The sequence below is a fragment of the Microcoleus sp. Pol7_B2 genome (assembly GCF_036701035.1).
In the GTDB taxonomy this organism is placed as follows: Bacteria; Cyanobacteriota; Cyanobacteriia; order Cyanobacteriales; family Microcoleaceae; genus Microcoleus.
Window position 1 is genome coordinate 1 of record NZ_JAUBQB010000030.1, and the last position, 57,671, is coordinate 57,671.

Here is a 57,671-nt window from a genome sequence, read left to right on the forward strand (position 1 = left end):
AACTTATATTTAACTCTGCTTGAATATATCGATCGCTCCTGCTCTTGGTTGGCGATCGATTATTCAGCAAGCCCTATCTACTCTCGATCGTAGCGGAAATTCTCCTACTCTGTTTTAGCGGACGATTCTCTTAATTCAGAGAAAGATGAAGAAATGTTTCGATCGAGTTGGATTTGGGGGTGTGAGTGCGATCGCGGCTGAGTTGGTGAAAAAGCGATCGCCTTCTGCCAAAATCAAAATTCAAGCCTCCAAAATCGATCGATGCAGCCATTTCAAAACTGCATCGATGAGATTCGGATGGTTAGGAGAAATGCGTTTTACATTGTCGCATGGTCGATCGGTGATGATTGCGATCGTGCCTCCAAAAGCACTCAGTGCAGTTAGAAAAGGTTCGCTGAATTCGCGATCGATTTTAGAGTTGTAGAACACCAACGCAACTCGTTTTTCTAGGTTTCTCAAATTCAGTCGCCAATAGGCTTTGAGCAGTGGCATAGTTGTGGGTGTTCCTTCTTGTCGTTCTGGACAACCTTGCTCTACCATTTGGATATAGATATCAGTGGCAGGATTATCTGGAGGGTTAAATTCGCTACCATCAATACAAATCAGTTGTACTGCTTGATTGAGTTCTTCATTATGGGAAACCGCAGACTGAAGAACTGAAGATTGCTCAACCTTGTTGAGGAGTTGAGGAGTAGAAGAGTTCGCAATAGAGATGTTTTCAAATGCCTCTAAGTCAGTACAGGATTGTTGAACACAACAAGCGTCATAAAATTCCGTATAACTCAAGTGATTAGCACAATGCCAAAGCAGTGAATGAGCAATTATATATAAATTACCGTCCGACTTAGCAACTGCATCTTCTACATAATCCTTTAGACCAAAAACTAGCCTTTGCAGTTGTGCTTTGTGAGTAATTTTTCGTAATACTGCGACAACAAACAATTGAATTTCACTGTCTTTCAAATTGACAGTTAAGTTTACTAATTTATCAATAATCGGTTGTTTTGATAATGTTTCAATTTTAATCAAAAGTTCAATACAAATAAAGCGTAATGTATGATCTTTATTTATTTGAATAATTTCAATTAATTTATCAATAACTTCAAAATTAGTTTGTTGGATTTTGGCGAACGCAATTTCTTTGCTATTAGATAATAATTTTATAGTAAAACTATTTTGCATCAAACTTGTAAGGTTTAATTTTTCGGAATCGCTAATTAGTGAAACAAATTCAACATATTGTTTATCGATGAAATAATCTTCTATATTATTTTCTGTATCGTTACTTGTGGTTGAATTTAAATCCTCGGTTGAATTTAAATCCTCGGTTGAATTTAAATCCTCGGTTGTATTTTTATTTATATAGTTTTCTATAACTAAACTTAGAAAATCAATGAATATCTTATCTTTGCTACTCTGGTAGCCTACTCTTTTAAAACGCTCATACATTATTGTAGTTTGAGAAAAAATTTGTATTAAAAAATAGTAACAATCTTTTTTTGATTCTATCAAAAAAATAATTTTTTTAATTATTGACGGGTTCTCGAAAATTTTGGGATAGTTCGAGCTTGCCATTACTAACATTTGACCAGAAACTATAGATTCATGTCTGTCTTTTTCATTCGCAATTAATTGGATAAACCTATTAATAACTTTTACAATAAAACCTTGTGTTTCCAAATATTTAACCAAAGACATAATGATTATTTGATCTTGTGAATTATATAACAAATTAATGATTGCTTTGTTGACTTTTGAAATATCAATATCAAGTCTCTTGATTATACTGACAGCAGGAGTAATACTGATGTAATTGTCTCGATTTTGACTGATGAAATCAATCAAAGCATCCAATACTTCTTGATTGTTGACTAAAGCGTTATGATTTATGCTTAGTTTGTCTAAATGTGAAATAGCTAGCACTTGAACTGTATAATTTTGACTGTTTAAAAATGATATTAACTTACCAATAACCACTTTGTCCAAAATCTTATAATCTATTAAAACATTAACGATAGAAAAACTTTGTAATTCGTCTTGCTCATCTTCTTTCAATAAAGCATCAACTAAAAAATCAGCGGCAATTTGCTTGAAATTATCATTTTTTAAAGCTATTTTTGCCACTTCTATGGCACGTCCCTCACGATCGTCTTTTAATAATTTAGGGATTAATACTTTTAAGCATTCATGCTCCGGGTTGATTTTAAATAAAACTTCCAAAAGGCTAGATAGTTCGTAAATTTCTAAATCCGTATTATTATTGATGACTTCACTTATAATATCACAGGCTTCTTTGGAAGCGTAATATTTTAACGATTCTATGATGAATTCCTCATAACCCGGAAACAGTAATTTGTATACTGTTGTTTGTTTATTCTCATCCAAGCAAACGCAATACACCCATCCAGCAATAAATTCTATTTCGCCAGATTGACACCAGTAAACTATATTTAATGGTAGTAGCTTAAGCCGATACATATTTTTCCATTTATCTTCTTTAAAATTGGTTATTATGTCGCTCAATTCTTTCTTTATTACTGCTGAAATTTGGGAATTTTCTAACCATAATATAGCGGGTTCTAACCATTGATTTTAAAAAATTCGATAGCGCTCCATTAAAAATTGATTATCAATTACTAAAGATGCAAAATATTCCTGGAATGTAGGATGAAAGAATGCGTAAACAGCTTCATCTGCTGTTGCAGCTTCTCGATCTACTAAGTTCAGCCAACCGAGAGCCCAGGCTAATTTAAACAGCTTGTCGTCCATTTTTTGCTTAATTAAACTTAGCGGCAACCGAAATCTAGCATCGCTATCCAATCCTGCTATAGATAAACGACCGAGGGCTTGATGTAATTCTTCTTGCAAACCTGGTTGAGTAGCCCAATCAAGACCCGATTGGGCTGGTTTCCATTCGTAGAAATAGCGGACAAAGTGTTGATATAGTTCTGCTTTTGTTTCTGGTAATTCCGCTTGCTTATTCTTGTTGAATATCTGACACAGTAGAGATAACCGAAGCGGATTTGTTACCAGTTGGCGGATGCGTTCCTTTTGCGGTTCTTCCAGCTTTTTCTGTAACTCCTCTCCCCGTTGAATATTTTTTGCTTCAGCAAACCACTGCTGAATAAAATCATCTACTTGTTGTAGTTTAAATTCTTGAGTTTTGTAAGTATCAAAACCTGTAAGAGGATTGTTGACACGGGCATCCCAAACATTGGTTCGACAGGTCAAAACAACCCGCACATTACCCAACCAATCAGTAAGCTGGTTTCGGATTTCCTCTAGGGACAAACAACTATTCGCCCCTACAGCCATTTCATCGACACCATCGAGTAACAGCCACACTCCACCTTGACGCAACCGTTTTTGTAGAGATGTTTTGTGAGACTTCTCTACATCAATATCAGGATAAACCAGAGCCATAGCTTCCGGGAACCATTCTTGAAGAATATAGTCTTTCAGTGTCTTTCCTTGCAAACTTGCCAGCGCAATGCAAATCGGCAAATCTTGATTATTTTCCTGAATGTGAGTGGCGATTTTATCTAACAGCGTTGTCTTTCCTGCTCCTGGTTCGCCCACAATAGCAATATGCTTATTTTTTCCAGTAGGGTTTTGTCCAATAACATCAGTCATGAATTCATCATGTTCGTAAATTTGAGTAATGACTTCTTGTTCTAACTGATGCACCAATTCCATAGGCACATTGCCACTGCGACGCTGCTGCTGTTTTCGTTCGATTAATCCTAGTGGTACAAAAACATTGATTTCAAATCCCATTTCTGTCGCTCTCCGCCTAAAGCGTTGCTCCTCTTGCTGCTCGTGTAGCATTTCTTGGCAAACTCGCTGCCAATCAATGGCAATGTTTGGCTGTGGCTCTCGATCGGAATTATGCAAGTTAGAGTCATGTTCGGCAATAAATTTTATGGGTTCAAATTCTAATGCTTTAAGAATTGAGATGACAGTACCGCGATCGGGTGGCGTACCTCCAAGAAAGCGTTTTATGGTACTGACATTCACATGAGCTTGTTCTGCAAGGTCTTGTTGAGACCAACCTCGTTTATCTGGATTTAGTGGCTTCTCCAATTCAGCCATCCGTTGACGAACTTTATCCAAACCTGCGCCATCAATCCGAACACTGCGAGATGCCATAGTTTGACTCATTCCTAACAAATAAAGTGGATGAAATTGAGAATTTTGCCTCTGTTGCTTGCATAGCCCGCCAGGGGTTTAAACCCCTGGCTCATAGCGAAAGTCCTCTAAAAGAGGACTAAATGATGACCCTAAAAAGCGTTCTTCAGTCCACTTAAGTGGACAGTAGCTCTTAGCGGTGGACTTGAGTCCACGGCGGGACAACAGCACAGGCGCAAAATCTCAATCAAAACTATCCCTAGCATAGTCAGCATCAAGTTTCTTGACCAGTTCAGATCAGTTCACTTTTTTCTGAACCGTTTTGCTCTGGAGAAATCCAGTTGACTCCAATAGGCTTGAATCATTAACACTCAAAGGTTCAGCTTATGACAGTCTTTCAACTCAGCCTTTTCCCAGACGAGCCACCCACTCCCCTCGACTCCCTTAACAAAAAGAGAAGGGTAAAACTCCAATCCCAACCAACTGTAATAGAGCAATCCTGCACAACCCATAGAGCCGCACAACTGCTGGAGGTATCCACCACAACTCTCTACCGCGCTCGGAAAGAAGGCAAACCTTACCAGAAGGGCGCTTGGACTGCTACCGCTCTTGGTGCAAACGCTTGGACAGTAGTCTACAACCCCCTTAATTCCCACTAACCCTAATCGGAGATAAAACTAATGCTATACGCCTTTGACTTTGACAATTCTTTGTCTTCATTTCCGCAATTCCAAAGCGGAGAAATTATCAACGAGTTAGAAACGATCGCTATCGATATTCTAGAGATGATTTTAGGCGATCGCTTCCGTTACTGTCCCCAAGTTCCCCTAGAAATCATCTGTTCTCGTCCAGAAACTTTCACCCGTCTTCCCATTGAACTTTGGAAATTTTGGGTGAGTTCCAGAGTCGATATCGCCTTGATGGAACGCGGTTATTGTGCTAGTCGCAAAGCCAAACTGGTGATAGAATGTCAATCTCATTGGCACGATCGCCCAGAGGTGCAGGTGCGCGATCGCAAAAAAGCCCGACTCCTTGCATCTGTTGGCGTTCCCTTAGTATACCTGCGACAAATCGATCTCGATCGACGCTTCTATCGTTTCTACACTCCCAATGGACAAAAAGAAGTCTTCTACAACTCAATTACCCAACAAGGACGGAGAGAACTGGAAGCATTTTTGCAACACTATTCAACACAGTTGACAGTTGACAGTTGACTCTTAGACTATAATTTTTCTGTGTAAGTCCTGTAATTAACACAGGACTTACAGACGGCATCTATCCAAATCGAAAATCAATAATCGACAAGGGTATTACTCCCACTCGATCGTTCCCAGCGGCTTAGAAGTAATATCGCATTTTTTGCTCTGATCTACTGAATACCTTGTACCACATATAGATGGAATATGCTGGATGATTAGAAATACCGCTCGCAACTAGAACAACGGTACAAAATTGGTGGGAATTAAGCAAACAAGCTTCCCTTTCTAAATTGTTAAAAAATGTCCGCAAGGCACATTTTTTAAATATAAGTTAGTGACCCAATTATCTATCTTTGGCCCTGGACGCATTAATACCTTTATAATCGATTTTTTACTATTATTAAAGGCTAATTATGCAGTTTGTTTGTCCATCAAACCCGGTTTCTGGAAACCCGTGCGTCCAGGAGTATATCTTCCTTTACAAAGGTGACTTGATTCCGATGTGTGGTATATTTTCTGGGCGAGGGGATTTTTTAGGACAATGTTCGATATGAAACGTTTAAAATTAAAATCAATGCTGGTGGCGGCGATCGCGATCGCCTTTTGTTTAATTGCGATCGCCAGTTACGCCCAAGCCAACAAGACTTTAACACTAGCGACTTCCCCAGACTACCCGCCCTACGAATTTAAAGATACGGCTGTTAGCGGCAACGAAATCATCGGTTTTGACATCGATATTGCCAAATATATTACTAAAAAATTAGGCTACGAGCTGAAAGTAATTGGCATGGATTTTAACGGCTTAATTCCCGCTTTGCAGGCGGGAAGAGCCGATTTTGTGATGGCTGGAATGACTCCCACCGCAGAAAGGAAAAAAAATGTTGATTTTTCTAACCTTTACTACGAAGCTCAAAATACAATTGTCGCCAATAAAGGCAGCAATTTGACCAAAGCTGAAGATTTAGCCGGGAAAAAAGTAGGCGTTCAACTCGGAAGCATTCAGCAGGAAGCTGTGAAAAAAATGGCCGGGGTGCAACTGGCTCCTCTGAATAGGATTCCTGACATCATTCAAGAAATTAAATCGAACCGCCTCGCGGCGGGAGTGATCGAGGATACTGTCGCTACGGGTTATGCAGCAGCGAACCCGGACTTGGAATTTAACACAATCCCGAATACTGAAGAAAGCGGTTCGGCGATCGCCTTTCCGAAAGGTTCGAGATTAGTTCCAGAATTCAACCGAGTCCTCCAGCAAATGAAAGCCAGCGGTCAAATTAAGGAACTAGCTACTAAATGGTTTTCTCGACCAATTCCGCAAGAACCTGCTCAAGCAAATCAGCCTCCGGTAGCGCCCAAGTTCGGGTTAGATTTTGGCAAAATCGTGCCGAGTTTGCCTTATATTTTGTCCGGGATTGGGGTAACGCTAACTTTTACCTTGCTGTCGGCATTTCTCGGATTTATCTGGGGAATCGTCCTGTCTCTGTTTAAGATTTCTAGCATTAAACCGCTGTTCTGGTTTGGCACTGCTTACACCTCAATTTTTCGAGGAACGCCGCTAATTTTGCAGTTGACTTTAGTTTATTTTGCAACGCCGCAGCTTACGGGCTATAATATATCGGCGCTGCAAGCTGGCGTGATTACTTTTTTCCTGAATTCTGGGGCTTATATTTCCGAAACAATCCGCGCGGGAATTCAAGCCGTAGATAAAGGTCAAAAAGAAGCCGCAGAATCCCTTGGTGTTCCCTACAAACTGATGATGGGCGATATTATCTTGCCGCAAGCGTTGAAAAATATTTTGCCTGCATTGGTGAATGAAAGTATTGCTTTGCTGAAGGATTCAGCTTTAGTTTCAGTAATTGGCGTAGAAGACTTGCTGCGCCGCGCTACAATTGTGGGAGCAGAAAAGTATATTTACTTTGAACCTTTGATATTTGTCGGCGCAATTTATTATTTGATGGTGCTTAGTTTAACTTGGGGGGCCAATGTACTCGAACGCAGACTCCAAAGTAGCAGTTAAGGTCGATCGCCTGTATAAATCTTTTGGCAATCTTAAGGTTTTGCGCGAGATAACTACTGAGATTCATAAAGGAGAAGTGATTGCCATTATCGGCCCTTCGGGGTGCGGCAAGTCTACTTTTTTGCGGTGTTTGAATTTACTGGAAATTCCCACTTCGGGACACATATACATTGACGGAGTGGATATTACTTTGCCGAAGGCAGATATTATGAAAATCCGCCAGAAAGTAGGGATGGTTTTTCAGCATTTCCACTTGTTTCCGCACATGACTGTGCTGCAAAATGTGATGTATGCGCCTGTAAAGGTGAAGCAAATTGCTAAGGAGGAGGCGCGTCTGAAGGGGCTAGAATTGCTGGAAAAAGTGGGTTTGTCAGATAAGGCCCAGGTTTATCCTTCTAAGCTTTCGGGGGGACAAAAACAGCGGGTGGCGATCGCCCGCTGTTTGGCTATGGAACCGGAAATTTTGTTGATGGACGAACCGACTTCTGCACTCGATCCAGAAATGGTTAAAGAAGTGTTAGATGTGATGAAAGCTTTGACGAAAACGGGAATTACAATGGCAATTGTAACTCACGAGATGGGTTTTGCGCGGGAAGTCGCCCACCGGATTTTGTTTCTCGATGGCGGAAAGGTGGCGGAAGATGTGCCGCCGCAGGAGTTTTTTAGCAACCCAAAGTGCGATCGCGCCAAGCAATTTCTGGAAAAAATGCTTTAATTCATATAAGAATTAGAGTTTTTGATCGCAGAGGACACAGAGGACACAGAGAGAGTTAGAGGAGAAAGAGAAAGTTGCGGTAGGGTGCGTCAGTTTGAGATGCTCGATCGCCAGGGAAAGTATAATAATGTTGATTCGAGGATTAAGTTGGTAATTCTGTTAGAAAAAAGAGAGAATTCTTTGAATCACCTGGGTATTAAAATCTTTCGGAAAGCGGTCTCTTTCCTGAGCGTGATCGAGAAAGAAAGTCTTGGGATAATAAGCAAGACCGGCTTCCATCTCGCTAATCTTTTCTAATAAGGGTTCGATCAGATCGATTTTGTCGGGATGGCGATGTTGGATGAGAGTCGCAGCATTCCTAAAATGCCGCCCCTCATCTTGCGTGACCAAATGTCCTACGCGAGCAAAGCCGTTCCCATAGTGTTGGTAGAATTCCTTAATATCCCGGTGATAAGACCACACGGAACCCATTTCGTCAAACATTAAACCAACTAGAATGGTGAATTCGTTCTCAATCAGAAACGCGATCGGTTCGAGTTCATGCACCCGACTCTGGTTTTTTTGGTCGATCGCCTCTGGGGACAAACCTGATACCATGTGATAGACCTTACGCAGAGCAACGTAGTGCCGTAATTCGTCTTGCAGCCAAAGTTCGATCGCGCTCATGAATTCTAACGAGAACTCCGAACTGCGAGAGAGCAGATGCTCGTAGAGTGGCTGACTGTCTCCCTCAGAGAACACATCTCGGCTCAGGAGATCCATAAATCCAGCCTGAATTGTAGGCGCGACTTCGGGAATTTTCAACTCATCGGCAATAAATTCATCTACACTCCACTCACTGCTAAGAATCGGAATTCCCCGGACATCATGAGTTTGTAATTTCATAGTTTTTCTGATTAGAAGTTAAGTATTCACCAGACGATCGCTCACGATATGCGGAACAATTAAGCAATGTCGTCCGGTGATCGGATTGGTATCTCCGCGCAATACGATGCCGGAGGGAGTATCGCCGACAATCCAGGAACCTACGACGAAGTGGTAGCCAAAATATTCGGGCAAGGGTTGATAGGACTGAATAATGAATCCTTCGCGATCGTAGCCCATCGCCTCACGGGCGTGAACGGCTCCGGCAACAAAATCGCCTGTTTCAATAGAAACCCCAACACCTTCTAGACCGACGAGGGGCTTTTTCACGTGCATTTGGGTCAGTAATGCTGTGGATTCGATCGAGATAGTATCCGTGAAGAAAGTGGGTAGCAAGAATTGACCGTACACTGGGTGGCTGCCAAATAATTCCCACATCCACACCATCGCTCCTTTATTGCTTAAAATCTGTTTCCACAGCGGTTCAATGATTTTCACGTCCCCTGCTATCAGGCGCGATGCTAGGGCTTCATCTGCGTTAAAGGATTGGCTGGCGAGTTGCAAATCCAGCCAATCGATGATTTTCCACAGCCGCAATATCCGATTATTGAATTGATCGACAAAAAATCCTTCTTCATCCACGCCCAGATGGTTACGCAATCCTACAAGTTGGGTAAAAAAGCGATCGTTTCCCAATTCTTGATTAATAATTTCGACCAGTTGTCCTGCCATCTCGGTATCTTCTGACAAATGCTCGTCAATTAACAAGCTCAGACCGAATTGCTTTAAATCATAATGACGACTTAGAGTGCGGAAGCGGCCTGCAACTTCGTCCCAAAAGTTGTTGAACTGATCGGCATCGTTGGGAAGCGATCGCAAATCTCGGCTTGATTTTTTCATGTCATCTAACCACAGCCATTGATAGACTGTTTCTGCACCCAAGAGAGGAGTTTCGCCGTTGATTTCTAGAAGGCTAATTTTTTCATCTTCAGTGACGGCAAGATCGAAACGGGTATAAAGAGACATATCTTCTGCTTCGTCAACCCGATCCCACGAAACCTGAATTGCTTCCCAGAAAGCAGGGGGAATAGCGAGTTTTTTCATCCGATTTTCTAGGCCATCAGCGGTGAAAAACCAGTCCAAAAACTCCCGACACATATCCCAAAGAGCCTCAGTAGCATCCCAGATCCTCGCCTCTTCCTGGCGCGAAAACATCACCCCAAAAGGACGATTTAAAGCTTCTGCCCAGTAGCGTTGGTTGATGTCTGCAAGGGGCTGACATTGGTAGGCGTTCTCTAATACGTGCTGCTGCCAGTTGCGCCGTCGCTGAAACAAAAAGGGATACATGGATGAAGCACCTTGTTAGTGACACTGGAGAATATGAAAAAATAGAGAAAAATCGGTCTTGGTTACTTTCCTCCGCTTCCCAAAGGAGCCGTGGAACGGACTGTGCTACCAAACCTCCCTCGTCCTTTGATGGTTCCCTGAGCTGCGTGGCCTGGTGGGCGATTTGGGGTGTCGCCACTGGAGGAAAAGTAGGGAGAATCTAGCGGTACGCCCTGTAGGGGACGAGTAATCTGGGTTCTATCAGGAGTTACAATTCCGATGTTGGAGCGGTAAACGGGTTGCACTGGATAAACCGTGTAGGAGCCGCCGTTGACGCCGTTGACCACTGTTGGAGGCGCATCATCATCGACATCATCGGTGAAATAGAAGCCGCCGAACTCTGGTCGCCATCCGGGGGTAGCAGCGCTGGAATTCGATACCTGAGAGCAAATGCTTGCTGTGTCTTCTTGGCATTCTGGCTGCGTGCGATACACGGGCGTAATGCGTTCGTATTCCTGCATTGCGTACCGGAACTGAGCCTGACACTGCTCTTTGGTGAACCCGTTGCTTTGGTTCATCGCATCTACAATACATTGCTGTTCGGATTCGTAGTAGCGTACTTCGTTGCGTTGGTGCAACATGGTATAAGCAAGATAGCCTAATCCACCGATCGCCAGTACACCTGATGTGATTAGAAGGTAACGAATTGTTGTCGTTCGATTGTTGTTATGAGTCATGGCTAACCGGAGGTTAGAGTCATTATTTCAAAGAACCTGTAATGTGATGAATTGGCTGCCACTGAGATGATTGGATTTACACGGTCAGCCCAAGTTCAAGTAATTTACCTAAGTCTGTGAGTTGGCACTCCTGACTTGGATTATAGCTTTTACTACATTGCCCGATTCAGGGATTCCTCGATCGCAGCAAATTATCTTCCTCAAATATTTGATTTTAAATTCGCCTTTTTTGACTGCGCTGATTTCGCTGGCGATCGAGCTTTGCTAAAAATGCACCCGAAACATCCGCCAGAATGCTAATTATCCGATACAAAGCCACGGCACTCAAAATTATACCCGTAGAAAAGCGATCGGACAACAGGGCGATCGCCGTTGCTTCAAATACTCCCATTCCCCCCGGTGCTCCCGGTACGACTAAACCGACAACAAACGCAAAACAAAAAGCACCGAACAAGTTGGGAATATTGCTAAAGTTCACCGGAGTTAAAGCCATTACCGTTAGCAAAAAACCGCAGCCCCGCAATCCGATAAAACACATTTGTCCGATTAAGGGCACTAAAGGATAGCGTTTAATTGGCAAATTATTTTTGTGGCGCGACTTGACATTCGATCTTTTTTTAGCTAGATTGGAGCTAGACTCTACACGAAAATTCAGTCCCTCGCCTGCCACCTCCCCAGTATTTGAATTTTCCCCATTATTCTTAGATAACTTCAACCGCTCTACAAAGAGAACGATCGGATTTAAAATTCGGGGATGAATCGCCGTCAAAATAGCAGCACAACCGACAATCCGCAAAAACCAATTGAATTTTTCAAAACAAATTAACCCAATCAAAACGCCCGCAGAAGCCATCAGCAGCGGTTCCAGCAACACGCTTAGAGTAGCAGCTTTCGGAAAAATACCTGCCTTTTTCGCGTCCAATATGCGACCCCAAAAATGCCAAATATTCCCCGGCAAATACTTGGCAATATTAGTTTTGAGAAAAACTTGAATTGCCCACGCGGCAGTTACAGGTTGGCGGAATTCCCGCAAAATCAACATCCACACCCAGCCGACAAAAATTAGAGACAATAAAGTGATGCCGAGGGCGATCGCCAGCAACGGAAAACTTTCAGCTCGAATTTGGATACTCGCGACTTCTCGCCAGTGAGTTAAAAAAGCTTTGGCAATAAATAAAAACGTCCCGCCCAAAATCAAGTAGCGCAAATAAGGCTGCAGACGCGATTTCGCGAGATTTAAAAAATTCTGAATTAGATGCAAGTGTGGTTTTCCCATTTTCCGATCCCGATTTTGAATTTGGGATTAAGTTATACTGTTTTAGATTTTATATTTTAGATGGGCTAAGGCGGAATTGTGGTTGATTTACACGGCATGATATGACGGAATAAATCTGTTTAACCTGAGATGTTTCACAATTATCAAGAACGGGTTCTCCGGCCCGTTCCACAATAACTCAACATTTTTGTGGAACAGGCCGAAAATCCTGTTCCTAAACAAGTAATTGAGAATGGTGCAATACCTCAGTTTAACCTAACCTATGCAGACTTCTACAGACTGTCCGTAAGGCCCGCCTTACCGACGATTTAGGGCGTTTTTAACCACAAACTTAAATTTAAAATCTAAAATTTAGATCGATATACCTCGCTAGGAGTACATTTCTATGCCCGGCCCGAGCCCTGACGGTCTTTCCTATCTTTTAGATGATAGCCCCAATAGTTTCGCCTTGACTCCGGGCTTTTTGACTCCTTATCCTAACGGATTTTTTGCCCTCGGCGGCAACGATTTTATTGTCGGTTCGTCGGAAGCCGATCGCATCAGCGGTGATAATGGTAACGATCGCATTCTCGGCGGTGGCAATTCCGATACCCTGTTCGGGGGTGCAGACAACGATGTGCTTAACGGCGGTGTCAGCAGCGACATCCTGTTTGGCGACGGCGGCAGCGATACCTTGCAAGGAGGCAAGGGAGGAGACGCCCTCAACGGCGGCGACGGCAGCGACGTTTTAGTGGGCGATGGGGGCAAAGATACGCTGACTGGGGGTTTGGGCCCAGATACCTTTGTCCTCCGCAGCGATTCAGCAGTCTCCGATCCGGCTGCTGCAGACGTTATTACTGACTTTAACAGTTTTGTGGATTCGATCGGACTGACTGACAATCTTACCGAAGCTGACTTGATTCTCGAAGAAATCTCGATCGCCCCCGGTATTTCCAATACATTAATTAAAATTCGCCAATCCAATGCTATTTTAGGCTTGGTAGCCAACGCATCTCCACAAGACCTCGCCGATACATTCATCTCTGCAACTACCGTATTGGGCAACCAACTCAGCGAAGCTCGCGATTTAGGCATTTTGGGCGACACTCAAACGATCGCAGACTCGGTTAGCAACGCCCGGCCAGACGGCCTTTACCGCTTTACTTTGCCTGCAACTAGCGACTTTAAATTAACTGTTAGCGGTTTGACGGCTGATGTTGACGTTGCTCTAATTAAAGATCTTAACGGCGACAATTCTATTGACTTCACCGATATTATTGCTTCTTCTCAAGAATCGGATTTATCGCCGGAAGCTATCGACATCAACGGTTTAGCTGCAGGAACTTACTTTGTCCGAGTTTATCAATACCAAGGCAGTACAAATTTCTCCCTCAATCTGTCTGCAACCCCGGCCACTGTTTCTGCTAACAATGCGAGCAACTTGCAGGGTTTTGACTCTCGTTTTGGGTTCGGTTTGGTGAATGCAGCGGCGGCAGTTGCTAAAGCTCAAGGTACTGCAACTTTTCCTGATGTTCCCGATTTGGGCGGAGACGAGTGGGGCAGAGATTTAATTAAAGCTCCAGAAGTTTGGGCCCAGGGCTTGACTGGAAACGGAATTGTGGTGGCAGTTATCGACAGCGGAGTTGACTACAATCACCCGGATTTGACCGGGAATATTTGGAGTAATGCGGGGGAAACCGGTGTTGATGCGATCGGTCGCAATAAAGCTAGCAACGGGGTTGATGATGACAACAATGGCTTTGTTGACGATTTCCGAGGGTGGGATTTTGTCAATAACGATAATGACCCGATGGATGATAACAATCACGGCACTCATATATCGGGTTTAGTTGCTGCGAAAAAAGATGGAGTTGGGATTACTGGCACGGCTCCGACTGCGAAGATTATGCCTTTGAAAATACTTGATGGGGCAGGGGTGGGTAAAATTCGGGATGAAATTAATGCGATTAATTATGCGGTGGCAAATGGAGCGAAGATAATAAATGTGAGTTTGGGTGGCCTACAGTTGAATGCTCAAGAATTGGATGCGATTCGAGCGGCTGAAGCTCAAGGCGCGATCGTGATTTCGGCGGCGGGAAATGATGCTCGCCCACAAGTAGATTATCCGGCTCGGTTTGCCAATGAGGTAGGAATTGCTGTCGGTGGTGTTACCCGAAATGGCTTGTTTGGGAATTATTCTAACCGGGCAGGTGCGGAGACAATTAATTATTTTGTTGCTCCCGGCGGCGACGGTGGCACGACGGATTCTGGTGACGTTTATTCAACTGTGCCGCTTTCTCAACCGGGGATTCCCTATCGATATTTTGCGGGTACTTCAATGGGAGTGCCACAAGTATCCGGGGTGATAGCTTTGATGTTGCAAGCTAATCCGAGTCTGACTCCTGCTGATATTAAGAGGATTCTTGCGGAAACTGCGAATCGAGCGGTTTGAACTGGATGTGGTGCGATCGATCTACAATCCTCCATCTTCTACCAATTATTAAAAGTAAACCGTAGGCACACCGCAATGCCGTGTCCTACTCCCCGCGCCGGACACGCAATGTCGTGTCCCTACTTTTCATAATTGGTATTAAAAATTGGCGGCGTAAGTTAAGTCAAATTGGCGACACAGGGTGATGCAGCAGTAGCTTGGTCGATCGAATACTAACTCGTAATTCATCTGGCCATCTATTTTGGTGATCGGCTGCTTTAAAGGGATGCCCTGAATATCGTATTGGCGGCGTTCTAAGGCACTCCAGTCGATAATTTTGAAGTCGATTTGGTTCTGCAACTCAGTTGCGATCAGATATAGGTGCATCTTGTCTTCAACTTTCCCAGTCAGGGGAACTTTTATTAACACTGACTGGGTGACGAGGGGTTTTTGGTCGTTGGGATGCTTCTGGGTGTGGCAGCTTTTGAGTTCTATATCGTAAGGTTCTACCTTGAATTTCTCTCCACTTGCGATCGCAGATGAGTGCAAATCTTTCAGGCACTTTTCTAGGTGAGGAATCAGCCCTAAGTCTGGATCGCACAGCAGTTTACGAATGTTGGAGGTTTCAGTGACTGTCATTTGAGATTTTTGATGTTATTTTTTGATTCTTAACTTTTAGCTTACCGCGAAAAGCCACCCTATTGAACTATACTTGCGACATAGTTCCAAAAATACCGCTTATGGTCAGTATGTCGCAGTGAATAAGACATTTATTTTTTGGCAGCAAACCCGTGTTTTTTGCCTTAATGTTTTAGATTATTTTTTGGTAATTTTCCACAGATTAAGCTCGACATTAGGGTCAGCCGGATCTATTTGATAGTTTTGTTGCTGAATTGCCGATCGCAAAGTAGGGGACGGTCTGTATAAAAACAACTCACTGAAACCGCCGGGAATTTGCGGGGGTTGGGGTTTTTTCTTTGCCAATTCTCGATTTTTGTAGCAAGAAGTGTAACAGCGAGGTTCTATTAGCAGTTGGACTTTGGGTTGCAGGTGATAACTTAAAGGCATGATGTATGCAATGTTGGTATCGCTGATTATCAGGGGATTGCTGGCAGAATTGACAGTCGCGGCTACTTCCAAGGCACGCAACCAACCGCTACCTTTATTCCACCAAATATCTGCTTGAGAACTAACTCCACCGGATACAATACCTGCGAAAAAAACTCCAACTATAACTATTTTCCAGAGTTTTTGCTGTTTTAAGTTCTCCAAATTGTTACTAATTTTCGCAGACATCAGGTAAGCCACTGCTAGGTGAATTCCCACATAACAAGGAACTAAATATCGCGGATTTGCTGAGCGCCTTCCACCCTTGATTAGATCAGGTACTGCTAAAAACAAAGCAGTTGTTGCAATTAATAACAATACAATCAACCACACTCGCTTTGGTGTTTGTCGGCATAGATAATAAAGGGCATAGCCGACTAAAGCTAGAACCATGATTCCAACTGGAATTACCAAGGCTAGTTGTGTAGCGTTGGCAGTTCCATCAATGCCAATATCAAAAAATGCTATGGTGATGGAACCAACCCACCTGCTGACTAATCTTAAGAAATTTGTTTGTTCTGCCCATACAGTTGTGCTTCTAACTTGATTGAAGTTTTCTACAGTATTTACGAGGGAAGGCATGAAGCAGATCAAAGCGATTAAAGCTGCTACATAATAGGAAATGAATGTTTTCACATCGCGCCAGTTGGCAATAACTGCGACGTAGATTGCGTGGGCGGCAGCGACGCAGACAAATAACAAGTGGGTGTACAATCCCAGTGTTGCTGTGCCTGCATAAAGCGCCCAGGAAAGAACGACGGCGACAGCATTTTGATTTTCGTCAGAGCGCATTGCTCGCAGCAAGGCTGCACTAGATAAAATAGTAGTTAATGTCCACAAACTGTACTGTCTTGCTTCTTGGGCAAATATGATGTGGTAGGGAGAAATGGCGAAAATTGCGATCGCCATCCACGCTACGGCTGAAGATTCAAATAACTCCCAAGCCAGCCAATAAATTGCGGGAAATACTAGCAGGCTAATCACGGCGGCCAAACTTCTCATTACGGCAATGGAACTGCCGAACCATTGCGCCCAATATCGCGCTAGTACATAATACAGAGGCGGGTGTTGGGGGTCTTCTGTTGCTAAAGAATTCAGGGTATCCCTTAAAGTTTTTTCGGAATTTATCTGCTGATATTTTTGTAAATCCGCAGGCGAGGTTATGTTCTGGTAGGAAATTTGTTTGATTATTTCGGCTTCAGTGTAGCCAGAAACTCTCAAAGAAGTATATGTTTCGTCGATCCAGTAAAATTTGCGATCGAGATTGGCGAAGCGAAATAAAATACCTATGACTAATACGGCGATAATAAAAAATCGCAGCCACTTGTCAAGTGAAGGGTTATGAGAATTTAGTCGATCGCAATTTTTCGGAAATTCCATTTTAAACAAGCTCACCTGCTTTTGCTATATAAAACATCATTTGTTGACTATTTTGCCTAGGATAATTTCGTCATTTTCCGCATAGATTGTTTGTATTTTATATTGATTACTTTTGGCAATTTTTGTCTTTAATTCGCGAGAAATACTGTACAAAAAAATCTCGTTAAAATTCTCCGGAATTTCAACATTATTTTTAGGTGGCATTAGTAATAATTTAGCTTTGGGATCGAGTTGGTGACTCATACCGAGTAAATTGCCGATATCCCATACAATATACTCTGAAAAGTCTGTTATGATTAATGGCTTAGAAGCTGAGTTGACTGTACGGGCGATCGAAACGTTAAGAAGAGAGCCAGATTTATTCCACCAATTATCTGCTGACACATAGAGGCAGCAAGACGCAATTCCCATTGAGAGCAGAACAACGAGAGCTAATCTCCACAGCTTTTGTAATTGAGCTGTAACTTGAACTTGAGTAAACAAATAAGCCACAGATATCTGGATTCCTAAATAACAGGGAATCATGTAACGAGTGTTGACAGATCGAATCCCTCCCCTAATTAAGTCCGCTGGTAATAAAAATCCTACTATCACGAACGTTAATGTCACAACAAACAACCAAACTCGCATTTCCGTTTTACATACAAGTAAATAAAAAGAATACCCTACCATTATTAAAATCATTAAAATAACTGGCAGAGTAGATATCAAATATGGTCGTGACAAATTCCAGTAAAATCCCACATCAAAAAATTGATTGCTAATGTTCAATAGCCAACTTTTTATCAATTCTGAAACAGGTCTTCTCAGAGACAGCCAGGATGTTTTATCAGTGGCATTGCCCGAATTTTTTATAAAAGCTATAATCCAAGGAGACAGAGCAATCAATCCTGTTATTGATGCTAGCAAATAGCCAATTACCGTCTTGTTAAACCGAAATTTTTCGATAACTAATACATAGATTCCATGTCCTATTGCAACTATTCCAAATAAGAGGTGAGAATAAAATCCAACTACTAATGTTACACCATAAATTGCCCAACTACTATTAGTTTTTAGGCGCATTGCTCGTAGCAAGACCGCGCTTGACATTAAAATTAACATGACAAACAAGCTGTAAGGTCGAGCTTCCTGAGCATAAACTACCTGAAAAGGCGATACAGCTATTATGGCAACTGCTAACCAAGCTGTCACCGATGACTCAAATAATTCTAAGCATAGCCAATACATACAAGGTAATGCCAGCACGCTAAAAACCGCCGACAAACTTCTAGTTACTGCGATTGAATCTCCAAACAGTTGCACCCAGAATCTCACTGCTACAAAGTACAGGGGAGTAAGTTGAGACTCTTCTAATGCCAATCCTTTTACGGTGTCAAAAACGCTTTTCTTTGTATTTATTCGCTGGTACTTTTGTAGAGTTTTTATTTCCTTGATTTTACCGTCACCAAACTCTTGAATAAATTCAGATTCTGTATAACCCGAAATCCGCAGTGAAGTGTAACCTTCGTCTAGCCAGTAAACTTTTTTTTCGAGATTGGCGAAACGAAAAAATATACCCAGGACTAATATAACTATCATTAAAACTCTCATCCACTTGCCAAGTGAAGGATGGTGATAATTTAGCCTAGCACCATTTTTTGTATATTCCATTTTAAATAAATTCAATTATAACAACAGAATAGCCCAGCCCCGACTTCTTTGAACCAAGATAGCATATACCCGACTTCTTAAAGAAGTCGGGTATCAAATCTTAATCAAACGAATTTAAGATTAATCATCTACTCCTTCAATCGGCGCAAAACCTTGCCTCTGAATATTTTCGGTTATGGTGCGGGGTTCGAGGAATTGCAGCAAATAATCCGGGCCACCCGCTTTAGAACCAACCCCCGAAAGTTTGAATCCTCCGAAAGGTTGCCGCGATACCACAGCGCCGGTAATTCCGCGATTGATGTACAGGTTTCCAACTTCAAAATCCGATGCTGCTCGATCGATATGCGAAGGCGTGCGAGAATACAATCCCCCGGTTAAAGCAAAATTTGTACCGTTAGCAATAACAATCGCTTCGCTGAAATTTTTTGCCCGCATCACCGACAAAACTGGGCCGAAAATTTCTTCTTGGGCGATAGTTGCTGTCGGGGATACTTCCGTAACAATGACTGGGCCGACAAAATAACCGGTTTCCGGTGCCGGCATTTCTAAAGCTATTTTAGCTTCGGCGCGACCTTTTTCGATGTATTCGCGGATGCGCGACTGGGCATTTGCATCGATCACAGGGCCGACTTGAGTGCCGGGATTTTCTGCAGGGCCGACATTGAGCGATCGCGTCGCTTCTACCAATCTTGCCACAAAATTATCGTACACCGATTCGACTACAATTACTCGCGAACAAGCGGAACATTTTTGGCCGCTATAGCCAAATGCCGAATAAACTACGCCTGCAACTGCTTGGTCTAAATCTGCACTTTCATCGACAATAATTGCATTCTTGCCGCCCATTTCCGCAATTACTCGTTTCAGGTGTTTTTGTCCCGGCTGTAAAATCGCAGCATCGGCATAAATCTGACAACCCACTTCCTGAGAACCGGTGAAAGTAATCATGTGAACGTCGGGATGTTTCACCATGTAAGCGCCGACGGTTGAACCTTTGCAAGGCACGTATTGAAATACGCCTTTGGGAATGCCAGCTTCTAGCAAAATTTCTGTGATTTTTGCTGCGATTACTGAGGAAACTTCCGCAGGTTTGAGTAAAGTACAATTACCTGCCACCAGCGATGCAACTGTCATGCCAACGGGAATTGCGAGGGGGAAATTCCAAGGCGAAATGATTAAAGAAATGCCGCGCGGCTGATAGGTGTAGCGGTTAGTTTCTCCGGGAATGTCGTAATTTTTCCCTTGTTCTAACCGTTCCATTTCGTCGGCGTAGTAGCGGCAAAAATCTATAGCTTCAGAAACTTCGGCATCGCATTCTCTGACGGGTTTGCCGACTTCAAATACCATCCAAGCTGACAGTTCGTGCCGCCGCTGTTCCATCAACTCAGCGGCTTTGCGGAGGACGCCGGCGCGCTGGCGAACGTGGGTTTTCCGCCAACTGGTGGAGGCTGCTTTTGCTGCTTCCAGGGCTTGTTTAGCCTGTTCTTCGGAAAGCAATCCGATGGTGCCAACTACTTCTGTGGGATTGGAAGGGTTGAGGGAATTAACTGTTGCTTCAGTATTTTGGTACTCGCCATTAATTAGGGGTAAATAGGTTTTACCTAAGTTAGCCCGCACTGATTTGATCGCTGTTTCTGCTTGTTGCCGCAATTTGGTATTGGCGTAGTCGGTATCGGCAACGTTGGGAAATACTTTGCTGTAAACTAGCTGGTCATTTCCGTTAGCAACTGGCGCGGCTAACAATTGTTCGATGGGCATTTCTTCGGAACTCTGCCGGATGAAAGAACTGTTGGCGGTATTTTCCAGCAAACGGCGGATCAAATAAGCCATTCCCGGCAATAAGTCACCGTAGGGGCAGTAGACTCGAACGCGATAACCCCGATCGACCAAAAGCTTAGCCAATTTGTCGCCCATGCCATACAGTACCTGCATTTCAAAGCGGCGGCGCGGTATATTGAGAGTTTCGGCAATGGCGATCGCCCTCGCTTGCGATCGTACATTATGACTGCCAATAGCTGCATACAAATATTCGTGATTTTCTAGCAGCAACTGCGTCATCTGCTCGAAATTTGCATCGGTCGTAACTTTGTCATTGTAGACCGGCTGCGGCCAATCTTTCTGCATCGCTTTGATAGTTTCCTGATCCCAGTAAGCGCCTTTTACCAGCCGCACTGTTACCGGATTTCCGCGTTTTTTTGCCCAGGAAATCAGGTTTCGCAAATCTTGGGCACTGTCGCGCAAATATGCTTGCAATGTAATTCCAATATCCGTGCGACTGCGAAACTCTTCCTCTAACAATAAGTCTTTGAGAATTGTTAGAGTTAAACTTTTGTAAGCATACTGTTCCATATCGAAATGAACAGCAGCTCCCAACTCCTTCGCGCGGCGCAGTAAAATGCGAATTCTCTCGCTTACTTTCTCCTCGCTACCTTTAGCATCCAACGGGTCAAACTGAGAATAAAAAGCCGTTAACTTTACCGATACTTGCACTCGCGGCAGAGTTTCGCCGTCAGCTTTGTCAATTGCATCTACTTGTGGCCAATTCTTCGCTGCATTCGCGAGTTCCTCCATCAATTCCAAATAGCGGTTAAGATAAATTTGCGCCTCAGCTTCAGTGATGACAGCTTCCCCCAAAAGGTCAACTGTAAAACCCATTTTATCTTTGCGAAGCCGCTCTAAGGTTTTAATTACCTGCTTGATATTTTCCCCAGAAATATACTTGTGCGCCAAAGTTTCCACAGCAGGCGCAACCGTCGTCGCCGCCAATTGACCCGGAACCGAATCAGGGCTAGCAAAGTTGAGCAATTTTTTCAATGCTTCCGGCAATTCTACCTCTTGGGCGGTCAAGTATTCTTGCAAGTGGCGGGCAATTTCCGGCCTGCTGCGGAGGGCCGGCAAACAGTCAATAAATCGAAACAACTGCACCCGCAGTCCGGGGCTGGCCATCGCCCAATCCATGAGTTTGTCGTCCCAGCGCATTTGGTCTTGGAGTTGACCGAAAAAAGAGCGCTTTTTCTCTTGAGTTGCCCGCAATATTTCTTTGGCAATTTCTTGAGTTTTTTCTTCGTAGATGTTTTCAGATACTTGTGCGATCATTGGTAATAAGTAATTTGTAATTTGTAATTAGCTACAGGGGGACTTTATGTATTTTGTAAATACCCCCTGATACAATTATAGTTGCTATTTGACTTCAATTTTTACTTGGTAGTTTGCTTGGCGATCGCCTGAAATTTCAATAGTATAATCGCCGCTACTGGCTAGTTGACCTTGCCACTGACCTGTGCTGTCAGCAGTACCTAAATTTTCACCGTTAGGAGCAATAATTGCGGCGCTAACTTGACCTTCTTGAACATTTATTGTCATGCTTTGGCCGCTATTACACTCCAGTAAGTAGCGCCTGGATATGTTGGCTCGCAAACTATTGCTCAGAGTAGTTCCCGTAGCACCGGCTTGAAAGTAAACTCGCTCGGTTACAGGGGTTTCAACCGCAGCGGGAGTTGGAGTTGGAGTTGGAGAAGGCAACGGCGACGCCGAGGGTGACGGCGAAGCAAGTTGGGGAACGCCAGACACAGAGGGTACTTGAGTGGGACGGGGCGACGGATAGATTGTGGCGGGCAGTCGAGTTCCAGGTGCTGGGGGAAGTCCGGGCCGGCGGCTGGCGGGCGCTGTTGCGACAGGCGGAGGGCTTTCGGGGAGGGGTACGTCAGCGGGTAGTTTGATTTGCAGGTTCGCTCTTTCCTGATACATTCTCCACGCTATCAAACTGCCGAGACTAAGGACGGAACCGACTAACATTCCGCTGAGAAAAACTGCTAAGATTTGCCAGGATCGAGCTGGTTTTGGTTCGGGCTTGGCAGTTGGAATTGTTGGAGGCGGATAACTTGCAAGTTGAGTTGTTGCCGGCGCGCTATCGGCGGCAATTGGAATTGTTTCGGCCTCGTCGATTGGCGCTGAAATATCTTTGGGCGCGACAATTTCTGCGGGAGTTTCTAGGGGTGCGGAAGTTGAATCGCCACTGGCAATTTCACTGCGATCGAACTCATCACTGGCAGTGGAAATTGTTTCCGGTTGCTGAGTCAAAATTTGTTTTTTTTCCTGTTCGTCGCTCATGGGGCTAAATTTATTTTACAAAGACCGCTTTTAGACATTTTACGTTACTGGTGCGATCGCCTGCACTGAACAACTACGGCAATGCTCTTGACAAATTGCCGTCCGTGTCTATCGAGAAATCTATCTGCTGGGGCGATCGCAATTTACCAATTTTCTGTAAATATTGAGTACAAATTGCGATCGCAAATTACTACTGGGCTCCATTATTAGGCAAAGACTGCCAAAAAGGCCGGTCTTCTGGCTTCCTCACAGTATTAGTCGCCGACTGCACGTTTCCTTTCAATTCTTGATAATATCTGTCATCCAGGAAACTAACGCTGACGCCAGCAGGAAGCAGCAGTTGGCGCAATCTTTCCTGAGTGTAATCTACACCCTCAATCATTGGCCCGCGCGGATTTGAAACTAACAACTTGCCGTTAACTGGCACCGAATTGACCATATTTGGCCACCAAGCATAACCGCTGTAGCCAAACATCACCGGAACTTGAATAATTTGGTCGTCTCGGAGTAAAAATTCTCTTTTCAACTTCTCTATAATCGGATTAAGTTTCTGATTTTGCAAATAGAGATTGTGTTGAATTAAAGCGCGATTTTGCAAGGCGGCGCTGACAGTTGTTTGAGTGCTCAAACCGCGATTGATCGTCACATCGCCGTAACCTCTTCCCTGCAATTCTTCCAACAGCTTAACTCCGGCTTCGGGACTGGCGATCGCCATTACATATTGTCCGGGAGTTTGAGTGGGAATAAAATTGATAATTTCATCGACTTGGCGAGTCAGAAGCCAAGAAGTATCAATATCCACCGGCGGCCCTTGAATTCGCTGAGCTTGAATAAAATCAAGTACCTCTGGATTAAAACTAGCATTTCCCGAATTCCCGTAATAAACCCGACCCATTGGGTGTCCCGGAATCGGCGGTGTCACCTGCAAATTGCCGTATCCGTCAGACCACTGACTTACAGGGTCTAAAGAACGAGGATTGCCAATTTTAACTACTTTCAAATCCCGGTTTTGAGGTGATTTAACAGGCGGGTTTTTCTCTGGCTCGCTATTGCTTTTTAGGGCTACATTAAACAGGCGTACATCCGATTTTTCGGGCAATTGAACGTAGCCGTTTTTCTGGGTATCTTGCATCCAAGTGCGATCGCCCTGGAGAATTTTTACTTTAGCGCCCGTGGGTTCTACCGCTTTTTTTAGTTGCGAGATAAATTCGCTGTTTACCGAGCCTCTGTCGCTGACCTGCACTTCGGTTACTGGTGCTGTATTTGGCGGTATCATCCAAGGACTAACGCCCATTTGGATTGTTGTGGAGGCGATTTCTTGACCGTTGTTTTGGGCAGTTGCTTTGAGATTAACAGTGCCCTTCCAATTGCGATCGGCAAATTGTTTTGCTTCGACACCTAAAACAATATTCGTGCTGAAAACTAGAGGTTTAGCACCGGATATATCTACAGGTTGCCAGCCGTCGCCCGTCTTCTGAAAAACGCTGATGTGAGGACTAGCAATGCTGTCAGCAGTGATAAATAACTGAGAGGTTTTGAAGTTTTCAGACAGTGTTAAGTTAACTTGAGAAAGCATTGCTGCACGGCGGGGAGCGCTAACTTTGGTTTGTTTCCAAGTCGGTATCTTGCCGCGCTCATTATTGCGATCGTTAAATAAAATTAGCGCGCCCTTGGACAAAGACCATTGTTCTTTTCCCGCTTCGTCTTGCTCGTTAATTTGGCCATCTCTGTTGGTATCTCCAGCAAAGAAAAAGTTCGGCGCCGACGACGCAGCAGGCGTAACTGGGGCGGGAGTTGCTGTTGCAGTTGATTCAGGAGTTGGTTGAGAAGTTGCTTGCTGATTTCTCTCTAGTTCTTGCCTTTCAAGTTCTTGTCTGGCTAATTCTTGTCTGGCTAACTCTTGCCTTTCAAGTTCTTGTCTGGCTAACTCTTGCTTTTCAAGTTCTTGTCTTTCCTGTTCTTGTCTGGCTAACTCTTGCTTTTCAAGTTCTTGCCTTTCCTGTTCTTTTCTGGCTGCTTCTTGCCTTTCAAGTTCTTTTCTGGCTAATTCTTGCTTTTCAAACTCTTGCCTTTCAAGTTCTTTTCTGGCTAATTCTTGCTTTTCAAACTCTTGCCTTTCAAGTTCCTTCCTGGCTAATTCTTGCCTTTCAAACTCTTTCCTGGCTAATTCTTGCCTTTGGAATTCTTGTCTTTCTAGTTCTTTTCTAGCCCGGTCTTTTTTCTCTTGCTCTTTTCTCTCTATTTCTCTACGAGCAAATTCTTTTTTCTCTTGCTCTTTGCGGGCTCGCTCTCTTATCTCTTCTTCCTCAGCTCTAACTTTCTCAACAGAACGTGCAACTTGCATTTCATAGGTAGCGACACTGAGGTTTCCTTGATATTCGATGGTTTTGTCGATCGCCCCATCAGCCAAAAAAGAATCGTGAGGAATGAGTCGCAGCGTATTGATAGCCAACTGCCACAGCCGCTGGGACTGTTCCCAAGTAGCAGAAGAAGGATTAGAAGTGCGTCCAATTAAGACTGCTTGGGCGGCTAATTTAGCAGCATCGTCCCAATTATATTTGGCTCTTTCTTCTATTTGAATCTGACTTTGAACATTTTGGAGTTGCTGCGTCAGAGTTTGAGATTGCTGACGGTGGATTGCTGATTTCCAAAGTTCTGCCGGAAACGGGGCGCTGTCGGGAGTTTTGGCAAGGTTATCTAATTGTACTTTCAGCCGATCGCGCAATTTGTAGAGTTCGGAAAGGGATTGCGGAGTTTCGGCCTCTGGCTGTCGCGCAGAGAGTGCGAGTTGGTAGTTTAGGGAAGGTTGAGCCACTGTTGTGGGGACTGCAACCCAAATAACACCGATGACGACACCGAAACCATTGACGATCGCGATCGCAATATATCGAACCCAGCGCATATAGTTTATCCTCAGACACGCCAATAATTTTACCTAATCTTGGGAACAATGGGGGATTTAATTATAAGAACTTACGAATGAGGGCCCCGAAAACAGGTTTTTTACGAAAAGATGCGTTCTTACCCACAGATTAGGTAAGAAACCCGGTTTCTTTGTCGGAGTCCGTAGGTCTTGTTAAGGCAAATTCGTGCCATGTTTTAAGCACCCTCATTTTCTTTAATAGTTGCTTCAATTTCGTCTCGGTAAGCCTCGGCCTCAGGCCACGGATTTACCAAATCAACGACAACGAAATCTCTCTCGCTTGATACTAAAGAATATTGAAATCAAAACAAAAACCCAACAAAAACCCGGTTTCTTGGAGAAACCGGGTTTGATCTTCCGCGTTAATCCGCGTTCATCTGCGGTTAAAAAATCCTACAATTGCTTCACCTCAGAAACCAATTTGGCAACCACATCCTTAGCGCTACCAAACAACATCATCGTCTTATCCTTGTAGAACAACTCATTATCTACACCAGAAAAACCAGCACTCATCCCGCGCTTAATCACGATCGTATGCTTAGCCTTATCAACCTCCAAAATCGGCATCCCGTAAATCGGGCTCGCCGTATCGTGGCGCGCCGCCGGATTCACCACATCGTTAGCCCCGATTACCAAAGCAACATCCGTCTCGTCAAACTGCGGATTGATATCGTCCATATCGTACAACTGCGGATAAGGCACGTTTGCTTCCGCCAACAGCACATTCATGTGCCCCGGCATCCGCCCAGCCACCGGGTGAATCGCGTATTTCACGTCAACACCCATTTTTTCCAAACCGTCGGCTAACTCGCGCACCGCGTGCTGTGCTTGCGCTACAGCCATCCCGTAACCCGGAATAATTACAACCGATCGCGCATAACCCAACATCATCGCACTTTCTTCGAGATTGATGCTGCGAACAGTTTTGTCAGTAACACCAGCAGCCCCAGCAGCACCCGCAGCACTACCGCCACCGCTACCAAAGGCGCTAAACAGCACACTAGAAAGGGATCGATTCATCCCCTTGCACATGATTTGCGTCAAAATAATCCCAGACGCGCCCACCAATGCACCAGCGATAATCAGCATATTGTTCATCAAAATGAACCCAGCCACACTCGCCGCAATCCCCGAATAAGAGTTAAGCAGCGACACCACCACCGGCATATCGCCACCGCCAATCGGTAGCACAAACATGATGCCCAGAATATTGGAAATCGCCACCAAAGCCAGGAATACCGGCACATTCTCCGGGTTAAACAGCATATAACCGCTGCCGGCTAAAAGTGCGATCGCCAGCATGGCATTAAACGGCTGTTGCAGCGGAAACGTCATGGGCGCACCAGGTAGCAATTCTTGCAGTTTCGCAAACGCCACAAGGCTACCAGTGAAAGTAATTCCGCCAATCAACACGCCCAAAAGGATCGTGATTGTCGCGTCTGGAGTTGGCGATTCCGGGATGCTGAGATAGCGCCAGAATTCGCCCACAGCAACGAGTGCAGAAGCCGCGCCCCCGAAACCGTTAAGCAAACCCACCATCTGCGGCATATCCGTCATCGCCACAGTATTCGCCATAATTGTTCCCAAAATGGAACCGACGATAATTCCGACAGCAATCAATTCGTAGCTGACTACTTGCTTTTCCAGCAACGTACCGACGATCGCAATTAACATCCCGATCGCAGCTAACACATTCCCTTGACGGGCAGTTGCAGGGGAACCCAACTGTTTCAAACCGATAATAAACAAAGATGCGGCAACTAAATAACCTAGTTGAATGCCACTGGGCAGAAAATCGCTCACGCTTTAACCTCTTTTTTCTTGAACATTTGCAGCATTCGATCGGTTACTAAGAAACCGCCGACAACGTTAATTGTGGCCAGGGCGATCGCGATCGTCCCCAAAATCGAAGTAACAGTCACATTGCCTTGGCCTGAAATCAGAATTGCACCTAAAACCGCAATTCCTGAAATCGCATTCGATCCCGACATCAAAGGTGTGTGCAGCGTCGGCGGGACTTTATTAATTACTTCAAATCCCACAAACGACGCTAGAGTAAACACCACTAAACCTGCAATCAATCCTTCTGCCATAACACTTGGTAATTGGTAATTGGAAATTGGTGTGAAATTAACGCTAAAGTCCTTTATCTCTCTCGTTTGTGGCCGAGTCTCGATCCCCCTAAATCCCCCTTAAGAAGGGGGACTTTGAATACTTCTTGTTCCCCCCTTCTTAAGGGGGGCTAGGGGGGATCTGACCCTAGTCAGCAAACAAAAAAAGCCTTTTCTGGAGATATTTAATCAGTTCTTCAGTCCTCTTGAGAGGACTTTAGCTTTGAGGCAGGGGTTTCAACCCTTGCCGGACTTTGCCTCATAACGACAGAATCTAACTGACTGCTGAAGCCTGAGCTGCCAAAGCATCGCGAACTCGCTGGTTGCTAATTTCACCGTCGCGGGCGACGCAAGCACCAGCAATGATATCGTCTTCAAAATTCAAATTGAGTTCCTTATCTTTCACCATCAACTGAAGTAAAGAGGAGATATTCTTCGAGTAAGTTTCGCTAGCGTGGACAGGCATCGACGAGGGCACATTAATCGGGCCGATGACATTAACGCCGTTCCATTCAACATCTTTCCCCGCTTCAGAACATTCGCAATTGCCGCCTTGTTCCGCCGCGAGGTCAACAATTACCGATCCGGGCTTCATTTGAGAAACCATTTCTCTAGTAACTAAAATAGGTGCTTTTCTGCCAGGAACTTGAGCGGTTGTAATAACTGCATCGGAAGCGCTGACGTGTTGGGTTAGCACTTGGCGGGTGTATTCTTTGGCGGCTTCTGATAATTCTTTAGCGTAACCTCCGGCGGCGACGGTTTCTTCCTTGAGTTCAACATCAAGAAATTTAGCGCCCAAACTTTGCACTTGTTCTTTTGTTTCTGGGCGGATGTCGAAGGCTTCGACTAACGCACCCAAACGGCGCGCCGTGGCGATCGCCTGCAAGCCAGCAACGCCCACACCCATTACCAATACTTTCGCGGGGCGAATCGTACCCGCCGCCGTTGTCAGCATCGGAAAATACTTTGGCAAAGCTGCGGCTGCGATCAGTACCGCTTTGTAACCGGCAACGTTACCCTGAGATGACAGCGCATCCATGCTTTGAGCGCGGCTGGTGCGCGGGATCATTTCCATGCTGAATGCCGTTACTTTGCGATCGGCTAAACGCTGCACTAAAGCTGGATCTCCCAGAGGATTCAAAAATCCGATGAAAACGCCTCCTTCCCGGAGTTGATGAACTTCTGATTCTTGCAAGGCCCCGATTTTCACGACGACATCGGCTTCGCCCCACAGCCTAGCGGTATCGGCGACAACCTGAGCTCCCGCTTCTTCGTAAGCAAGATCCGAGAAAAAGGATTGTGCGCCGGCACCGGCCTCAACCCAAACTTCGACGCCCTGTTTGACTAATCTGGCTACAGCGTCGGGTACTAAAGCCACCCGGCGTTCCCCTGCTGCTATTTCTTTTGCGATCGCTAATTTCATACACTCTCCTTATTTAAGCCTTCCTAGGACGGTTGAAACCGCGCCTACACAGCAGACAAAACCTGCCTCCGCAGGTTTCTTGAAGTGCGATTTTTAATCGCCCGATGCCTTGCTTTACATTGAAGCAGCCGTTCCCCTAAACTTCTCTCGTTGATACTAAAGCCGATCGCCCAAATTCGACCCGTATCTTTAACTTATCTTATACATTCAAATTCGCTAAACTGTTAAGTTTGCCACCGATTATGATATAATTTTATGTCGCCTACTTCTGTAGTTTGAATGTCTGTTATCAGTATTACGCAAAAATTACGCAAAAAAAAGTGACCTCAGCCGCCGGTCGCTCGCCCTCATCAAATTGCTGAGACATTCGATATTATTGTAGGCACGATCGCAAATTTCGGGCGAGCAATATTTAAGGTTCACCAAGAGTTTAATTAGAGGAGTTGTTATGCGACGATTATTTTCAGCACTAGCGGTTACAGGTTGCTTGGTGGCTGGATTACCCGCCCTCAGTTTAGCCCAGTCCATGCCAGGATTCACGATTTTCGGCGGCCCCGAGCGCGCCAACCAATTAAGCTATCGCTTGGATTACGGTACAGCCGGGATGAGCGGCGATAGATATCGGCTGCGAATTCCTTCCAAAAAAGTAAGTTTGGCGATCGCCCAACTGAACATATCCTATCCAGACTACTACAAAGGCGAATTTGACCAAAAAGACATTAAAGTGCGCGTCAAAGACAAAACAATAGAATTGCAAGAAGTAATCTGGGACAAAGAAAATCGATTCATAGAAATTTATCCCAAAGAACCAATTGCTGCCGGCAACAATGTTGAGGTTGTACTCTCCAACGTTAGAAACCCATCTCCCGGCGGAATGTACCATTTCAATGTCCGCATCCGCACCCCCGGTGACGTTCCCTTGCTGCGTTACCTCGGTACTTGGCTGTTGAGCATTAATTGAGGGAAGGATTCGGGGAAGGAATTTTTCGTTAGTCAAGCGATCGCGACAGAAAAATTAAATGTGGCGATCGTTTTGCTGCGGGCAAAAATTTAACAATACTCAAATCCAGGTTTTCGGGAGTTGAAAAATAGAACTTTCGGCTCATATCGCAATTCTCAATGATTCGTAATAATGAGTCTAGGGGCAGTCCCTCGATGGTTGCCCTTGGCTAATTAGGGGTAGGCCCAAAGGCGCTACCCCTACAAAATGTTTACCAATCAAATAGGATTGCTCTAGCCGTACTCTCGCATGAATCTACTAGCAAAAATCAAAACTATACAAATTCCTCCAGCGCTGCGATCGAGAAATTATCGCCTGTTTTTTGCAGGACAAGGCATCTCCCTAATTGGCAATTGGATGACACAAGTCGCTACTGTTTGGCTTGTCTACAATTTGAGCGATTCACCTTGGATGCTCGGCGTGGTGGGATTTACAAGTCAAATCCCCACATTAATTTTACTGCCTTTTGCAGGAGTTTTAATCGATCGCTGGAACCGCCACCGAGTGATAATTGCCACTCAAATATTAGCGATGGTTCAATCCTTAGGGCTAGCATTTTTAGCGCTAACAGGAGTCGTTAACATTTGGCAGATCCTGGTGCTGAGTTTCTTTCAAGGCGCAATTAACGCCTTTGACGCGCCGGCACGGCAAGCTTTTGTGCCGGAACTTGTAGAAAAGAAAGAAGATTTAGCAAATGCGATCGCCCTCAACGCTTCCATGTTCAACGGCGCCAGATTAATCGGCCCAGCAATTGCAGGTTTGCTGATAGCTACAGTCGGCGCAAGTTATTGCTTTCTCATTGACGGGCTCAGCTACATCGCCGTAATTGCGGGCTTATTAGCGATGCAAATCAAAGCCCGTAAAATTGCCGCAACTAATACCAAACCCTTACAAAGATTAAAAGAAGGATTCGTTTATGCCTTCGGGTTTCCCCCGATTCGAGCAATTTTACTGCTATTAGCCTTAGTAAGTTTTGCCGGAATGTCCCACACAGTATTAGTCCCAATTTTTGCCACCAAGATTCTGCAGGGCGACGCACAAACCCTCGGCTTTTTGATGGCATCTTCGGGAGTTGGCGCCTTCGCGGGCGCGATTTATTTGATTTCTCGCAAAAGTATAGTTGGCCTCGGCAAATTGATTGCGATTTCACCGGCCATTATGGGATTCGGACTGATAGGTTTTGGTTTGTCCCGCGTCTTGTGGCTGTCATTAATCATGATGTTGTTTGTGGGGTTTGGTTTCATTATCCAATTTGCCGGAGGAAACACATTGTTGCAAACAATTGTGGAAGACGACAAACGCGGAAGAGTGATGAGCATATACACGATGGCATTTTTTGGAGTGACACCGTTTGGGAATTTAGTTGCCGGCGGATTGGCCAATTATATCGGCTCTCCCAACACAGTCATCATTGGAGGTATAATTTGTGTTTTAGGCTCCATAGTCTTTACCAAACAGTTGCCTGCTTTAAAAAACTTAGTCCGGCCACTTTATCAAAAAATGGGTTTAATACCGCAGTAGCGATTTAGCCTAAAATCACAAATGCCAACATTAAACAACATTCCCAAAGCTAATATCTGGCTGTCTCTCTAGCAATCCTCAACAATTTGTAAACTTCTCTCTTTCCCTCTTCTCTTCTCTTTCTCTGTGCCCTCTGCGCCCTCTGCGGTTAAAAAATCCAAATTAATTACGCAACCAGAGGTTAAACCAAGCAAATACAAGTGCAATCGAATCTCTCTCAGAGATTCAAGCAGCTTTAGGCGCAACTTTAGAAAAAGGTTGTGGGATTTCCACCGCGTATCTAGTCGCAGAAAATGTTTTTTAGTTTGTTCACCATTCTTGTTGGGCTTCTGCTTCTGCTTGGATTAAATTTTGCCGCAGTTGCACCCAATTTATTTGATTAGAGGGCAAATCTTCGATGAGCTTTCCGCGCTGTAAATGCAGAATTCGCGTGCTAAATTGCTCGGCTAATTCTAATTGATGGTTTACCATTACAATTGTGGTTTGGCCGTTTGTTAGCTGTGTCAATACTTGCAAAAGGTGGGCGGCTTTTCCTGCGTCTAGGGCGGATGTTGGCTCGTCTAAAAGCAAGATTTTTGGTTGCAGGATGATGCCGCGGGCGATCGCCACGAGCTGTTTTTGACCTGTGGAAAGCTGCAATTCAGTGCGGTTGAGCCATTCTTGGGGTATGTGCAGTTGTTCGATCGCCCCGCTAATTCTCTCAGCAATGTTTGATGAAGTCACGCCCCGCAGCTTTAAAGGATAAGCCAATGCTTCTCGCACGGACATTCCCAAAAGCTTGGATTCTTGCAGGATGAGGGTGATTTGTTTGCGGAGTTCGATCGCAGGTATTTGCCGATATTCTGTATTTTCCAGATAAATCGAGCCGCTGGTGGGAGTGCTGAGCCGATTTAGCAACCGCAACAGCGTTGTTTTGCCGGCACCTGAAGGGCCAACAATTGCCACGCGAGAGCCCTTGTGTACCTGAAACGATATATTTTCCAACAAATGACTTGAGGCGATCGGTGTTTTCAAGCTTACACCGTCAAGTCGCAGTTGAGGATTTGTTTCAGTATTATTTTCCGAATAATTAGGCATTTAATTAATTAAAAATATGGCCTTCGTGGAACGGGCATCTTGCCCGTTCTTGAGGCAGGCAAGATGCCCACTCCCCAATCCAACTCACTCTTTGTGGAACGGGCATCTTGCCCGTTCTTAAGGCAGGCAAGATGCCCGCCCCACAATCCAACTCAAACTCAAACTTTTACAGTTTTTTCTAAAGGAAAACCCAGCTTTTCGCGCTGTTCTAAATAAAGCTGAGCAACTCGCCGCGCCAAGTTGCGAATTTTTGTGATGTAGCGCGTTCTTTCCGTTACCGAAATCACACCTCTAGCGTCGAGCAAATTGAAAGTGTGAGAACATTTTAGCACATAATCAAGACTAGGCAAAACCAATCCTTTTTTGGTCAATTGTTCGGCTTCTTGCTCGTACAGCCCAAATAGAGTAAACAGCAATTCTGGATTGGAAGCTTCAAAGTTATAAGTACACTGTTCTATTTCTCCTTGCAGGTGAACGTCGCCGTAAGTTATGCCATCTTTCCACTGAATTTTCGTCATCGCATCGACTTCTTGGAGATACATTGCGAGGCGTTCTAGTCCGTAGGTAATTTCAATGGATACGGGGCGACAGTCAATGCTACCGCACTGTTGAAAGTAGGTAAATTGGGTAATTTCCATGCCATCGAGCCAGACTTCCCAGCCGACGCCCCAAGCTCCGAGGGTAGGCGATTCCCAGTTGTCTTCTACGAAACGAATGTCGTGGTCTTCTGGGCTAATTCCTAATGCTCTGAGGGAGTCTAAATAGATGTCTTGGATGTTGGGAGGAGAGGGTTTAATTAAAACTTGATATTGATAGTAATGTTGGAAACGGTTGGGATTTTCGCCGTAGCGTCCGTCGGTGGGGCGGCGACAGGGTTCGATGTAGGCGACTGACCAAGGTTCGGGGCCAATTGCTCTGAGAAAGGTGTGGGGATTCATGGTTCCTGCACCTTTTTCTGTGTCGTAGGATTGGGCGATCAGGCATCCTCGATCGCTCCAGAATTTGTTTAACGTGGCAACGACTGATTGAAAGTTCACTGGTTTAAATATGGCTAGTATGTGTCTCAACTTATTTAAGCATACTAAAGGCAGGGTCTATTGAAATAAACCCTGCCGAAATCAGATATGGGTGTGAAAAGTTAGGCCGTTTGGATCGAGTTATGATTTAGTCTGCGGGAGCGAGGGAAACTAACAGAGTGATGTTGTCAACGCCGATGACATAAACGGTGTCTCCCGGTGTGAGGGTGATTTGGCGATCGCAACGTGCGGGCCACCAGCTACCTTGGAAGCGGACGCGACCTGTTTGATTCGGGTAAATCGATTCATCGACGACTGCTTCTTCGTTGAAATAGTTAAAATTGGTGTTGATGTAGTTATCCATTAAGAGATTCTTTTCTGTGCTGTAGGTGTGAGTAGAAAAAATTGAACCGAAAGCTTTTATTACGTTGAACATTTTCCTGACTCCTTTTGTGTTAAAATATATTGATTTTTACTCGCCTATTTATGCCCTTTGAAAAGTAGCATTTCCTGGTTGAGATGTATTACCAGGTTGTTCATGCTCTGATTTAGTCTGCGGGAGCGAGGGAAACTAACAGAGTGATGTTGTCAACGCCGATGACATAAACGGTGTCTCCCGGTGTGAGGGTGATTTGGCGATCGCAACGTGCGGGCCACCAGCTACCTTGGAAGCGGACGCGACCTGTTTGATTCGGGTAAATCGATTCATCGACGACTGCTTCTTCGTTGAAATAGTTAAAATTGGTGTTGACGTAATTTTTGATGAGCATATTGTTAGCGCCGCTGTATCCTTGGGTAGAGAAAATCGAGCCGAAAGCTTTTACTACGTTGAACATGATATTTACTCCTGTGGTGTTAAAATATGTGGATGTGTAATTGTCTGTTTATGCTATTTGAGAGGCTGCATTTCCTCGGTTAAGATTGATTGATGGCCTTGATATTTCATTGTTCTTGCCTTCCGTTGTTTTATCAGGATAAAAGGCAAAGAATTTTTCAAAGGTTGAGGGGATTTGAGAAGCGGTTGCGGGGAGTATAAATCCAGTAATTCCGAGGTATTGAATTAAGGATTTCATTGTTGAGCAGTTGGTGGGATTTACCTCAAGGGTAGATGTGGTTAGCTACATTAGAGATTGTCTGATTCCGCATTACTGCTGCTGTGAATATCTGTGATTTTTGGGTTTAACTTTTGGGTTGAATTTTTTGATTGGGTTGTGACTCACTTGCTTTACATTTACTAATTTGCCAGGAGTTGAATATCTTTGGTGCGATCGCCAGTCCACTTTCCGAGTCTGGTACTGGCACAGGACACTTTCAAACCTGCAAACATCGATTTTGCAAAGGTTTCTGCCTACCTATCAGGCTGGTAGCTGTGCCAATTTAGCCAAGTGGACTACCGCAAACAGTGAATTATGAACTTACGCCGTCTCGATCGCCCAATCCGGAATATCCATACATATCTAGTCCGTGACTTACGCACCAAACCCCTAAAAACCCGGTTTCTGACACTCTGTGCGCCATTAGGGGCCCGTAAGCGGATCTATGATATAAGCAAGTAAACTTCGCCTCTCACCCGCCCTCCCCATGCGATGTTGATTTGTACCTACCTATTTAGGCATAGAAAATAGGCGATCGAGATTGACGCAGATATCAGGAGGCGGTAGGAGTATTTGATCGATGCAGGTCGATCGCACCCTGTTATCCAATTATTGAACAGGTCGAACTTAAAATCCATTCATAAATTCAGAATCTTAAATTCATAAAAGTCATAATTATAGACAACCTGCTTGATACTGCATAATTGTTACAGGAATTCTGAATAAAGTTTTAGCTAATTGAGACAAACCGAACTTGAATTTAAGCGACTGCGGCAATTCTTGTACGGAAACTTCTACGAAGCCAAAGCGAGTATAAAATGATGCGAGCCGCTTTCCCAAACATTCTAAATATAGCGGTTCTGTAGCTTGTTGTATTAAATATTTTGTGAGGTAGCTTCCCAAACCTCGATCGCGCCAATCTTTCGCCACCACCAAACTGCCCAATTCTTGCGCGCCCGCAAATTTCCGCAACTGTCCGCAAGCAGCCAAATTCCCAGCGCATTCGATGACCCAGAATTGCTCCCAGCGTAACTGAGTTGGATCGAGTTTGGCGCTCCACACTAACATTTTAATTGATTGGATGTCTTGAGCTGAAGCTGGGCGGATGGCGCATTCAGACGGCAACGAAAAAAAACTTTCATTCATTATGATTCCATAAAATGAGCTTTAGTAAATTTATTCTTATTTTCCGAGTCTAGTTCCAAAGGGTGTATTTAAGTATAACGGCTGTCACTGGAAATTATAGCAGCTAGCCGCTTCAAAATCCGAAAAACTTCGTAAAGTTCATTTCCGGGATTTGCAATATCGAAAAGTTTAGAGACGGCATACTGCGGTGTGTCTCGTTTGGTCATTTTGATAAATCGAAAGCTGCTACCATTCGTCAGAAGCCCAAATGTTACTGGTTCGGGGCTGGGGTCATTCAGCATATAAAATAGTAACTGAGGAAGCCCAGCTTCAACGGAATATTGAGAGCGTTTGGCTTCGATCGCAACTACCCAAAAAGATTTAAGCAATAGCAGGACATCGATGCTACCCTTGACAATTGTATCTTCATCTTCAATAGTCAGTTCTACTGATTTTTCTGCCTCTATGTGAAAGGGAGTCAAGTAGAAATCTGCTAAAAATAGCAAGGGAGCGAGTACCACCATTTTTACGGTATCTTCCAGCATCGCGTACTTGACACTGTTGATATAACCTGCTTTTACGTTGTCGAGCGCTCGCTTTTTGTCATCGCTAATTTCCGGTAAATCGTCAATCCACTCCCGGAAGAATTGCTCGTCTTCACAAAGTTGAAAATTAAATTTTGTTTCGACATCTAGCAGAGTCAGTGTTTTTGCTTGAATGCTTTGTGTCATAGTTTTATGTAGTTATTTATTAGTTGTAATTAATTGTAACATATCAACTGTCGATCGCCTCCAACAACACCTCCGCGCCAAACCTTACCGCATCGGTACAAGGCAATCCCGTTTCTGCTTGAACTTCAGCTATTGCTAACAGCGCATCTGCCTCATTTAAGTGATGAGTGTTGAGGGCGATCGCGCTCACTTTTCCCCCTGAAAAAGCACCCGCAGCAGCGGCTACCATTTCGTACAATTCAACCACTTTTGATAACCTGGGAATCGATACGTGCGGGTGATTGCGAATGCTAGTTTGTCTGGCTCTGTGAGCTAAAATTAAGTGAGTTGCCTGCGAACCCCGCAACAGTGGTAGAGTCGCCGTCGAACCCGGATGCAATAACGAACCTTGCCCTTCTACGTGCAGAATATCGCATTCAGAACCCAATTTAATCACCATTTGTTCGACAGCACCAGCCGCGAAATCAACTCGCACTGCATCCAAAGGAATGCCTTCATTTCCGATCATTAAACCCGTTTGTCCGGTTGCCAAAAATTTGGAACGCAAACCCCGTTGCAAGCAAGTGCGGTTGAGTTCCAGACTGGTTGACATTTTGCCAACGCTCATATCGGTGCCGACAGTTAACACCCGGCGACAACTTAATTTAGCAGCAGCAGCAGAGGCGATCGCACCGACAGATTTCGGTTCCTGACGCACGTCCCAAATCCATTGATTTTCGGTTAAGGGAACTGTTATCAAAGGTGCCAGTTTCGCGTGCAAACCGTTGACAACTGACAAACCTGCTGCTACCGCTTGATTAATTTCTGGCAGCCATTCCGCAGGCAAAATACCGCCGGAAGGAGCGATACCAATTAGCAGAATATCCGGCGCCAATTGCAGTGCTTCTGCAACGGAAGCAACTATCGGTACTTGTTGAGGAATACCCGTTAATTCAGGTAAAGATTGTCCTGCACATTGGCGGTCTATTACTGCTACAATTTGTGCTTCGCTGTAGCGCAAAAATGCTAAGCCTGTTTTGCCGGAAGGGCCAATAATTCCCTCATGCAGTAAGATAGCAACTTTGCCATTTTTGATGGGATAGTTTTTAGTCATTGGTTCACTGTAAGTAGATGAAGCTTGAAAATACATCAGGCCTGGACGCAGTGAGTGAAACTTTAGCTTTCGCGAACCGAAGGAAAGCAATCACAAAGTTTATGATAGCTTGATATTCTGTTACATGGTAAAGTTTATTTGCGCCGACCTACTTACTTCTATTCTCCAATCTCAACTCGCCGCACTCCCAATCCCGATCGCCCGTTTGGGAGCAAACACCCATTTTCGACGATCGCACCGGTGAAAGGATCGTCTAATAAATTTAAGTGACTGTCCAAATCCAAATAGTCAGCTAGCGGTGAAAGTTGTGCTGCTGCTGTATTTGCGATCGCGCTATCTGAATAGCAGCCGAACATTACTTGCAAATTGCAGGCTTTTGCGGTGTGAATCATCCGCATTGCTTCAGTCACTCCGCCTGACTTCATCATTTTGATATTGATGCCGTGGACGCAGTGCGCTAACTTGGGTATATCGGAACTATTAAAGCAACTTTCATCAGCAAAAATCGGCAGGCGCGATTGACGGTACAGTTCTGAGAATTCATCCATATCGGCGACGGGTGAAAGCGGCTGTTCTACATAATTTATATTGTATTTTTCCAGCCAGCGACACATTTCGATCGCGCTGGTCAAACTCCAACCGCCGTTAGCATCTACACTGATTTTAAGGTTAGCTGGTGCTTCGTCTAGCACTGCTATTAACATAGCTTTGTCGGCTTCGATTCCTGCGGGATTTCCTAATTTAACCTTAACGGCGCGGTATTTGATGGTTGCTGGAGCTGTCGCATCTTTCCCAAACCAATCGCGCACTCTTTCTCTTGCACCAGAGGGCGAATTAATGCCGATTGTGACGGAGGTGGGGACAATGCGCGATCGATCTAATCCCCACATTTTCCACAGGGGCAAGCCTGCTTTTTTGCCCAGCCAGTCGTGCATTGCCATGTCTATGCCGGCCCGGGCGGCTGAGGGTAAGTTTACCTCTGTTAATACTTGTTCGATTTTTTGGCGATCGAACGGAGTAAACTTTTCTAGCAGCGGTGCAACTTCCTGCAATGCGGCTAGCAGAAGTTCGGTAGTTTGGGGCCGAGAACCTGTGGAAAAGGGCGAAGCTTCTCCCCAGCCTTCGATTCCTTCATGTGCTAATTTTACCCATAAATTGGTACTTTGGGCTGTTGTACCGCGGCTGATGGTAAGCGCAAACCGCTTGCGGACAGTGAAAGTTTCAATTTGAACGTGCATTGTCAGTGATTGGTTATTTTTTGTAGATAAAAATCCGAGGTGGCGGATTGCGCCGCTATTGCCATTTTTTACTTTTTACTTTATAGTTTGATTTTCCTTGTTCTAGTTTATCAAAAACTTGATGAAATTCCTGATTTCTGTTTCGCCGAAGAGAGTTGCTTTCTCTCTCAGCATTTGGGTGCTCTTCTTTGCTGTTGCTGGTTGCATCGTACAAGTTCTCCGCTACGGTTTTAACTATCAACAACGCTGGATTAGTTTGTTTAACTTAGACAGAGAAATAAATTATCCTTCGTGGTACTCGTCATTTACTTTGCTCTTTTGCGCGATTTTGCTAGGTATTATTGCTAGTGCTAAGAAGAAGCAGGGCGATCGCTATTTTGGACACTGGAAAGCGCTGGGGTTCATCTTTGTATTTTTTTCGTTAGATGAAATTTTGAGTCTGCACGAAATATTAATTATTAACGACTTGCGAAAGGCACTGGATTTAGGGGGACTTTTTTACTTCATTTGGGTAATTCCGGGGGCGATTTTTGTTGTGGTTACTGGGCTGGCTTATCTCAAGTTTCTCCGGCACCTACCCGGGAAAACAAGGGATTTATTTTTACTGGCCGGCAGTATATATGTCGGTGGAGCACTTGGCATGGAAATGGTTTGTGGCTATTATGCAGATGCGGTAGGTCAGCGAAATTTGATCTACGGTTTGATGGCTTCTGTTGAGGAAATTTTGGAAATGGTAGGGGTGATCGTATTTATCTATGCCCTGCTGTCTTACATCGGTTCCCATCTTGAAACTATTGATTTGCGGTTGAAGATAGTGGATAATCCAGAGAGGTAAAACTGAGGATCGACCAACATTCTTAAGGAAATTGAAATCGCCGACTTTATGCCTATCTATTTCTACACTACTGGCAGCGAATACGGCTGTTTTTCTAATTTTTCCAGTCATGGATTCGAGTTAGACGGAGAATATTGGGCAACTACCGAACATTATTTTCAAGCGCAAAAGTTTCCCAAAACGGCTCATTGCGACCAAATTCGCCAAGCAAAAACGCCGAAAGATGCCGCAAAAATGGGACGCGATCGCTCTCGTCCCCTCCGCAAAGATTGGGAACAGGTCAAAGATGATATCATGCGAAAAGCCGTACTCCGCAAATTTGAAACTCATCCCGAAATTAGAGAAATTTTACTAGCTACTGGCGATGAGGAAATAGTCGAAAATTCCCCTATTGATTACTATTGGGGTTGCGGTAAAGATGGCAGCGGCAAAAATATGTTAGGCCAGATTTTAATGGAAGTAAGGGAAATATTGCGAAAACGCACGTTCGAGTAAAACCTAATTTAAATTTCCCATCATAAAGCAGGACTTGTTTAATAGTAAGTCCTGCCAGGCTCCTAAGCGAGCATTTTCTCAATTTTCTTAAACACGTTGACTCAAAAATCCCCCTGACAAACTGTCGAATTTTGTGCCAATCTCCTCAGGCTGTTCTGGTAGAGGGTTTAGCCTCTCCGAGAAGACTGCAAAGCAGGGGAAACGGTAAAAACCCTGCACCACATTTTGATTTCAACCACTACTGTCAACCCAAATTAACTTTTATCGTCGCAAGTACAGCATTTGTTGGCCAGTCGCCTCCCGGACACCGTTCTCCTTAGGTTGGCGATTCACAGGTCAAACAGCAAAACTCCTGTTCTGGTTAAAGTTTGTTTTTTTATTGATGCTGTATCTTTCTATTGTGGACGATTTATGGAAAGTGTTAGCTATTGTACAGAATTCTTTACATTTGTGATTTATTTGGATAAAATCGCGCCATTCTGTCGCAGTTGCTGTTGAATTTTGTTAAATTCTTTCTGTTCTGCGCTTAGCAAAGTATTGTCGATCGGCGATCGCATATCCCACTGCAATTCGGACAATAACAACAAACAGCCAGCCATAATTATTCCTGTGGTTAGATATTGCCAAGGTGCAACAAAACTTAATAGAGGGATGCTAAATAAATGAGTTAGCCCGATCAGGAGAAAAGTGCGCGATCGCAAACCGAGTCCCGTCAACAAATAGCCGATCGCACTCAACCCCAACCACAAATCACAAAGATGCAGCAACAAACTTCCCCAACCGGCAAAAATACTGCAATCCGTCACAACCAAACCAGTTATCATCAAAATCGCCCAAGAGTAAAGAATCCAGCTAACACGCTCGACTCTTACCCAAAACAAAGTCAAAACAGCCATTACCGCAGTACCAATTAGAGTCAAACTTGACCACAGAATCGCCTGAAAGCTCCAACTGATGGGGAAAAACTGAGCCGTAAAAAAAATCCCCCCTGTCACCAAACCCCAAAGCAGAAAAGTTTGGTCGATGCGGGTATAAAGTCCTGAGAAAAGAGTAATATTTCCGATTTGCCAGCGGAGTTGCAACAGGCCTTCGCGGTCTTGTACGTCGAGATGTTCCTGTTTGCAGCGGATTAGGGGTTCGGAGGCGTTGAAAAAGGTCATCCAGTGTTGGGGAAAGTATGAAGTTTTGTGTATTGTAACAAGTCTTAAGGAATATTTTTGAGATTTTTTCTTGGTCCCAGGCTCTGCCTGGGGACGCAGATTTGGAGGCTCTGCTTGCTGTTTTCCTCAGCAACCGAAGAGGCAGAAGGCTGCGTTAAGCTTTGGACTAACGCAGCCTTGAGGTTTGAGTTCAAGCAAGTCTCCAATTCTTATCTTTTGGAGAATAAATGAAGGCAACATTCACAATAATTGAGCCATCTTTTTTGCCTAGAGAGTAAATTTGCCACGTACCTGTGGGAACCTGTCGCAGATACGGTTTATTTTTCCTTAGCTGGTCGTAGATTGAGCTTTTTGAGCATTTGGTATATTGGGCGGCACGTTCAACACTGCAGCCCATTTCCACCAAAACTGCGATCGGCTGGGTGAACAGATTGAGCTGTTCGCTGTTATAATTAGTCATGACAATTCCTCGGTCTATATAGACCATAAACAACATCAGAGTGCTACTGGTTGCAGCCAGTGGCTCCCGAAAACTCATAAGCGATCGAAAGCGTCTCTAGTTACAGCTAGGGGCGCTTGTTTGCTTGTTAAGGGCAGTCTAACACTGCTTTGAGAAATATGCAAGAACATACGGTAAAACCACCGTATGAATTTAAAACCTATGGTAAGTTAGACTTACAAGCTGTAAAAGCCTTGTCTAACAACCTTTTTCTCGTTCCCAGGCTATGCCTGGGGACGCAGAGCCGGAGACTCTGCCTCCCGTGAGTCTTCAGACAAGCGAGGCGGAGCCTCTGGATATCGGTTCCCCGGCAGAGCGGGGAACCAGTTAAACCCAATAGATATTATGAAAAATACATTTATCTCTCGATTTACTCCTAGCTTGATGTCACCAGAAACCCTGGAAGCTATCTTAGTACAGCGTCACGCATTAGCCGAACGTTTAGTAGACCTAATTCGGGTTAGCGCCCTAACAGATAACAAGCATTTTAAACTACTAATTGGGCCGCGTGGCATTGGCAAAACGCACTTGGTTTCCCTGATTTATCATCGCGTAGCTAAGATGGAAGATTTGCAAGATAAATTGCTAATTGCGTGGCTGCAGGAAGAAGAATGGGGGATTGCGTCTTTTTTGGATTTATTGCGGGGAATATTCCGGGCAATTGCTAAAGAATATCCGGCAGCATATGAAGCTGAGTTACATGATGATGTTGAAAAGCTTTATGATTTGTCGCCAGAGCAAGCTGAATTTAAGGCGGCAGAATTGCTGAGAGACTTTGTTGGCAAGCGGGCGCTGTTGTTGATTGTCGAAAATTTAGAGGACGTGTTTAGCGGCTTGGGGGATTTCGGGCAGAAGCAGTTGAGGGCGTATATTCAAAATAATTCTTTTTTGACAATTTTGGCAACATCACAAAGCTTGTTTGATGGAGTCAAGCTCTCTAATAATCCTTTTTATGAGTTTTTTGATTTACATGAATTAGATGAGTTTAAGCTCGATGATGCTGTAGCTTTATTAAATCATATTGCCAAGTTTGAAGGGAATAGTGATTTAGCATCTTTTATTCAAAGTCCAACAGGGCGCGATCGCATTAAAGTTGTGCATTACCTTTCTGGTGGCAGTCCTCGCGTCTATATTGTTTTTTCGGCTTTTCTGATGACTCCTGAATCGCTCGATAAATTGGTAGAACCGTTTATGGAAATGCTGGATAGCCTCACGCCATACTATCAGGATCGGATGAAATATCTATCAAATCAGCAGCGAAAGATTGTTGACTTTTTGTGCGATCGAGGTGGTGCAGCACCAGTCAAACAAATTGCTAAACGCTGTTTTATCGAGCAGCGAACTGTATCTAGCCAACTTAAAGATTTGCGAGATAAGGGTTATGTCAAGACTGAGGAAATTGGACGGGAATCGTGGTATGAATTGCGGGAACCCTTGATGCGTTTTTGTCTGGAGGTAAAAAAGCAGCGCAATCAACCGATTCGATTAATTGTGGATTTTATTCGGGTTTGGTATACGCGGCAAGAGTTGCAGCAGCGATTGGGATTGAGGATGACGGATGTTGATTTGGCGGAGAAAGAAAGTCATTTTATGTATCGGCAAGGTTTGAAACCGATTCCACCTGATGCTGTGATGGAACGAGAATATTATACGCGGGCGCTTGAGGCTATTGAGAGAAATGAGGAAGACCCGCGTCTGAAGGCTTATTTTGATGAAATTGAAAATTGTTTTGAACAGAAAGACTATGTTTCGGCTTTAGAATATGCGGAAAAATTGGTAGCAAGTCGCGGCGAGGCAAGGGATTGGGGAGAAAAGGGACGCTGTTTAAATAGCCTGGAACGCTACGATGAAGCATTAGAATGTTTAGATAAGGCTATTGAAAGTGACTCCAATTATGCGAGGGCTTGGGCGAATCGAGGCGATGTACTCGAAAGTCTTAAACGCTATGAAGAAGCCTTAGAATCCTTTGATCGGGCGATCAAACTTGACGAGGATGATCCGTGGCATTGGGCTAAGCGAGGTTATCTACTCAACAACCTCAAACACTATGAAGAAGCCTTAGAATCCTTTGATCGGGCGATCGAACTTGACGAGGATGATCCGTGGGATTGGGCTAGCAGAGGCGATGTACTCGACAACCTCAAACGCTATGAAGAAGCTTTAGAATCTTACGATAGGGCGATCGAACTAGATGCCAATTATCAGTGGGCTTGGCGTATGCGAGGTGATGTACTCAACAACCTCGAACGCTATGAAGAAGCCTTAGTATCTTACGATTGGGCGCTCGAACTTGACGAGAATGATCCGTGGGCTTGGACTAATCGAGGCGATGTACTCAACAACCTCGAACGCTATGAAGAAGCCTTAGTATCTTACGATCGGGCGATCGAACTTGATGCCAATTATCAGTTGGTTTGGTTTCTTCGAGGTCTTTTACTCAACGACCTCGAACGCTATGAAGAAGCCTTAGTATCTTACGATCGGGCGATCAAACTTGATGCCAATAATAAGTTTGCTTGGAGGTGGCGAAGCTATTTACTCAACAACCTCAAACGCTATGAAGAAGCCTTAGTATCTTACGATCGGACGATCGAACTGGATCCCAATGATAAGTGGGATTGGGTTCAGCGAGGTCATGTACTCGACGACCTCAAACGCTATGAAGAAGCCTTAGTATCTTACGATCGGGCGATCGAACTTGACAGCAATTATGAGTGGGCTTGGTTTAGCCGAGGCTGGACGCTGGATAATCTCGGCCGCTATGAAGAAGCTTTAATATCTTGCGACAAAGTGATCGAACTGGGTTCTCAACATTCATCTGTCTTTTTCAACCGTGCCATTGCCATTCTCGGATTGAATCGCTGGGATGAAGGCATCGCCGCCTTAGACGACGCATTCCACCGCCTAGAACCAGGCGATGAAGCTGAGGCAGATGATGCCAAGTTAATTATCAAAAACCTATTCGCGATCGCCCACGCTCGAACGATAACTCAAACTCGTATCACCAGCCTAATTGCAGTTTACGAAAAACACGAATATCTCTCAGTCTTAGGACAGGGAATTGTGCGAAACATCCCCGCGCTAATGTCAGAAATGGTAAGCGACAAAGCCGCACGCACTTGGTTAGAATTGTGGCAAGAACTAACCAGCAAGTACGATGAATTCAAAATTCCCATCCGCCTGCTGAATGCGGCAGTCCGCTATAAGGAAACAAAGGGCGACAGACGAGTTTTGCTAGAACTCCCCATAGAAGAACGCAATTTATTAGAACCATTGGTGTCAACAAAACCCGAATAAGTAAAACAGGACTTACGCACTCCCACAAAGAAACCGGGTTTTTTACCTAATCTTCGAGTACGAACGAAGTATTTTCGTAAAAAAACCCGGTTTCTGGGCCCCATGCGTAAGTCCTATAAAATAGATATAAAATAGAAATTGATGCTGCTAGCAAAGGACTCATCCCCATGACCGCAACAATTCCAACTAAAACCTCAGCAGGAATCATCTACCCAGACAGCGACGGCAAACCCATGTCAGACAATACCAAACAGTTTGAACTAATTGTCACCATTCAAGGCGGAATAGATGCCTTATACAAAGACAACGAAAATGTCTTTGTAGCCGGTGATTTGCTGTGGTATCCCGTCGAAGGCGATAACAAAACTCGCCAAGCGCCTGATACGATGGTAGTGTTTGGCAGACCGAAAGGTTACAGAGGTTCCTACCAACAGTGGCTTGAAGATAATATCGCCCCGCAAGTTGTGTTTGAAATCCTCTCGCCTGGAAATCGAATCGGAGCACTGTTTAAGCTGTTTAATTTCTACCAGGATTATGGAGTCGAAGAATATTATGTCTACAGTCCAGAGGATAATGAATTAATTGGTTGGCTGCGTTCTGATGGAAAACTCAACTATATTGAATTAATGGATGGTTGGGTGAGTCCGCGTTTGCAGATCCGTTTTCAAACTGCATCGGGAGACTTGGAAATTTATCGGCCTGATGGACAGAAGTTTTTGTCTTATGTGGAGTTGTCAAGACAACAGGAATCAGCACAGCGACAAATGGAACTAACACAGCAACAAATGGAACAAGAACGGCAAGATAAAGAGTTAGCACAGCAAAAAGCCGATCGCCTATCCGAGAAATTGCGAGAAATGGGCATCAATCCCGACGAAATTTGAACAAAAAAGACCGGGCGGTTAAAACCGGGTTATTTTCTTCCGTCCGCAGAGGCGGATATCGTTTGTATAGGCGCGATTTCAATCGCCGTCTTATCTTTGTTTGTATAGATGCGATTTCAATCGCCGTGATTTCTATTTTTTATTTTTAATCCTCAAACAACCTATAATAACTTGACCTATCAGCAAGCCGCCATGCAAAATCCCCGCCAAATAGCCTTTCTCGCACTCCGGGAAGTCCACCGCCGCGGTGCATTCGCAGATGCCGCACTCGATCGCGCTTTCGGCAATTCTCAACTCAACGACCTCGATCGGCGTTTAGTCACAGAATTAGTTTACGGTAGCGTCAGGAGAATGCGATCGATCGACTTCATCATCGACAAACTAGCAACAAAGAAATCCTCCCAACAACCGCCCGAACTCCGTACCCTCCTACATTTAGGGTTATATCAACTCGAATATCTCAACCAGATTCCCCCCTCCGCCGCCGTCAACACCACCGTTCAACTAGCAAAAGAAAACGGCTTTTCTGGACTCAGCAGTTTTGTCAACGGTTTGTTGCGCCAATACATCCGTTTAACAGATAACGGCTTAAACCCATTAACAGTTACTAATTATAAATCAACCGTTGAACGCCTAGGAATTTTGCACAGCTTCCCCGAATGGCTGGTAAAATTGTGGATCGAACAAATAGGCGAAACCGAAACCGAACAACTCTGTGAATGGTTCAACCAATCTCCCACAATTGACCTGAGAATCAATCCTTTAAAAAGCTCGATCGCCCAAATCGAAGCTGCCTTCCAAGCCCAAAACATTTCAATTAGCAGAATCCCCAACTTGCCACAAGCATTAAGACTAAATGGCAGCATCGGCGCAATCCAAAACCTCCCCGGATACAGCGAAGGTTGGTGGACAATCCAAGACAGCAGCGCTCAATTAGTCACCCATTTACTAGGGCCGCAGCCCGGGGAAACTATCATCGATGCCTGCGCCGCACCGGGGGGGAAAACCACCCACAGCGCCGAATTAATGCAGGATGAAGGCACTATTTATGCCTGCGACAAAACCGCCAGCAGACTCAAAAAACTTAAAGAAAATGCAGACAGACTCCAGATGAAATCGATTAAAATTCATACCGGAGACAGCCGCCATTTCCCAGAGTTTGTTAACCTCGCAGACAGAGTTTTACTAGACGCACCTTGTTCTGGCCTCGGAACCCTCCACCGCCGCGCCGACGCCCGCTGGCATCACACACCCGAAAACATTCAACAACAATCTCAACTGCAATCGGAATTGCTAGCAAAGGCAGCGACATTTGTCAAGCCCGGCGGCGTATTAGTTTACGCAACTTGCACAATTCATCCCTTGGAAAATGAAACAGTTATTCGATCGTTCTTAGACAGCAATCCTCACTGGCAAATAGAACCGCCAACAATTGATTTACCCGTACAGCCATCACCCGAAGGATGGGTGAAAGTTTGGCCGCACAGACATCACATGGACGGCTTTTTTATGCTGAGGCTAAAGCACTTGAAAAAGCAGTAAAGTCCTTACTCCAAACCGATAGTTTAATATCCCGGTTCTTGATAAGCAGGTTCTTCATAAGCAGGCTCTTGATAAGCCGGCTCTTGATAAGCAGGTTCTTCATAAGCAGGCTCTTGATAAGCCGGCTCTTGCGGTGGGTAATACTTCGGTTCAGGATTAGGATTGTAAGGTACGATCGCACCATCCTCATTCACAATCATCCCCCGAATAATCCTCTTAGGCTCCACCGGTTTCGCCTTAATACTGCCTTTGCGGCCCTCTAACTCCGGCAACTTCGGAAACTTCTCTATCGGCATTCCCTTAACAACTTGACTCATAAAATCGCGCCAATTATAGGCCGCCGTACCGCTAGTTCCCCAGGTGGGATAATTGTCATCATTCCCCAGCCAAACGCCAGTCACCACCTGCGGAATGTAACCAATAAACCACAAATCCCGCACGTTTTCCGAAGTACCAGTTTTGCCTGCTACAGCGCGATCGTTTAAAGCAGCAGGTGCCCCCGTACCCTCTTGCACAACGCCCTCCAACATCCAAGTCGTAATCGCAGCACTATCCTTATCCAAAACCCGTTTCGGTTTAAATTTAGCCTGATAAATCACATCTCCCCGCTGATTAATCACCCGCTTAATTCCGTGGGCTTCAATAAAATTCCCTTGGGCGGCTAAAGTACCGTAAGCATTAGTTAACTCCAGCAAATTCACCTCTGAAGAACCCAAAGCCAGGGAATAAATCGGACTCAATTTAGACTTAATCCCCATATCGTTGGCTAATTTTATCGCCGGTTCAAACCCCACATCCATCAACACCTTCACAGCTACGACATTCACCGAGCTCGTCAAAGCATCAGAGATCGATCGCCAACCGCTAAATTTTTTGCCATAATTATTCGGTTGATAGCCGTCGATAATAATTGGTTCGTCTTCGTAACTGTCATAGGGAGAAAAACCAGCCGCCATCGCTGCTGCATAAACCAAGCCTTTAAACGTCGATCCGGGCTGTCGCAAAGCCTGCGTAGCACGGTTAAATTGACTTTCCTTAAAATTTCCACCTCCTACCAGCGCCTTAACTTCCCCGGTCTTAGTGTCCATAGAAACTAAAGCGGCTTGTTCAAAACCCTGACGGCGGCCATCAACTTCGATCGCATCTTTAACCACCTTTTCCGCTATTTTCTGCCACTTCAAATCCACCGTCGTCTCGACAGTCAAACCGCCCGCTTCCAAAGCATCCTGAGAAACATAGCGCGGCAATTCCTTCCGAATGTAACTAGCAAAATAAGGCGCCACTACATTAAATCGCTTCGGCGGACTTGGTTTAACCGCTATAGGTTCCGCCATTGCCTCCTTCGCCTGAACCTCTGTAATTACCTTCGCTTCCTGCATTTCTTGTAGCACAAGATTGCGGCGTTTCTTAGCCATATCCGGATTAACTAAAGGCGAATATTCGCTCGGTGCCGGCGGCAAACCCGCCAAAGTTGCCATCTCTGCCAAAGTTAATTTATCGACTGTTTTGCTAAAGAAAACCAAAGCTGCATCTGCCACTCCGTAGGCATCCGAACCCAAATAAACCAGATTTAAATATCTTTCTAAAACTTGGTCTTTACTCAACTCCCGCTCTATTTTCTGAGCTAAAAGAGCTTCCCGAACTTTCCGCCTAATACTTCTTTCCTGATTAAGAAAAACCACCCGAGCCAATTGTTGCGTAATTGTACTGCCGCCCTGCACTAAATCTCTCGCTACCAAATTAGAAACAATCGATCGCACAATACCTTGATAATCCACCCCGCGATGTTTGTAAAAACGGCGGTCTTCTATGGCAATAAAAGCTTGAACCAACTGTTCAGGAATTTCTTTAAGTTTCAGTTTATCTCTAGTTGCAGGCCCCGACTGCAACAAAATCGTATTATCTGCCGCCTTAATTGTCAGCGTTCCGTCGCGGTTAAACGCTGACAAATCGTTAACATCCGGCAAACCTTTGTTTAAGGTATACAAAATCCATAAACCGTAGATTAAAGCGCCCCCGCCTATACTGGCAACACCTAAACTTATCCAAAATCTAGGCGGGCGGGAGATCCGTTTTTTAGTATTTTCCTGCGGTGCGCTATTTTCCTGTAGTGCCGTATTTCTCGGGAGTTCGGTGTTCTGCGATTCGCTATTTTCAGGCAATTCGCTACTATCCGATTTTTGGGGTGATTTAGTTCCCAGCAAACTTGATCCCGGCCGCAACAATTCTTTTCCCTTGGTTTGCAAGCTGGTAACTTGAGGTTCAATTTCCAACCAAGCAATTAAGCGCTTCAACCCTTCCCACTCGCGCTTGACTATTGGATATCTATCGTATTCTGGTTCTAAATATTCTGATTCTAAATATTCTGATTCTAATTCCGACTCTTCTAGAGGTGCAGCCTCTTCTGATACCACATACTCCGATCTTTCCGCCGTTGTCCCTCTATAAAATTCCGCCTCCGATTTCGGCGAGTTGAGCTTATTGCCCTTCGCAGGCTTCGGCGGTTCTCGATCGGAATTACCGCTTATTGCGTTAGTGACTTTGCTCAATGTATCTTTGATATTTGAGAAAAATTCTGCCACGTTCAGACCTTCAAACCTCATCAAGTCCGATTAAAAATTAAAAATTTAAAAAGCTAGCATTCTTAAATTCTTAATTTTTAATTCGACATTTTTTATTGAATAACACGCTGCCTTGAATTAGATTTTTTGAATTAAAAACTTTTTAATTCAAAACTCCAAATTCAAAACTTTTCTTAACGCTGCAGAGCTTGGTATTTTTTTGAGAAGTGAATTATATTTTTTGTCTTCAAAATTTTTTAACTCAAACCTCAAAACTCTGCTTAACTCGCATGACCCAGTGCCAAGGCTGCTACCAGCATACCCAAAACCAGGAAAGGCTGAGCACTTGCCTGATATTTAACATCATTTTCCAGGGGATTACGCAAAAAGTACATATCCTGAAAAGTAATTTGGGGAATTATCAGCAGTAGCAGAATGACAGCGTAAAGGTTTTGGTGGATGCTGATCAGGTAGCCTGCAATCCCAGCTTGAAATATGTCGATCATCAACACGCAAATCCAAGCTGCGGTGCTAATGCCAAACATCACTGGCAAAGATTTTAACCCTAATTGCCGATCGCCTTCCACACTTTTGAAATCATTGACGATCGCAATCCCCAGCCCTGCCAAACTATAAAACAGGGTCAAGATCATAATGGTGGGATCTAGTGTACCAAACAAAGCTTGACCAGCCCACCAAGGCAGGGCAATGTAGCTAGCACCCAGGGCATAATTTCCCAACCAGCCATTCTGCTTGAGTTTCAGCGGGGGCGCAGAGTAGATATAAGCTAGAAACGCGCCGCCGAGAGTCAAAACCGTCATTATTGGGAATTCATGACCCGCCCACAAGTCTAGAGCATAAGCCACCCCAATGCCAGCCGCTAATAATACCAAAATTTGCGTTACTACTTGGGGAATCGAGATAATACCGGAGGGAATCGGACGGTAGGGCTCGTTGATGGCGTCGATGTCGCGATCGTAAAAATCGTTCAAAGTTTGAGTGTACCCGGTCAGCAACGGCCCTGACATCAACATACAAGCTGCTGCGATCAAGAAATTCTCTAGGTTCCAAACATAGTTTCCAGAAGACGCCGCCCCGCACACCACGCCCCAAATTAGGGGAATCCAGGTAATCGGTTTCATCAATTGCAAGCGAATCTTCCAGATGGAAGTTTCCCCGGTAGCGGCCCCTTTCATGCCCAACAGTTGCCTAGTTTTGGCACTGCGGTTTTCGGTAGCAGCACTTTCCGGTGCTGCTTCTGGGGAGATTTGGGATGGAGGAGAGTCAGACATAATTTGATGTTAGCGGTACTGCTACTATTGTGTCGTTTTGCATTTCAATAATAATTCAGATAGCTTACCACTGATATTTAAGGCAGATTCTTGAAAACTTACCCTGGTTTGGAGTTGATGCTAGGGAAAAGTACGAGTTTCACAATATATTCAAATATCATTATTTTTCGTAAATGTCAAGAGGATAAATACTTTTTTTATAATTTCGCTGAGCCCGCCTGCTGGGGGAGATTTTTGCCAGCAGGTGCATTTAATGTCAATTACCAGGAGGCGATCAAGTTTTTTGCCATACTACCCTTGAATCATCTCATCTGGCAGAAAATCAATCCATTTTAGATTTTATATTTTAGATTTTAGAAATGTTACCGCTTCTTTGATCCAGTTTAAATTGCCATTTAAGCAAGTGCAGGAGAATTACCACCAGATTACTCTCTCAACTCCGGCTTTCACTTGGCCCCATGTCTTCTATTTCTGCAATCAGATTTTCCCAGTTAATGTTTTAAAAGTCGCGAACCCGCAACTTTTCCACAGTGGTTTCCCTCCATCTCAGGTAATATGTATCATACAAGTTTTGTCGGTCAACTTCTAATTTTGTTGGCATAAGCGGTTGGTGCTAACAACGGCAAATTAACAAATATGGCGATAGGAATCAAAAGGCAGTCCCGTCCGTCGCTTGACTTCGACAACTGATTTGTAAGCGCCTTTTCTCTGCCTTTCTCTAACTATTTTTTCCGCAACATATCGATCTAAACCGCTGGCGATTAACTCTTCCGGCGAAAGAATATTTAACCGTTTCCAAGTAAACTGCGATTCTTTTTGATAATTGTAGCTGAAGCAAATCATCGGGGCGATTCGTCTGACGTGACTTTCGGGAACTCCGGCTATTTGTGATAACTCTTCGGCGTAGGTAAAAATGTAGCCTTCGTTTTGCAAAGATTCAATATCGTTGGCGTAGACGATCGGCAAACCCAAGATTCTGACCATATCGTCTTTGGTACACTCGTTAATATCTATTTTGCCGCGCACGTTTGCCAGTTCTTCGGCATTCGTCGCACTCGCCGGAACCAGTAAACCTCTGGGTGCGGTTTTGATCAGATAGCGCTTTTTCAAACTAAAAGCAGTGACAATTTGAGCAATCCACACGATTGTACCCAAATTAGTTGAAGAAGATACCGCTAGTGCTGCTAAAGTAATGCCAACACCCCATCCCATCCAACTACGAATATTTGACTTTTGGCCTGCATAGGCGATCGCCAATCCGCCGAAATAGGGAATAAAAGCATACCACACCCAGTTTGGAGTTTGACGCAGCCAGTATAAATCTTGAGACACTTTAATTTTATCCTTAAATAGTTGTGTTCTCACACTTTCTTATGTCACTCCCACTTTCTTAATAGTGGGCTTTCTTCTTCCTTCTTCCTGACATCCGTTACATCCGTTACAAAATCCGTTGCCGAACTTCCTTCTTAATTACAATTCTCGCAGCAATTTTTGGCGTTTTTCTTCATATTCTTCGGCGGTAATTGCGCCCATATCGTAAAGTTTTTTCAATTCGCCGATCGCCCCAGTAACATCTTTTGCCGATCTGAGGACATACCCAGATGGCAACGTTGCGCCATTGTACTGTACCTGAAAAGCTTGTTCCGACATCAGCAGCAGCCCGAGAAAATCGAAAAATCCGAGTACGAACGGAATGAATGTCCAAGAAAATAGAAAGTATAATACCCCTGCTAAGTTATTGCCCAAATAAAATTTGTGAATTCCGAAAGGGCCTACCAATAAAGCTAACAAAACTGCTACGCTTTTATCTTTTTTTACCATTTTTCCTTTCCCCATTTTTTTTAACTTCCGCGATCGACCTTTAACTCTCGACCTTTAAAGAGCGAGCTAAGTAATCTTACTAATTTTTACTCATTTATTTGGGTTTTTGCGAAACTTAGACATCGCAAAATACAGCAGAACTATACCGACTTGAGCCTGTAGAATCACCAAGTAGCCTCTCAAGAAATAATTGAGTTCGCTGCCTGAATTAAGAGAAAATATTAAAACGCCCAAGGCTGCGTAGGGTGCGAAACGCATCCAACTCGGCGTTCCCTCTAACTTGCGGCTGTTCAAATTGCTCATTGGTTTAAGCCTCATCCTAAATTAAAATTTAGCTATAAATTAGCCGGATTGTCAACTTCCGTTTGGTGCGATCGCCCGGGTGAGTCTTTCAATCATCAGCCGACAAGATATTACTTCCATGTTAAACCCTGTTTTTCCGCTCAAGTAAGGAACCGGGGCCCGTCGAGCTGGAGCTGTGGCTGATATTACAGGTTAGGGTGAAGCCGCCCCTAATGAAATTCCGGTTATTTTACCGGACTACATATCAGGGGCGCACCGAGCACCCTACTGCTGTTTTTGGCAAGAGTCGATCGCCCGCACGAAAACTGTCAAAAAAACTCGGTTAATTCACAATTATTAACAACCGTCCGAATTAACTTGCGCCGCCGCCCAAAAGAAACAGACTCAGGAGAGTACCGCTGTTCCAAAGACTGTGGAGAAGCATAGGAGCAAGGAGATTGCGAGATCGCGTGTACACAAACCCCAAAACCGCACCCAAAGTCGCCAAAGGCAGAATCTCCGAGACACTCAAGTGAGCCACAGCAAACAAGAAAGCAGAAGCTGCGATCGCCCCCCAAACAGGCAAATAGCGAGTCAGAGAAGGCAGCAGAAAGCCCCGAAACACGATTTCCTCAAAAACCGGAGCCGCGAGCGCAGCAGTGCCGAAAAACACCACCAAAGCCACGTTGTCCCTACCTTCGAGAACGATCGGCAAAATAGGATTACTGCCACCTTGTCCCTGCCACAATTGCTGATTGATCAGCGACACCAAAACTACCAAAGGCAAAGCAACAAAATAGCCGCCAAAACCCCACAAAAACCAACTTCCCCGCCAATTAATCCGAAACCAACCTTCCGGCAAAGGCAAAAAAGATTTGACCGAAAAATACAGTACCGAAAGCCCCCCACTCGACAGCAACAAATAAGTAGCAAAGATATAAAAAGCCTTGTCGCGCGGGTTAAAAGTAGCTGGATTGAGTTTTAAAACAGCCAGAGAAACTGGCAGTAACAAATAGGGAATCAAGATTTGGCCGACAAAGAAAAAGCCGACCACAAGTACCTGCCAAACAATCTCGCCGTCCCAAGGCACATCCCAAGTCAAGCTCGCATTTCGCGCCAAAACCGGGCCGGAACCTGCTGTATCTAACTGCTTCCGCTGCAACAACCACTGCACGGTCAAACCAACCAGCAAAACCGTGCCAATACAAAGTGCGATCGCCGGAACGCCAACTATAATTGCCAACTTTTCTACAGCTTGCTCTGCCGTTACTTGCTCTGCTGCTTGCAGCGCCGCCAGCTCTTTAGAACGTTCTTGCAACTTGTAAAGTTGAGCGAGAGCGCGATAGCGAAACCAGCCATCCAAAGACTTTTGAATGCGCGGCTCGGCATCCGGCAGCAGTTGAGCCGGATTGCTCCAAATTCCCGTTAAAACTTGAGCAGTTACCACCGAAGAATCGTCATCACTTTTAGTTTTGTAGCGCTCAACTAAATTTTTCCAAGTTTGGAGAGCTGCCTCAGTTTTGCCACTGCTTGCCTGCAAAATTCCCAATCGCAAGTCAAGTTCGTTTAGCAGCGCTGACTGTTGCTTAATCGACTCGGACGCCGCCTTATTTTGAGCTAAATTCAGAGTATTATCAGCCGACTTGGAGGCGATAGCAGACTGAATTACTTTAACTTGTGATTGAGTTGTTTCGAGAGTTTTGCGAGTCGAGTCTCGCGCTTCTTGATATTGCGTCAAAGCCGTATTTAAAGGATCTGCACCGACAATATTGTTGCGCGCCGAACTTAAATTAGCACTCTGATTATTTTCTCCTTGCCACTCCGAGGCGTGCAGCAGCAAATTTGTCTGGTAGAGTTCCAGCCGGCTTTGAATTTGTGGCTGATTCCAACTAGCAAGTAAAGATAAACCGACCAGGGCGATCGCGATCGCCGTTAAAATACCTAAAATAACCCGCTTCAGTGTCATTCCTCGTTTTCCGTCCCGCGCGAATCCGTGGCTAAGTCTTTTCCGTCTCTAATCATAGGCGTTTGCAGCCGAGAGTATCCCGACAACTGGTAAAATTTCACTGGCTCATCTTTTTGACTCGCCTCGCACCCGAAGACTGGGTAAGGCGTGCACCGCGCACCCGAAGTGCGGTAACAGGCTAAATCTAAAATCTAAAATCTAAAATCTAAAATCGAATGACTCGCATTATCTTAGTCCGTCACGGCAAAAGCACTTACAATCAAGAACGCCGCATCCAAGGCCGCCTCGATAAATCAATTTTGACAGAAGCAGGCCGCAGCGCCGCCCTGCAAGTAGGCGACACACTCAGCAGTATCGCCTTTGATGCCGCCTATACCAGTCCTCTACAACGAGCCAAAGAAACAGCGGAAATCATCCTGTCGCGCTTGACAAATCCGCCACAACTCCAACCAACTGATAATTTGATGGAAATCGATTTGCCTCTGTGGGAAGGAATGCTGCGCCAAGATGCGATCGACAAATTCCCCGAAGCATATCAGCAGTGGCAAAGACAGCCAGACAAATTTTCCATGAAACTGCCATCTGTGGATGGCGAAATCGAACACTTCCCCGTATTGGCAATTTTTGCTAACGCCCGTCATTTTTGGCAAGAACTTTTATCGCGCCACCGGGACGGCACAATTCTAGTAGTAGGTCATAACGGAATCAACCGCGCTCTCATAGCTACAGCATCAGAAATTAACCCGAATTACTACCAATCTATTCAGCAGTCAAATTGCGGCATTAGCGTCCTTAATTTTGGATATTCCCCTGTTACCACCGACGAGCCAGGAGAGCCAAAAAAGAAAGTTCCGGTTCAATTAGAATCCCTGAATTTAACTTCCCATACCGGGGAAATTTTTCCCAAACCGAGAGACGGACACCAAGGCCCGCGCTTGTTGCTGGTGCGTCACGGCGAAACCGACTGGAATAAAGCAGGTAAATTTCAAGGGCAGATTGACGTGCCTCTCAACGATAACGGCCGCGAACAATCCCGGCGGGCGGCAGAATTTCTCAAGGATGTAAAATTAGATTTTGCTATTAGCAGTTCGATGCTGCGCCCGAAAGAAACTGCGGAAATTATTCTCAAATATCACGGCGGTTTGCAACTGGAACTGCGCGATGAGTTGAGAGAAATCAGCCACGGACTTTGGGAAGGAAAATTTGAATCGGAAATCGAACAATCCTATCCGGGTTTGCTACAGGAATGGAAAACATCTCCTGAAACAGTCCAAATGCCCGAAGGAGAGAATTTGCAGCAAGTTTGGCAGAGAGCGATCGCATCTTGGCGAGAAATCGTACAATCTGTTTCTGGTACTGGGATTGTCGTTGCTCACGATGCCATTAACAAAGCGATTCTCTGCCATCTATTCGGTTTGGAACCCGAACATTTCTGGAAATTCAAACAAGGAAACGGAGCCGTTAGCGTGATTGATTATCCCCACGGCCCCGATGGTTTGCCGGTATTGCAGGCAATGAATGTCACAACTCATTTGAGCGGCGGCGTTTTTGACAAAACAGCAGCCGGAGCACTGTAATCGGTAAAGTGCTGGGGGCGAACTCGTAGCGGAAGGAACGCCCACCGCTACGCTTCGCCCGCCTGAAAAATGTTTGAATTTTTATAGCAACCGCGCCCGACGCTTAGGAAGTTCTTAATTCCTGAAACTAATGCGGTGGATTGCTTCTTCCTTCTTCCTTCTTCCTTCTTCCTTCTGTTATATGAGCCG

Annotated in this window: 47 protein-coding genes (1 of these 47 running past the window's edge); 14 read left to right on the forward strand and 33 right to left on the reverse strand. The window is 44.7% G+C overall.

Features of this window, described 5'->3' with window-relative positions:
- Positions 1–130 precede the first annotated feature (130 nt).
- From QUA57_RS13630 to QUA57_RS13640, 3 genes are all read right to left on the reverse strand, one after another.
- Positions 131–271 carry a hypothetical protein gene (locus QUA57_RS13630; protein WP_333061547.1) on the reverse strand — a complete coding sequence of 47 codons (141 nt, stop codon included), beginning with the start codon at positions 269–271 and terminating at the stop codon, positions 131–133.
- The gene (locus tag QUA57_RS13635) at positions 241–2,523 is read right to left on the reverse strand and encodes an NACHT C-terminal alpha/beta 1 domain-containing protein (RefSeq protein ID WP_333061546.1); all 2,283 of its coding nucleotides are present in this window, start codon (positions 2,521–2,523) and stop codon (positions 241–243) included. Before QUA57_RS13635 ends, QUA57_RS13630 begins: the two co-directional genes overlap by 31 nt.
- Before the next feature lie 69 nt (positions 2,524–2,592).
- Complete coding sequence (locus QUA57_RS13640) at positions 2,593–4,149, reverse strand: NACHT domain-containing protein (RefSeq protein WP_333061545.1); 1,557 nt, start codon at positions 4,147–4,149, stop codon at positions 2,593–2,595.
- A 365-nt stretch (positions 4,150–4,514) separates the two neighbouring features.
- On the opposite strand from QUA57_RS13640, the gene QUA57_RS13645 reads away from it, so the two are divergent.
- The 4 genes from QUA57_RS13645 (at position 4,515) to QUA57_RS13660 (ending at position 8,056) form a co-directional block, all read left to right on the forward strand.
- Positions 4,515–4,787 (forward strand): hypothetical protein, encoded by a 273-nt coding sequence (locus QUA57_RS13645; protein ID WP_333061543.1) that lies wholly within the window; start codon positions 4,515–4,517, stop codon positions 4,785–4,787.
- 21 nt (positions 4,788–4,808) lie between these two features.
- Positions 4,809–5,342, forward strand: coding sequence for a DUF2726 domain-containing protein (locus tag QUA57_RS13650; protein WP_333061542.1), 534 nt, complete (start codon positions 4,809–4,811; stop codon positions 5,340–5,342).
- A gap of 535 nt (positions 5,343–5,877) precedes the next feature.
- The gene (locus tag QUA57_RS13655) at positions 5,878–7,341 is read left to right on the forward strand and encodes an ABC transporter substrate-binding protein/permease (protein ID WP_333061540.1); all 1,464 of its coding nucleotides are present in this window, start codon (positions 5,878–5,880) and stop codon (positions 7,339–7,341) included.
- Complete coding sequence (locus QUA57_RS13660; protein WP_333061538.1) at positions 7,307–8,056, forward strand: amino acid ABC transporter ATP-binding protein; 750 nt, start codon at positions 7,307–7,309, stop codon at positions 8,054–8,056. The genes QUA57_RS13655 and QUA57_RS13660 overlap by 35 nt, the downstream gene beginning before the upstream one ends.
- Positions 8,057–8,215: 159 nt before the next feature.
- On the opposite strand, the gene QUA57_RS13665 is transcribed toward QUA57_RS13660, so the two are convergent.
- From QUA57_RS13665 to QUA57_RS13680, 4 genes are all read right to left on the reverse strand, one after another.
- Positions 8,216–8,941 carry a hypothetical protein gene (locus tag QUA57_RS13665; RefSeq protein WP_333061536.1) on the reverse strand — a complete coding sequence of 242 codons (726 nt, stop codon included), beginning with the start codon at positions 8,939–8,941 and terminating at the stop codon, positions 8,216–8,218.
- Positions 8,942–8,959: 18 nt separating this feature from the next.
- Positions 8,960–10,267: a glutathionylspermidine synthase family protein gene (locus QUA57_RS13670; protein ID WP_333061535.1), complete on the reverse strand. Its 1,308-nt coding sequence runs from the start codon at positions 10,265–10,267 to the stop codon at positions 8,960–8,962.
- A 62-nt stretch (positions 10,268–10,329) separates the two neighbouring features.
- Positions 10,330–10,983, reverse strand: coding sequence for a DUF1190 domain-containing protein (locus QUA57_RS13675; protein ID WP_333061533.1), 654 nt, complete (start codon positions 10,981–10,983; stop codon positions 10,330–10,332).
- 214 nt (positions 10,984–11,197) lie between these two features.
- Positions 11,198–12,259, reverse strand: coding sequence for a UPF0104 family protein (locus QUA57_RS13680; RefSeq protein ID WP_333061532.1), 1,062 nt, complete (start codon positions 12,257–12,259; stop codon positions 11,198–11,200).
- A 385-nt stretch (positions 12,260–12,644) separates the two neighbouring features.
- Between QUA57_RS13680 and QUA57_RS13685 the strand changes: the two genes are divergently transcribed.
- Positions 12,645–14,690: a S8 family serine peptidase gene (locus QUA57_RS13685; RefSeq protein ID WP_333061530.1), complete on the forward strand. Its 2,046-nt coding sequence runs from the start codon at positions 12,645–12,647 to the stop codon at positions 14,688–14,690.
- A gap of 138 nt (positions 14,691–14,828) precedes the next feature.
- Here QUA57_RS13685 and QUA57_RS13690 read toward each other — a convergent pair whose 3' ends face one another.
- From QUA57_RS13690 to QUA57_RS13730, 9 genes are all read right to left on the reverse strand, one after another.
- Positions 14,829–15,308 (reverse strand): hypothetical protein, encoded by a 480-nt coding sequence (locus tag QUA57_RS13690; protein WP_333035252.1) that lies wholly within the window; start codon positions 15,306–15,308, stop codon positions 14,829–14,831.
- Between the two features lie 177 nt (positions 15,309–15,485).
- Complete coding sequence (locus QUA57_RS13695) at positions 15,486–17,171, reverse strand: glycosyltransferase family 39 protein (RefSeq protein ID WP_333061529.1); 1,686 nt, start codon at positions 17,169–17,171, stop codon at positions 15,486–15,488.
- 21 nt (positions 17,172–17,192) lie between these two features.
- On the reverse strand, positions 17,193–18,809 hold the full coding sequence (locus QUA57_RS13700; protein WP_333061528.1) for a glycosyltransferase family 39 protein: 1,617 nt from the start codon (positions 18,807–18,809) through the stop codon (positions 17,193–17,195).
- 120 nt (positions 18,810–18,929) lie between these two features.
- Positions 18,930–21,905, reverse strand: coding sequence for an L-glutamate gamma-semialdehyde dehydrogenase (pruA, locus tag QUA57_RS13705; RefSeq protein ID WP_333061525.1), 2,976 nt, complete (start codon positions 21,903–21,905; stop codon positions 18,930–18,932).
- A gap of 84 nt (positions 21,906–21,989) precedes the next feature.
- Entirely contained in the window at positions 21,990–22,919 is a 930-nt protein-coding gene (locus tag QUA57_RS13710) for a hypothetical protein (protein WP_333061522.1), read from the reverse strand.
- 190 nt (positions 22,920–23,109) lie between these two features.
- On the reverse strand, positions 23,110–25,821 hold the full coding sequence (locus tag QUA57_RS13715) for a protein-arginine deiminase family protein (RefSeq protein WP_333061521.1): 2,712 nt from the start codon (positions 25,819–25,821) through the stop codon (positions 23,110–23,112).
- Between the two features lie 414 nt (positions 25,822–26,235).
- Positions 26,236–27,645 (reverse strand): NAD(P)(+) transhydrogenase (Re/Si-specific) subunit beta, encoded by a 1,410-nt coding sequence (locus QUA57_RS13720; RefSeq protein WP_333061519.1) that lies wholly within the window; start codon positions 27,643–27,645, stop codon positions 26,236–26,238.
- Positions 27,642–27,935, reverse strand: a complete 294-nt coding sequence (locus QUA57_RS13725) for an NAD(P) transhydrogenase subunit alpha (protein ID WP_006633295.1) — start codon at positions 27,933–27,935, stop codon at positions 27,642–27,644. Before QUA57_RS13725 ends, QUA57_RS13720 begins: the two co-directional genes overlap by 4 nt.
- A gap of 292 nt (positions 27,936–28,227) precedes the next feature.
- Positions 28,228–29,376: a Re/Si-specific NAD(P)(+) transhydrogenase subunit alpha gene (locus QUA57_RS13730; RefSeq protein WP_333061518.1), complete on the reverse strand. Its 1,149-nt coding sequence runs from the start codon at positions 29,374–29,376 to the stop codon at positions 28,228–28,230.
- Between the two features lie 448 nt (positions 29,377–29,824).
- On the opposite strand from QUA57_RS13730, the gene QUA57_RS13735 reads away from it, so the two are divergent.
- Both QUA57_RS13735 and QUA57_RS13740 read left to right on the forward strand, forming a co-directional pair.
- On the forward strand, positions 29,825–30,337 hold the full coding sequence (locus QUA57_RS13735) for a DUF2808 domain-containing protein (protein WP_333061516.1): 513 nt from the start codon (positions 29,825–29,827) through the stop codon (positions 30,335–30,337).
- Positions 30,338–30,625: 288 nt separating this feature from the next.
- On the forward strand, positions 30,626–31,897 hold the full coding sequence (locus QUA57_RS13740) for an MFS transporter (RefSeq protein ID WP_333061513.1): 1,272 nt from the start codon (positions 30,626–30,628) through the stop codon (positions 31,895–31,897).
- 309 nt (positions 31,898–32,206) lie between these two features.
- On the opposite strand, the gene QUA57_RS13745 is transcribed toward QUA57_RS13740, so the two are convergent.
- The 9 genes from QUA57_RS13745 to QUA57_RS13785 form a co-directional block, all read right to left on the reverse strand.
- Entirely contained in the window at positions 32,207–32,974 is a 768-nt protein-coding gene (locus tag QUA57_RS13745) for an ATP-binding cassette domain-containing protein (RefSeq protein WP_333061512.1), read from the reverse strand.
- Between the two features lie 158 nt (positions 32,975–33,132).
- Positions 33,133–34,011, reverse strand: coding sequence for a glycine--tRNA ligase subunit alpha (gene glyQ / locus QUA57_RS13750; protein WP_333061511.1), 879 nt, complete (start codon positions 34,009–34,011; stop codon positions 33,133–33,135).
- Positions 34,012–34,138: 127 nt separating this feature from the next.
- Complete coding sequence (locus tag QUA57_RS13755) at positions 34,139–34,426, reverse strand: NfeD family protein (protein ID WP_333061510.1); 288 nt, start codon at positions 34,424–34,426, stop codon at positions 34,139–34,141.
- A gap of 112 nt (positions 34,427–34,538) precedes the next feature.
- The gene (locus QUA57_RS13760; RefSeq protein WP_333035279.1) at positions 34,539–34,826 is read right to left on the reverse strand and encodes an NfeD family protein; all 288 of its coding nucleotides are present in this window, start codon (positions 34,824–34,826) and stop codon (positions 34,539–34,541) included.
- 48 nt (positions 34,827–34,874) lie between these two features.
- Positions 34,875–35,063: a hypothetical protein gene (locus tag QUA57_RS13765; protein WP_333061508.1), complete on the reverse strand. Its 189-nt coding sequence runs from the start codon at positions 35,061–35,063 to the stop codon at positions 34,875–34,877.
- A 696-nt stretch (positions 35,064–35,759) separates the two neighbouring features.
- Entirely contained in the window at positions 35,760–36,230 is a 471-nt protein-coding gene (locus QUA57_RS13770; protein WP_333061506.1) for a GNAT family N-acetyltransferase, read from the reverse strand.
- 68 nt (positions 36,231–36,298) lie between these two features.
- On the reverse strand, positions 36,299–36,940 hold the full coding sequence (locus QUA57_RS13775; RefSeq protein ID WP_333061505.1) for a type I restriction endonuclease: 642 nt from the start codon (positions 36,938–36,940) through the stop codon (positions 36,299–36,301).
- 43 nt (positions 36,941–36,983) lie between these two features.
- Positions 36,984–38,033, reverse strand: a complete 1,050-nt coding sequence (locus QUA57_RS13780; RefSeq protein WP_333061503.1) for a DUF1611 domain-containing protein — start codon at positions 38,031–38,033, stop codon at positions 36,984–36,986.
- Positions 38,034–38,191: 158 nt separating this feature from the next.
- A complete protein-coding gene (locus QUA57_RS13785; RefSeq protein WP_333061501.1) occupies positions 38,192–39,271 on the reverse strand; it encodes a dipeptide epimerase in 1,080 nt (359 codons plus the stop codon).
- A gap of 121 nt (positions 39,272–39,392) precedes the next feature.
- Between QUA57_RS13785 and QUA57_RS13790 the strand changes: the two genes are divergently transcribed.
- Together QUA57_RS13790 and QUA57_RS13795 are read left to right on the forward strand one after the other, a co-directional pair.
- A complete protein-coding gene (locus tag QUA57_RS13790) occupies positions 39,393–40,106 on the forward strand; it encodes a hypothetical protein (protein ID WP_333061500.1) in 714 nt (237 codons plus the stop codon).
- A gap of 48 nt (positions 40,107–40,154) precedes the next feature.
- The gene (locus tag QUA57_RS13795; protein WP_333061499.1) at positions 40,155–40,601 is read left to right on the forward strand and encodes an NADAR family protein; all 447 of its coding nucleotides are present in this window, start codon (positions 40,155–40,157) and stop codon (positions 40,599–40,601) included.
- A gap of 455 nt (positions 40,602–41,056) precedes the next feature.
- Here QUA57_RS13795 and QUA57_RS13800 read toward each other — a convergent pair whose 3' ends face one another.
- Together QUA57_RS13800 and QUA57_RS13805 are read right to left on the reverse strand one after the other, a co-directional pair.
- On the reverse strand, positions 41,057–41,761 hold the full coding sequence (locus QUA57_RS13800) for a hypothetical protein (protein WP_333061498.1): 705 nt from the start codon (positions 41,759–41,761) through the stop codon (positions 41,057–41,059).
- A gap of 190 nt (positions 41,762–41,951) precedes the next feature.
- The gene (locus tag QUA57_RS13805; RefSeq protein ID WP_333061497.1) at positions 41,952–42,221 is read right to left on the reverse strand and encodes a hypothetical protein; all 270 of its coding nucleotides are present in this window, start codon (positions 42,219–42,221) and stop codon (positions 41,952–41,954) included.
- A gap of 384 nt (positions 42,222–42,605) precedes the next feature.
- On the opposite strand from QUA57_RS13805, the gene QUA57_RS13810 reads away from it, so the two are divergent.
- From QUA57_RS13810 to QUA57_RS13820, 3 genes are all read left to right on the forward strand, one after another.
- Complete coding sequence (locus QUA57_RS13810) at positions 42,606–45,557, forward strand: tetratricopeptide repeat protein (RefSeq protein WP_333061495.1); 2,952 nt, start codon at positions 42,606–42,608, stop codon at positions 45,555–45,557.
- Between the two features lie 167 nt (positions 45,558–45,724).
- Positions 45,725–46,441, forward strand: a complete 717-nt coding sequence (locus QUA57_RS13815; protein ID WP_333061492.1) for a Uma2 family endonuclease — start codon at positions 45,725–45,727, stop codon at positions 46,439–46,441.
- A gap of 192 nt (positions 46,442–46,633) precedes the next feature.
- The gene (locus QUA57_RS13820) at positions 46,634–47,983 is read left to right on the forward strand and encodes a 16S rRNA (cytosine(967)-C(5))-methyltransferase (protein ID WP_333061548.1); all 1,350 of its coding nucleotides are present in this window, start codon (positions 46,634–46,636) and stop codon (positions 47,981–47,983) included.
- A 23-nt stretch (positions 47,984–48,006) separates the two neighbouring features.
- On the opposite strand, the gene QUA57_RS13825 is transcribed toward QUA57_RS13820, so the two are convergent.
- The 6 genes from QUA57_RS13825 to QUA57_RS13850 form a co-directional block, all read right to left on the reverse strand.
- Entirely contained in the window at positions 48,007–50,586 is a 2,580-nt protein-coding gene (locus tag QUA57_RS13825; protein WP_333061491.1) for a penicillin-binding protein 1A, read from the reverse strand.
- Positions 50,587–50,825: 239 nt separating this feature from the next.
- Positions 50,826–51,836: a chlorophyll synthase ChlG gene (gene chlG / locus QUA57_RS13830; RefSeq protein WP_333061490.1), complete on the reverse strand. Its 1,011-nt coding sequence runs from the start codon at positions 51,834–51,836 to the stop codon at positions 50,826–50,828.
- Between the two features lie 627 nt (positions 51,837–52,463).
- Positions 52,464–53,168 (reverse strand): helix-hairpin-helix domain-containing protein, encoded by a 705-nt coding sequence (locus QUA57_RS13835; protein WP_333061488.1) that lies wholly within the window; start codon positions 53,166–53,168, stop codon positions 52,464–52,466.
- Positions 53,169–53,306: 138 nt separating this feature from the next.
- Positions 53,307–53,657: an NINE protein gene (locus QUA57_RS13840; RefSeq protein WP_333061487.1), complete on the reverse strand. Its 351-nt coding sequence runs from the start codon at positions 53,655–53,657 to the stop codon at positions 53,307–53,309.
- Positions 53,658–53,747: 90 nt separating this feature from the next.
- Complete coding sequence (locus tag QUA57_RS13845) at positions 53,748–53,960, reverse strand: hypothetical protein (RefSeq protein ID WP_333061486.1); 213 nt, start codon at positions 53,958–53,960, stop codon at positions 53,748–53,750.
- A gap of 352 nt (positions 53,961–54,312) precedes the next feature.
- Positions 54,313–55,905, reverse strand: coding sequence for a CPBP family glutamic-type intramembrane protease (locus QUA57_RS13850; protein ID WP_333061484.1), 1,593 nt, complete (start codon positions 55,903–55,905; stop codon positions 54,313–54,315).
- A 215-nt stretch (positions 55,906–56,120) separates the two neighbouring features.
- Between QUA57_RS13850 and QUA57_RS13855 the strand changes: the two genes are divergently transcribed.
- On the forward strand, positions 56,121–57,482 hold the full coding sequence (locus tag QUA57_RS13855; RefSeq protein ID WP_333061481.1) for a histidine phosphatase family protein: 1,362 nt from the start codon (positions 56,121–56,123) through the stop codon (positions 57,480–57,482).
- A 181-nt stretch (positions 57,483–57,663) separates the two neighbouring features.
- A protein-coding gene (locus tag QUA57_RS13860) for a dihydroorotase (RefSeq protein WP_333061479.1) crosses the window boundary here: on the forward strand, positions 57,664–57,671 show its start. 1,306 nt of this gene lie beyond the right edge of the window; only the first 8 of its 1,314 coding nucleotides appear in the window; the start codon lies at positions 57,664–57,666; the stop codon falls past the right edge of the window.

Coding starts and splice junctions, on each gene's coding strand:
- QUA57_RS13785 (WP_333061501.1), bottom strand. CDS start 39,271: ATGCACGTTCAAATTGAAACTTTCACTGTCCGCAAGCGGTTTGCGCTT.
- QUA57_RS13680 (WP_333061532.1), bottom strand. CDS start 12,259: ATGGGAAAACCACACTTGCATCTAATTCAGAATTTTTTAAATCTCGCG.
- QUA57_RS13740 (WP_333061513.1), top strand. CDS start 30,626: ATGAATCTACTAGCAAAAATCAAAACTATACAAATTCCTCCAGCGCTG.
- QUA57_RS13745 (WP_333061512.1), bottom strand. CDS start 32,974: ATGCCTAATTATTCGGAAAATAATACTGAAACAAATCCTCAACTGCGA.
- QUA57_RS13730 (WP_333061518.1), bottom strand. CDS start 29,376: ATGAAATTAGCGATCGCAAAAGAAATAGCAGCAGGGGAACGCCGGGTG.
- QUA57_RS13665 (WP_333061536.1), bottom strand. CDS start 8,941: ATGAAATTACAAACTCATGATGTCCGGGGAATTCCGATTCTTAGCAGT.
- QUA57_RS13810 (WP_333061495.1), top strand. CDS start 42,606: ATGAAAAATACATTTATCTCTCGATTTACTCCTAGCTTGATGTCACCA.
- QUA57_RS13800 (WP_333061498.1), bottom strand. CDS start 41,761: ATGACCTTTTTCAACGCCTCCGAACCCCTAATCCGCTGCAAACAGGAA.
- QUA57_RS13760 (WP_333035279.1), bottom strand. CDS start 34,826: ATGTTCAACGTAGTAAAAGCTTTCGGCTCGATTTTCTCTACCCAAGGA.
- QUA57_RS13780 (WP_333061503.1), bottom strand. CDS start 38,033: ATGACTAAAAACTATCCCATCAAAAATGGCAAAGTTGCTATCTTACTG.
- QUA57_RS13715 (WP_333061521.1), bottom strand. CDS start 25,821: ATGCGCTGGGTTCGATATATTGCGATCGCGATCGTCAATGGTTTCGGT.
- QUA57_RS13805 (WP_333061497.1), bottom strand. CDS start 42,221: ATGACTAATTATAACAGCGAACAGCTCAATCTGTTCACCCAGCCGATC.
- QUA57_RS13735 (WP_333061516.1), top strand. CDS start 29,825: ATGCGACGATTATTTTCAGCACTAGCGGTTACAGGTTGCTTGGTGGCT.
- QUA57_RS13755 (WP_333061510.1), bottom strand. CDS start 34,426: ATGTTCAACGTAATAAAAGCTTTCGGTTCAATTTTTTCTACTCACACC.
- QUA57_RS13675 (WP_333061533.1), bottom strand. CDS start 10,983: ATGACTCATAACAACAATCGAACGACAACAATTCGTTACCTTCTAATC.
- QUA57_RS13840 (WP_333061487.1), bottom strand. CDS start 53,657: ATGGTAAAAAAAGATAAAAGCGTAGCAGTTTTGTTAGCTTTATTGGTA.
- QUA57_RS13855 (WP_333061481.1), top strand. CDS start 56,121: ATGACTCGCATTATCTTAGTCCGTCACGGCAAAAGCACTTACAATCAA.
- QUA57_RS13820 (WP_333061548.1), top strand. CDS start 46,634: ATGCAAAATCCCCGCCAAATAGCCTTTCTCGCACTCCGGGAAGTCCAC.
- QUA57_RS13660 (WP_333061538.1), top strand. CDS start 7,307: ATGTACTCGAACGCAGACTCCAAAGTAGCAGTTAAGGTCGATCGCCTG.
- QUA57_RS13845 (WP_333061486.1), bottom strand. CDS start 53,960: ATGAGCAATTTGAACAGCCGCAAGTTAGAGGGAACGCCGAGTTGGATG.
- QUA57_RS13670 (WP_333061535.1), bottom strand. CDS start 10,267: ATGTATCCCTTTTTGTTTCAGCGACGGCGCAACTGGCAGCAGCACGTA.
- QUA57_RS13690 (WP_333035252.1), bottom strand. CDS start 15,308: ATGACAGTCACTGAAACCTCCAACATTCGTAAACTGCTGTGCGATCCA.
- QUA57_RS13650 (WP_333061542.1), top strand. CDS start 4,809: ATGCTATACGCCTTTGACTTTGACAATTCTTTGTCTTCATTTCCGCAA.
- QUA57_RS13685 (WP_333061530.1), top strand. CDS start 12,645: ATGCCCGGCCCGAGCCCTGACGGTCTTTCCTATCTTTTAGATGATAGC.
- QUA57_RS13775 (WP_333061505.1), bottom strand. CDS start 36,940: ATGACACAAAGCATTCAAGCAAAAACACTGACTCTGCTAGATGTCGAA.
- QUA57_RS13700 (WP_333061528.1), bottom strand. CDS start 18,809: ATGGAATATACAAAAAATGGTGCTAGGCTAAATTATCACCATCCTTCA.
- QUA57_RS13655 (WP_333061540.1), top strand. CDS start 5,878: ATGAAACGTTTAAAATTAAAATCAATGCTGGTGGCGGCGATCGCGATC.
- QUA57_RS13725 (WP_006633295.1), bottom strand. CDS start 27,935: ATGGCAGAAGGATTGATTGCAGGTTTAGTGGTGTTTACTCTAGCGTCG.
- QUA57_RS13825 (WP_333061491.1), bottom strand. CDS start 50,586: ATGAGGTTTGAAGGTCTGAACGTGGCAGAATTTTTCTCAAATATCAAA.
- QUA57_RS13640 (WP_333061545.1), bottom strand. CDS start 4,149: ATGGCATCTCGCAGTGTTCGGATTGATGGCGCAGGTTTGGATAAAGTT.
- QUA57_RS13770 (WP_333061506.1), bottom strand. CDS start 36,230: ATGAATGAAAGTTTTTTTTCGTTGCCGTCTGAATGCGCCATCCGCCCA.
- QUA57_RS13815 (WP_333061492.1), top strand. CDS start 45,725: ATGACCGCAACAATTCCAACTAAAACCTCAGCAGGAATCATCTACCCA.
- QUA57_RS13790 (WP_333061500.1), top strand. CDS start 39,393: ATGAAATTCCTGATTTCTGTTTCGCCGAAGAGAGTTGCTTTCTCTCTC.
- QUA57_RS13765 (WP_333061508.1), bottom strand. CDS start 35,063: ATGAAATCCTTAATTCAATACCTCGGAATTACTGGATTTATACTCCCC.
- QUA57_RS13850 (WP_333061484.1), bottom strand. CDS start 55,905: ATGACACTGAAGCGGGTTATTTTAGGTATTTTAACGGCGATCGCGATC.
- QUA57_RS13645 (WP_333061543.1), top strand. CDS start 4,515: ATGACAGTCTTTCAACTCAGCCTTTTCCCAGACGAGCCACCCACTCCC.
- QUA57_RS13795 (WP_333061499.1), top strand. CDS start 40,155: ATGCCTATCTATTTCTACACTACTGGCAGCGAATACGGCTGTTTTTCT.
- chlG (WP_333061490.1), bottom strand. CDS start 51,836: ATGTCTGACTCTCCTCCATCCCAAATCTCCCCAGAAGCAGCACCGGAA.
- QUA57_RS13710 (WP_333061522.1), bottom strand. CDS start 22,919: ATGAGCGACGAACAGGAAAAAAAACAAATTTTGACTCAGCAACCGGAA.
- QUA57_RS13630 (WP_333061547.1), bottom strand. CDS start 271: ATGGCTGCATCGATCGATTTTGGAGGCTTGAATTTTGATTTTGGCAGA.
- pruA (WP_333061525.1), bottom strand. CDS start 21,905: ATGATCGCACAAGTATCTGAAAACATCTACGAAGAAAAAACTCAAGAA.